The organism is Pseudomonas sp. RL_105y_Pfl2_101 (assembly GCF_963970585.1).
Lineage (GTDB): Bacteria > Pseudomonadota > Gammaproteobacteria > Pseudomonadales > Pseudomonadaceae > Aquipseudomonas.
On the sequence record NZ_CAXAPG010000029.1, the window covers coordinates 1 to 57,545 of the forward strand.

Consider the following 57,545-nt stretch of genomic DNA (forward strand, 5'->3'; position numbering starts at 1 on the left):
CGGCGACAGAGACTTCAGACTAACAATGCAAACCTGCGTCGCTGCGCTCCGACTGCCCGGCCGGATGACCGTGGAATAGGTGGCCGGATGTTGGTGGACTGAGTGGCCGGATGGCGTGGAATGCGCAGTTTAGACTGGTTGGCCTCGATCGATCTTGCTGCTGAGGATGATCGAGGTGGTGGTCTTCTCCACTCCGTCCACGCTGCCAATCTGGTCCAGCAACTGGTCCAGCTGTTCCGGCGAGTCCGTGCGCAACCAGGCGACATAATCGAACTCTCCACTGACGGCGCACAGCTGCTGCACCTGGGCCATGGCGCTCAAGCGTCGCAGCACGTCCTTGCCGGAGCGCGGTTGGACCTTGATACCGACGTAAGCCTGCAAGCCGCCGTCAATCACTCGTTGCCCCAGGCGCACGCCATATCCGGTAATCACCTTGGTCTTTTCCAGGCGCGCCAGCCGCGAGGTCACGGTCGTGCGGGCGATACCCAGCTGCCGGGCGAGCATGGCGATGCTTTCCCGGGCGTTGATTTGCAGCGCCGCGATCAGTTGACGGTCGATTTCGTCGAGGACGGGAGGGCGGGTGTCAGTCAAAGTGGGGCTCCGGCACAGGCATTCGATGGCGAGCATGTTACAGGCTCTCACGTGCGAAATAGCCAATGGCAGGTAAAGCCAGTGTGCGCCAGGCGGGGGCCAGAGACGGCACCGAGAAATCGTGCCAGGGCTTCAGTGCGCCTCCGTGAACCGCCGCCGCGTCAGGAAAAGCACCACGCCCAGCGGCACGGCCAGCAGTGCTAGCAGCTCCAGGTCAAAGCCCAGCACCTGCTGCTCACCAACCTTGAAGATGCTGACCAAGCCCGTTGCCAGCAGCGCCAAACCCAGCCACTTGCGCAGCGGGTATGGTTTCAGAAACTGAACGAGGATCGCGCCCAGCACCAGAAGGACGACAGTTTGCATGATGTAGGGCATGTGCAGTTCCTCAGACCTTGATGACCAGCGTCACGACAGAGCGCTGTGGGCCAATCCCGCCATGGACCTCTCCCTCGATGCTGGCCAGCACGTCACCTGCATGCAGGGTCGGCAGGGCCCCTTTGAGGTACCAGTTGACACCTGCCGTCACGACTGTACCTGAAGCCCAGCCAATGAGCGGCCCGCCCAACGCACCTACTTTCCCGGCAACGCCACCTGAGGCCGCAGCAATTCCCTTGGCGACGTTGCCGCGCATAGTGGTGATAGCATCGGCTTGCTGCCGGATGAGGGGATTGGAAATGCAGACTGTCAGCAGGCATGGCAGGTTTCGAGCCTGCATTCGGTCGTACATATCGACGACCATGCTGTTGACTTGGTAATGGGCGCGTTTCGCTTCGCCAAAGTGCAGCTCGCGCAGGCGACCTCGGTCGCTTTCCATGAGGGTGATTTGAGACAGATTGAAGACGATCCCTTGCTCGGACCTGTACTGCGTGGTCTTCTCGAACTTCATGCGCGTATCCATTCATGCAAAAAGCCGATGATTTTCTACAAGCGGTGACTAAGATGCAAACGGTCTTTGATGTGAGGCCCCGGGGAATTTGACGTCTGCACGGGGCTCATCGCCAGTAAGCCAACTCCCCGGTAACAACACCTCGAGCGCGTCGGTTATGGAGACGTTAGGCCGAGGCGCCTTCGCACGAGGCACTGGCCGGGGAATGCTGTGACCGTGTAAAGCTCCGTCGACAACTTCTGCATTGCGCTGAGGGTTAAGGGCGTGCAATCAAACTGCAATCGCGGAATCCCGCCGCACCTCTCTCGCGAGCCTGAAGGCGGCGGATGATAGTCGGGATGCCCCTCGGTGCGCTCACCACGTGCAGAAGCCCAGAAGTATTTCGCGTGATGCTTGTAGACGTCGGTGACTTCCGATAGGTCTAAGCGACTGTATCTGTGGTGGTCCATCCAGAAACACGAAAGCCGCGCAATGCGCGGCTTTGGAGTTGGTGGGCCCACACGGACTTGAACCGTGGACCAAAGGATTATGAGTTGCTTGGACACACTGTAAGCCTAGTGAAGTCGTGGGTAGGTTTGCGTAGGTACAGTGAGCTGAAACTAGCATGTGTATTCGTGTTTCACGTAATTTTGCGAAATGCATAGAAGCTGGAGATTGTACCGCTGGTGTACTGAGTCAGTGCTAACTAATCAGAGCCCTGTACGTCTTGACTGGGGTTGGCGGGCTCCCAAAAAAGCCCATCTTACGAAGCCTCTGAGTGCGGAGGTCATTCCTGCCTCTCACTCGCTGGTCTTGCTGCATTTGGATCTAGAATGGATTCGATAGCCGAAGAACTGAAAAGCTGCTTGGCGAGGCATTGCTCAGGGAAGATAAATTGAAGTTTCTTCCGTAGCAACTTCAGATTCTTCGCTTCACATTCCCATATGATTTCAGTGCGCCATCCCTGAGCATGCAAGGCTTTTTCCACTTCCAGGTCTCGCGCCGCATTTTTGGTGAATTTTGCTAACCAAAACTCGACACGAGTTTTGGGCGTGTATGCGTATTGGCAACCTGCATGGCGATGCCAGAAGCAACCATGTACAAAAAGGCACAGGCGAAATTTTGGGAACACCAGATCAGGCGATCCAGGCAGATCTTTGCGATGTAATCGGAAGCGCAGGCCCATCGCATGGCAGGCTGAACGCACGATCATCTCCGGCTTCGTATCTTTGCCGCGGATACGCCTCATCATTTGGGAGCGTTGTTCCGGCGAGACGATATCGGCGCACATGTTCAACCTCGCTCGATGGGAAAGCTTGCCTTGAGCCATTTGGTCAGGTCGGTGGCATTCTGCACTCCGGCCTCTTTCAGCAACTCTACAATGTCCCTCCCTGAAAGAATCATCACTGGATGCCCATCCTCCACAATCTCTTTGTAGGCTTGTGTATTCACCCAGGATGTGGTGATTAGTACCCCGAACTGACGATGCCGCAATCGTGATATCAACCGGGAAACCTTACTCACGCCTATCGAGGTTTGCGGCTCGTAGCACTTCGCTTCAATCGCATAGTCCACTAGAACCGATGATTCTGGCCGCCCTATGCGTAACTTGCCGATGCCATCGCGTCCTCCATCCCGGTAGCGTCTGGTCAGATCTAGTTCGACCGTATCCGGCAGGCACTGCCTCACCAAGTGAGCTGCACACATCTCGAAGGCATATGGGTCTTCCTGGAAGTAGCCATGGAGCGTCTGAAGCATCCGAAGTTCTGAAGCGCCGGAGGGCAGTTGCTCTGCCTTCGTCCGAACTGGCTGAGTGCGCTTACTAATCAGAGGCTTGTATCGACCACTCTGAACCCACGTCTTCCACTCCTTTGGGGCATGCTTGCTGTCGATTCCACGGACTGAATGGTTGATAATATCGCTAAGCCACTTACGCGGGATTCTGGAGATATCCAAGATAGTGAAGGTCGCCCGATAGTTTTGAAAGCGCTGCCCCTCACTGGTGTGCCAGATGCTGATCAAATCATCATTGTGGGTGCTGCCGATGGTTCCTGGAACGACCAAGCCGCGAAAGATCTTGTCCCGATAAATTCCGGCTTTGGTGAAGACCAGAATTGGAGGGATACGCTCGCGTTGGCCGGAATGCAGGTTCTCGAAGATTAGCTCAAGCAGATTATTTCCATAGCGCTTGGTCTGATCCAGTTTGCGTCCAGGCTCCTTGTTGTCACCGTAATAAGTGAAAGTGCCGGTCGACAAATCCAGCTCATCAGGCCAGTCCAGATCCTCAAGGCTAGACACCAGGGTGATCAGTAACGGATCCTCTCGCTTTCCTCTGATACGGAAACCACCCTCATTGCTGACCTTCAGTAAATGTGTCAGCGGTTCGTCGCCTGCGTTTCCCTTCCGGCTCCCGGAATAGCAGGCGTCAATTATCAGGTCTGCGGACTCGAGTTCACTGAGAGAAAAACCTTGATTGCTGCTCATTTTTCGCACTGTCCTTGTTCATAACAACTTGAATGGTGCCGTCAACCTGGTAACCTGGTTGAAACGATAAAAGGAAATGTTTTCCAATGGATCAGATACGCGCATTTGACATGTTCTGCGGTGCTGGCGGCGCCAGTCTAGGGGCTCGTGAGGGTGGAGCTACCATCGTCGGAGGGGTCGATCTCTGGGGACCAGCAGTCGAATCCTTTCGCCTCAATTTTCCAGGTGCGCATGTGTTTGAGGAGGACCTTCGCAAGCTGACACCCAAGAAGGTACTTGAGAAAACTGGCCCGATCGATTTACTGATCTCATCGCCTGAATGCACTCATCACACCTGTGCCCGCGGTAGTAAACCGCGTTCGGACGAGAGTCGTGACACCGCTTTCCAGGTTATCCGTTACGCCAAGGTAATGAAACCACGGTGGATAACCCTGGAGAACGTAGTGCATATGAAGCCATGGTCGCGCTATGGTGAACTCAAAAAAGCACTCGAAAAGCTCAAATACAAGGTGCATGAACAGATAATTGACGCCTCTCATTATGGCGTAGCTCAGCGCCGCCGACGCTTATTCATGATTGCAGAGTTACGTGGCCAGCCTCAGCCTATTCTGCCTTTAAACCACTTTTTCAGAAATGTATGGGACATTATGGCCCCCGAAGGGACATACAACATGACACCGCTGAAAAGCCCTGGGCGTGCTAAAGACACCCTGGCGCGGGCAGATAGGGCTATAGCCGAGATAGGAGAGCAACAGCCTTTCCTTATCGTTTATTACGGTTCAGACGGCGGCGGTGGATGGCAACGCATGGATGAGCCGTTACGTACGGTTACTACAATTGATCGTTTCGCATATGTAAAACCGACGCCTGAAGGTTACATGATGCGTATGCTACAGCCGGATGAGCTTCGTAAAGCTATGGGTTTCCCTGATCATTACAAGTTTCCTAACGTGACAAGACGCGAAAAAGTTAAGTTGATGGGCAATGCCGTGTGCTCGCCGGTGATGGAGGCAATAGTAAGATCTTTAATGCAACAAAAGCTGGCGCTGAAAGCCGCTTAAAAAGGGCCCCTCAGCGAGAGGGGCTTTTTTATCTAAGCTCAACTATCCCGGGGCGGGTCGTCTGGCGAATTAGCCAGCTTGTTAAATCACCGAGCATTTGTTCCCGAAGACGACCTTTATAATGATCTGCAAACGTTGAGTTTGCTTTGTCTGTGTCGATGGAAAGTGTCAGCCTTGAGTTGAATACAAGAAAGTATTTTGGGCCATCTGGATTCATCATTTCAGGAAGGCACACCAAATATTCTCCGAGCAGCTTGTCGGTTCGCTCCCCTGTTTTTTTGTCTATCATTCTACAGTAATCAATATATTGCTCGGGCACCGAGATGCCGATTATATATTTATTCCACGTAGATTTTGTCTGTGCGTGGTCACATGGAGGGGTGATATCCAACGCAATGAAGGAGCAGGCCTCGCTAACCTCATTTTTTCTTGCCTTACTACAATCGCCTGCCCCGAACTGAAAGAAGTTTTTCCTTATGAAGCTATTTAGTTCTTTAGGGGAGTCTATGGCGCCAGGTAGTAATTCAAGATTATGGGAGAAGTCCAATAGGCTGCCAGGCGGCAAGGCTGGAGGTGGTGGCGAAAGCTCCTGGTGTATAATTCTGTTGGTTTTAGCTTTCCAGTCTTCAAGTCTCAATATCTTCTGGTCGTCAATTTCCTCAAAGTTTTCGAGTCCATTTGCAGTTGATTTAATTTTATCTCTCAAAATTGATGAAAGAACCTCTTTTAGACCTTTTGAGAGACTTTGAGGATCGACGTTTTTTCCTATTTCAGCAAGAGCCATTTCGCGAAGCACACTTCCTAGGTCTGCGTCAAAGTATTCCCCAGGCTGGATGAAGCTTGTTATTTCTGATACTGTCTCAGAAATTGCTCGGAAAACTTCTGACTCCCAATCTATCAGCGCGCTTGTGGCCGGATATCTTTCCACTTTTTGGCTTATATGCTGTGAAAGTTCTTGTAGCTGTTCCGAACTAATATCAGAAATACGTTGTACGTCCCCATGCATCCCTGATCTGCTGTATCTTGGTTTTGTGTCTAACACAACAAATGCGAAGGGGCGTAAGCCTGGAGCTAGAGAATCACGTAAATGATCAAAAACCTCTTGTGCTTTTTGGGTGCCCAACTGGTTTTCAGCGCCCGCCCAAGTCGACCAAGTCACAAGAAGCCATGGGCCATTCAGCTCGGACACGATGGACTCAATAGTGAGGGCCGCAGCCTCATAGTCCGTCTTACTTGGTTCGCCCTGAGAGGTGAGTGCCAAATCTTGAAAGATCAACCGCACTCCAGTTAGCTTTGGCCTATCTTGCTGCCGACGCTCTAGGAGACGCTGTTCATCATATTGAAAAAAATAACAAGGCGTTAAGTTTTCAATTAACCTGGAACAAATAAGCATCCCATCGTCGTATTTGTCATCGATAACTAAAGAGTGACCGGAGCTGTGCATACTATCCTTCCTTGTTAAATACCAAGCCAACGCAGGCTCCGGTTATAGTTTTAGGTCTTTCAATTGCGTCCGAATCAGGGAACGAGAGCCGTCCGGCGTGGGACTTCATTACCATGTCAGCATAATAGAGTCCAATGCCCATGCCAGCAGGTTTCCTTGTGTGGAATGGCTGAATCAGCTCTATCGGCTCATCAATAAAGCCAGGCCCATTGTCGGCAATGATAATTGATGGGGACTCAAGCTCAAGAGAAGGCGAAATCCATATGTATTTATCGGTCTGCACTTCATCGAGCCAATATATAGCGTTATCTATAATGTTTACGAGTGCAGACGTTAACATCCTTCTCATGCCTTTTATTTTAAAGTCAAGATGGGGCGAATTTTTAAAACCATCCAAAAAATGTATTTTGTGCCTATTAAATCGTCGCTGCTGAGTCAGGAGAGCATACTGGACCAGAGTAGAGGCATTTATTTCCTCCATTCTCTTGTTGCTAACCATGTACATTGCACCTTGCAGAATCGAAACAAGCTCATTAGACATTTGTTTAAGCTGTTCCAGAGGGGCACCTTCAGAAATGGATGAGTTAAGTCCTTTTACGCCGCGCTCTAACTCATGGAACACAGTTACCAAACCAAGACCCGCCCCTGCGGCAGAAAGCATAATATCCCTGGTTTCTCTGTAACTTTTTCCCACACCTCTGACCAAGTGTCCTATTTGTTGATCCAGATCTTTGTTTTTAAGTACGGATTGCTCCAGTTCGTTTAGCACATCTTCTATGCTTTCTTTCTTTTTTCCGTGCGGTGTACCTGGAGAGGTGTTGAGAGCGTCCTTGAGTTTGCGTTTGTCTTTATTTCTCTCAGCTTCAAATTGAGAAATGATGCAAAGCATCGCATACACGAGTTCATTGTATGCATCATTTTCAACAAAGCCTTCTCGATTTGTCTTCTCTTGTAGGTCTGGACTGCCGTCAAGCTCCAGGTGCAGCTCTCCAATAATTTGTTTGCTACCGAACTTCTTGGTAGGGCTTTGAATTCTACGATGGTCCAGACCTAGCCAATCGTCACCTGGTTCACCATAGTTATACACGCGCAGTCCATCTCGATAAACTTTTATGCCTCCTTGCTGCTTGACATACTCCTCCAGGCCTCCCGCCTCATCTTTGATGTAGCGCAGAATTTCTTTGTCAAAATCAAAGCCTATTATCCTACCTTTTATTGTGCCGATACCCAGGCCAGGGTTTTCTGGCGGAATAGTCCTATATAAGTTCGGCTTGTGCGGCCTTTTTTTTCTTTCGCGCCAATTCTCGCCATCCTCAGGTAACCTGAATCTGAAAAACTCAAAAGACTCAAGATTTATTGGGATGGTTCTACTTTCAACTACCCCCTTGTAATCAGCTTCTATTGACGCATAAGGAGTATATTTATATGTATAGTGAAGGCCGTCGTTTGAGAGTTCGAAGTCAAAACTAAAAAGACTTTGGCTTTCAGCGAGAACAGGATCAAATAAATCGTCTAGCCAATTTTTATCAGGGGTAACTGTGAAGTTAACTTCAAAGGCGTCTTCCTTTTTACCTTTTTTAGGTTTGATTTCAAGAGGTGCTGGTGTCATAGCCTTTACCGATCTATACAACCTCCTTATATCCCCACGTTTCCAGCTTTGCTTGAGATTTGATATTTTAATATAAGTGCCGGTTTTATTGCCTAAAAAGGTTTCCGGAGATCTCTCAAAAATCGAAACCTTGGCTTGGTCAAGATATTCAGCTTTTGAGAACTTCTCCCAGTCGATGTCAACTACTACTTCGGGCTGATTTTCGGCTCTTGTTACCATGAAAATTTTAGTGCCGAGCCTGTGTACAGCAAAACGTCCTACTCCCTTCTCCCCAACTTGCAATCTTCCTTTATCTGTTCGAATACCCTTGGTTCTTTTTTCTAACTTGTGCCCGTGAGCTGGCTCCATCCAAACATCTGTTACAGTTTCAAAACTCATTCCATAGCCATCATCTTCGACTATGATCTCGCCATCTTTCTTGTCGACATTGACTAGCTTTAGATCTATTTTCGATGCGTCTGCGTCATACGAATTTTTAACAAGTTCAAAGAGCGCCAATGTATGATTTTTTATAAGCTGCTCGCCGAGCAGCTCCATTATTCTTGCCTTAGGTCGAAATGAAGCGGTCGCTTTTTTCATTTGTTCACGTGTCATCCGTTTGCTGCTTATATTAAAGTGAGTTCACTTTCAGCATCGTATGTATATTTGAGTCGCCACTCTGTACTGCCTATTTGGCCATGGCTGAAGTGTCCAGATTTTAAATTTTTAAATTCATTAATCCAGGAAACTCGGCGGCGGCCAAAAATCCAGTCGATCACGCTTCTCATTCCATATAAAGACTTCATAGGTCGAGAGCAACCGACAGGCGTATTTAGAGTGACGCCATGTAGGCGGCGGTTGATGTGTTCGTTTAGTTGCAAATGAGCGGAAAAGCAAACGATTAATTTGCCAATATGAGTCTCGACCCGCAGCGACTTGAGCAGCGCAATCAGAATTGCGGCTGGGATAAACCAGATCAGCATGCCCCAGACCAGGGCGATGATAGGGGTGAGGTCCATTTCTCAGCCTTTCGGAGAGCCTACGTTAGCCGAATGATACCGAAATTTAGCGTAATGGCACGATAGCATTGCATCGCTAGCTATCAAGGTAGGTCGTTCCAATCTGATCGTGTGTGCTACTGCGACCGCCAAGCCTGCTGACAACGGCTTATGGCTGCTAGTTTAGAGAGCCCCGAACTTAAGTCTTGGGAACGATGCTCCACCGTTCCAAGCTTGCTCGAATCGCATCACTCACGACATCCGTATGCCTTTCTATCAGACGGCTAAGCGCTTCGATCCGCTCGACGGTGATCGGTTCATACTGACCTGCATTCAAGCGCCGAGCAATCTGGTTGAGATTTCGCCCCACGGCGAGTAATTGATAATTAGATTCACCCAGGTCATCGATTTCGGACATGCTGAATTGGGGCTCATGGGTCAGCCCTGTGCGGATAGCATCTACAATCCAGCGGCGCATTGAACAACGCTCAATATTCGAGCGTTCTCGGATTGCGCGTTTCTCGGAGTCGGTCAGCAGGATTTCAAAACGCACCTTGGGCTCGGAGACGGATGCCTTCTGTGTCTGGTGATAGGTTTTCGGTGGTGGATTTACTGTGGTCTTCGCCAGCTGTTGCTCGATTGCTTCTTTGATGGCGGTTCCCGGCTTCTTCCCTAGGGCCTTGCAGTAATCGGTCCATGGCTCTTTGAGCGCACCCAAGTACACGTCCAGGTACTGAGCGGACTTCGACGTCTTCCCTTTCTCCATATCCAACTAGCCCCTTCAATCACGAAGGCCCCGGCGAGGGCAATACCAAAACTACCGGGGTAGTTTACCGGCGGGTTGCCTATCCTGCACTAGTCCTCATACCTTTGCATTTCTTCGTCATGACGAAGTTTTCGACAGAGGGAGGTGCTCAGTAAAACTGCGAGCAAATTGCTGGCTAAACGTTTTTGCGTGATCGACATCTTCTAGCCAAAATGGGAAAATGTCGCACGCCAGAATGAATAGTTTTGGTCTTCTAACGAACGTTGTTCTACCCCAAGAACGCCTCGCGCGTACCGGGTGCCGGCCTGAGAAGAAGGGCCTGACCGCCAAGAACAGAATGGCCGCCTAGTCGCCCCAAGAACGCTCAGCGTGCCGGGCGCGGTTCCTAAACAGACCGACAGATCGGAACAGTACGATCCTGCGTTCGCCCCCTACCTTTGGAGTGGCGAATATGAAAAATCCCTTACCCTCTTGGTTCTTGGCTGTAGGCATTGCAATGCCTTCAGTAGCCTTCGCGCAAATACCTGTAACAGTAACCACCCAGGCAAGTGACTCGCCGATGACCATGGCCGAGTTCTCGGCCAACACTGCGCGCTGGGCGCAGCAAGTCGAGCAGATGACGTCGCAGATTGACCAGATGAAGCAGCAGTACCAGTCGATCACCGGATCGCGTGGAATGGGCAGCATCATGGACAACCCAACTCTACGTGATTACCTGCCGCGAGACTGGCAACAGGTCTACGACTCCGTGAGGGACGGTGGTTATGCCGGTCTGACTGGTCGCGGTAAACAGGTCTATGCCGCCAACAAGACATTTGATAGCTGCAGCTTCATCAACTCCCGCGACGTGCAACGGGCGTGTGAAGCGCGGGCGGTCAAACCGTCGCAAGACAAAGCGGTTGCCCTTGATGCCTACGACGCGGCTAAAAGCCGGCTTTCGCAAATCGATGGGCTGATGTCGCGTATCAATGCGACGCAAGATCCGAAGGCCATCGCGGAGTTACAAGGCCGGATTGCGATTGAACAAGCGAAAATCCAGAACGAGCAAACCAAGCTTCAGATGTTTCAGATGGTGGCGCAGGCTGATGACCGTTTGCAGCAACAACGGCAGCGGGAGCTCAACGCCCAGGCCAATGCCCGACGTGGTTGGATACAGCCGAATGCATCGAACAACCTGAACTGAGGGGGACGCGTCATGATTTCATTCATTCAGCTTCCCATTCTGGCAGTCTGTTTTTTCCTCTTGCTAGCCATGCGCCGTTTCTGGATCTGCATCGACAAGATGGGCTTCCTTCGGGAGGTGGGCCGTCGCGCACCTGCGTTGGTTCACACTGACATCCTCGTTGCATCGCTCGCATTTTTGCCCTTCGTAATCGCAGCGGTCGATTGGTTCGGGATTCCATTGCCGTACCAGGAAGGACCGGTTTCACCGGTGCTTGCCGCCTTTCTTTCAGTTGGGTGTTTAGGTGGTGCAGCGCTGGCGTTACGCGATTCTGGAAGTCGCTTCGCTGGGCATTGGGCTGGCACTCGGGAAAGCGCCCTGCGAACTGTCGCGACGCTCCGCATCATCGATGCTGCTGAGCTTGCTTACGCTTTGAATTTCGCGCAGCAACATGAGGCTCGTCATGGGTCGAGTCGAGGTGTTGTGATCGATGTAGAAAAGCAGGAGGTGCGGAAATGAGAGGTTTTTTCCTAACTCTGCTGATCGCCCTAGGACTGGCTGGATGTGGCGAAAACACCCCCGTGCAAACTGTCGACTGGTACAAACAGCACGACTCGGAAAGAAAGGCGATGGTTGCCAAATGTAAAGCCAGTCCTGGCGAATTGGCCGCTTCGCCGAACTGCGTTAATGCGCAGCAGGCCGACAACGAAAAAGCCAATGCCCGACGCGGATGGCTCACCCCAGGTGCAGTCGATCTCGACAAGAAGGGAGAGTGAACATGGAAGGGCCAATGATTTTTCAGTTCATCGGGGCTTTTCTCGATACTGCATTGAATGCATTCGTGAGCCAAACCGCCGGCAACGTCATTACGATGTTTACGATGTTTACGCTGTTCGCGCTTGGGGGCACCACGCTTTACCTGACTGTCATGGGTTACATGATCGGCTGGGGGTATATCGAAGCGCCGATGTCCACCTTTCTGAAAACCTGCGCCAAGCTCATTTTGATCGCAGCATTTGCGCTGAATGCTGACATGTATATGGAATGGATTGTCGGGGGCATTCGGTCCTTGGAGGTGGGCTTCACTTCGGCCTTTGCCGGCACGGGTTCCTCTGGCGGGGAGGCCACATCCGTGTATCAAGTAGTAGATCACGCCTTAGGTCGAGGATGGGGAATCGCTGGTGACCTTTGGGAGCGGGCGGCCAATCGTGATTGGTCGGAAATCGGCATGGCATTTGGTGAGTATTTCAATGCCGGCATCATTGCGGTAGCAACCGGCTTGCTGGGTATTCCGGCTGGCGGAATGATCGTTGTTGCTAAGGCGGGGTTAACGATCATGCTCGGTATAGGCCCTTTCTTTCTCATCGCTTTGATGTGGCCTGCCACTGCTCGTTTCTTCGATAGCTGGTTTGGCCAGGTTATGACCTATGTATTGCGTATCGCCCTCATGGCGGCTGTTGTAGGGCTGGCATTCAAAGGGTTCGATGCGCTGATAAACAGCGTTGACCTGGATAGCGAGCAAAATCCACTGTTCACGTCTCTGGTTCTGATCACCTTCACCATTGTCATGTTCTGGCTGCTGGGTGAGGCGAACTCAGTTGCAGGGCAGCTTGCCGGTGGGATCAGTAGTGCGGCAGTCACGCTGCGCGCGATGGCTCAGGGCGCTGCCTCGCCTATTCGAACTGCTGCTCGGTTGATGAATGCTCCGAGTACGCGGCGTGATATGGAGTCCGGCATGATGGTGACAGCTGGACGTACAAATCATTTGGTGGCGGGTAATACCCTCTGGAATCCAGCTTACCGGCAACACGTAATGCAAAACTTAGGCAAGAATTGGGGACATGCGAAAGGTGGAAGGATTGGACAAGGCTAATCGTCCTCCATCGACTTCCTCTGGCTGCATGTGTGTTTGCCCTGCGCGCCCTGGCGGGCTTACCCAAAGGGGCTCTGCCCCTCTGGACTTCCTGCCCCTCGCCGGGTGGCAGGGCTGCGGGGATAACGCCTCCCGCAACCCAGCCAATAGGGTCATCGTGAAAAGCGCGTCAAGGGTTCGCTGCGCCGGCATCCTCACCCGGTCCCGCTTCGCGGGCTGCGGCTTGTGGTGCCGCCCTTGACCCACTGAGTCCGCGCTGAATTTGTCTTGTTATTAATCTGTCGGTGTTTCGGAGTGATCAAATGAAGCTACGCAATACCATTACCGACGAAGAGCGGAAGCGAAGGCAGGAAGCGGTCGATTATGCTCGAGCATCGACCGAGCTTTCGGGTTACAGCCTAAGCACCGAAGATGAAGCTCGCGCTCAGGCTTTTGTAGACGGCGATCTGGATTTGAGTGATTTTGTACGCTCTACAGCGCCGTCTGAGCTGGAAGATGTGTCAAGGGCATCACCGGAGGCCGCAGCGGAGCGGAGCCCTTCAGGGCGAGCACCGAACGGGCGAGGATGATGGGCGCAGCCTTTATCCTTGATACAGCTGCAAGCGTCCAAGCCTAGCGCCAGGGGTAGGAACCAGGCGAAGCCGCAGGACCTGCCCCTGCCGCCAGTCCGGCAAGGATAGGACGCGGGGTGCAACCGAAGGGGTTGCCCAAGCGGAGCGCGGAGAGGCCTAGAGTTCTTAAAAAACGTCATCATGGCGTTCGCTGTGGTCGTAACTGGGCGAGGAATCTGTTCCCCACTCCTCGGTCCACTTTCACGTCGCTTGCAGGCGGCTTGTTTGGTGAGGGAAGGCTCGCCTGAGGTCTTCTGTTTTTTGCTATCTCCAAACCAAGGTTCGGTTTGAATTGCCCGGCCCGATATTTCATCGCTACCCCAGAGAGCCAGTATTCAGGTCCCTTTTTGATGAAACCTGCGGCCATAGCCCCGGCCAGTTCATCCAGAAGCGTCTGGGCGGCATCGGTGGGGATTCCTTGCAGGATCCTGCCAACTGAATCCTTGGAGTGCTTCGTCAACCCTTGTGGATAAACCAGATGCCTGGGTGACGTGTCCGAAGGTAGTAGTGGCTTTGATTTGGTTTTATTTGGTAGTTCAAGGCGTGACATCTGCGTGGCGTCGGGCGGTGACACCCGGCTGACATCCCCCCCTGTCAGTTGAATGTCATGGGGGGGTGACATAGCTGTGACATCCTGCTCAACGTTAATAGTGTAGAAGTTACTGGTTTGTGAGCCGTCAGTTCTAAACCGTGGAGTAGAGGAGACAAGTCCGGCTTCACAGAGCTTCTTCAAGATCCTTTGTACTGTTCGGGCCGAAACGCCGCATTTAGCAGCTAACAGTTTTACGCTGGCAAAACAGGGCTCCTGTTCGTTTTCGCACTTAGCGATATAAACGAGAATGAGCTTGTCTTGCGCAGGTAGCTGCTGGTTATAAACCCAGTCTATAGTCCTGTAGCTCATGTTCAGGCCTGAAGAGCTGGGGTATCAAGAGACAGTGCCTGGTTGACTTGCAGAGTGCGGAAGTAGACTCGACGCCCAACGCGAACAACCGCAGGCTTCAGCTTTCTGGAGAGTTCTGAGTCGCTGTACATCGCTACTCTGAATCCGTCTGCAGAACGGTCCAACAAGTTTGCGACTTGAGCCATGCTCATCAACGGACCAAACCGGTCCAAAAGGTATTGTTCGGAAGTCATATATTTCTCCGTAGTTACGTTGGCTTACGTATCATTTGTAATGTTCGGAGAAAGCTATCAATTAAGTTTGGTGACAGTAAATATAGGGGTTTGCTGGGAAGTTGTCGCCAACGGGAGTGTGGCTGTGTTGAAAAACAAATTGGTAACAACTAAAAAACACAGGAAAACTAAAGAAAACACAATATAACAGAAGGAAAACAATAGAAGGCAGCAGCCGGATAGCTGCTACATTCTCTTTTAAGGTCGGGAACTCAGCCAAACTGATCGAGCTTACGCACCAGATCCTCGGCACGTAAATGCGTATAGCGCTTGAGCATCTGCATCGATTTATGACCGCTGATCGCGGAAACCTCCTGATCAGAAAGTCCTCCCTCGACAAGCCTGCTGACAGCCTCGTGTCGAAGATCATGGAAGCGGAAATCGGGTACGTTAGCCTTTTTCTTGATCGTGCCCCAGATTTTCGTGAACGCATAAGGGCGACGCTTTTGGTCCTTTCCTGGTTCGCCGAAGAAGACCAAATCACAATCGATAGGACGTACCGGATTCGCCAGGGCGGTACGAAATACTTCGGTAGCTAATTTGCTCAGAGGGACGGTACGAGCGCTATCGTTTTTCGTGTCTGAGAGCCGCACTATCCGTTTTTGGATATCAATCTGTGAGCGACGTAGGCTCGCGATCTCAGAAGCGCGCATGCCCGTTGCCAAGGCAATCTGGACAATCCACCCCAGCATGGGGTTGCTGTGCTTGTTCACTGCTGCCAATAGGCGTTTTTCCTCATCAGCCATGAGGCGTCTATTTCGACCTTCGCCTGGGCTCGGCTTACGAATATTGAGCACTGGGTTAAAGGTTAATCCGAGCCCCCACTCTTGAATCGCAACCGTGAACAGATGGCTAAGCAAAGCCAGCTCCAGCCGCACCGTATTGTTACTCGTGGGATTGCCGCGGTTGGTGAGTGAGCCCAGTCGGGTGTCGCGATAATTGGCGATCACTTCGGACGATAACGCTGCGAGGGAATACTTGCCCAGATGCTGTATCAACTGCTGCGCCTTGGTGGCCTCTGCTCGCTGTGTAGTCGGCTTCTTGGTAGGGCTCACTTCACGGAGATAGCGCTGGAGCGCCTTTTCGAGCGTAAGTCGCTCGGATCCGCTGCGCTGGATGTACACGCCGCGCACCATTTCGTCTTCGGTGCGTCGTGACCAGTCCTCGGCGTCGCGCTTAGTGCGGAAGGTTTTGGCGTTGGTCGGCCATCCGGTTTTGCGGATGACGGCCTTCCAGGTGCCGGCAGGGGTTTTGACGATTGTGGCCATCTGAAGGACTCCAAAGGCGTGCAAGCGAAGCCGCACTGTACCTAATTTGTACCTTTAGACCATAGGACTGTATCCGCGATGGTTCCGCCAGAAACGCGAAAGCCGCGCAATGCGCGGCTTTGGAGTTGGTGGGCCCACACGGACTCGAACCGTGGACCAAAGGATTATGAGTCCTCTGCTCTAACCAACTGAGCTATAGGCCCTCAGTAGGTCGCGGATTATAACGGCGGTTTCTCGGCTGTGCTATCCGAAAAATCCGAAACGGTCATGCGAAGAAACGTTGCGGCAAACTCATCGGCGCACAGGGGCAGGCTGACGATGTAACCCTGGATCTGTTCGCAACCTTCTTCGGTCAGGAATTGCTGCTGGGCCAGGGTTTCGACGCCCTCGGCGATGACGGTGAATTGCATGCTGCGGCCCAGGGCGATGATTGCCCGCACGATGGCCGCGTCGTGGGGGTCGTCGGGCAGGCCGCGGACGAAGGATTGGTCGATCTTGAGGATGTCCAGTGGCAGGCGCTTGAGGTAACTCAGGGAGGAATAGCCCGTGCCGAAATCGTCGATGGCCAATTGCACACCGAGTTCTTTCAGCTGGTGCAGCACCGTCAAGGCCTCTTCGGCCTGGCTCATGATGAAGTTTTCGGTAATTTCCAGTTGCAATAAGCCGGGTTCGAGCTGGTGCTCGCGCAGCAGTTGTTCGATACGTCCCAGTAGATTGGGTTGGCGCAGCTGGGCCCCGGCCAGATTGACCGAAAGGGAGCCGAGGCTGTCGTAGGCGTCATTCCATTCGCATAACTGCCGGCAGGCGCGCTCCAGCACCCAATCGCCGATTTGCAGGATCATGCCGTTTTCTTCCGCCAGGGGGATGAAGTGTTCCGGCGGGACGTCGCCAAACGTGGGGTGAGTCCAGCGGATTAATGCTTCGGCCCCCACCAGTTGGTTGTCGACGAGGCTGATTTTGGGTTGGAAGGACAATGATAACTCGTTGCGTTCAATCGCCCGCCGTAGCTCATGCTCCAGGGCCACTCGCTCGCTGGCCTGGGCGGTGAGGTCGCGGGTGTAGCTTTCCACCCGGTTGCGTCCCTTGGCCTTGGAACGGTACATCGCCGCGTCGGCATTCTTCACCAGCGTGGCGACGTCGCAGCCGTCCTGCGGGTAGAGGCTGGTGCCGATGCTGGCACTGATGAAGAACTCGTGCTCGCCGGCCTGGAACGGCGCGCCAAAGCAGTTCAACAGCTTTTGGGCGATGTGCTCGGCATCGCTGGGCTGTTGCAGGCCCGGCAGCAGGATGATGAACTCGTCGCCGCCCAGGCGCGCCACGGTGTCGATGTCGCGCAACTGCTCGCGCAAGCGTACGGCAATACCCTTGAGCAACAGGTCGCCGACCGGGTGCCCGAGGCTGTCATTGATGTGCTTGAAACGGTCCAGGTCCAGGAACAGCACGGCACCCTGGCTACCGTTTTCCTGCTGGCCATTGAGAGCCGCCAGCAAACGGCTTTCGAACAGCGTGCGATTCGGCAGGCCCGTCAACGGGTCGTGGTGGGCCTGGTAATCGAGCCGGGCCTGGGCGTGTTTGAGGCTGGAAATATCGGCGAAGACTGCGACGAAATGGGTGATCTGTCGGTCCCGATTGCGCACCGCGCTGATGGTCAGCCAACTGGGGTACAGCTCGCCGTTCTTGCGTCGGTTGGAGATCTCTCCTTGCCAGTGCCCTTCGGCCGTCAGCTGGTGCCACATCGCGGCGTAAAACGCGCTGTCGTGCAGGCCGGAAGCCAATAAGCGAGGTGTATGGCCCAAGGCTTCGGTTTCGCTGTAGCCAGTGATTTCGGTGAAGGCTCGGTTCACTGCGCTGATGTGCTGTTGCGTATCGGTGATCAGCACGCCTTCGGCAGTGCTTTCGAACACGGTGGCGGCTTGTTGCAGTTTCTCCTGCATCAGATGGCGTTCGGTGATGTCCCGGGCGATGGTCAGCATGCAGTCATCGTTGCCGATGGGCAGCGGGCGACTGGAGACTTCACAGAGTCGGATCTGCCCGTCGTTGCGCCGGATATGGCAGCTGAAGTCCTTCACGAAGCCGTCTCGCTTCAGCAGGTCGAGCATCTGCGTTCGCTCATTGAGGTTGACCCAGATGCCCAGGTCCAGGGTTGAGCGGTCCACCGACAGGGCACTGTTGAAACCGGTAATGCGACTGAAGCCTTCATTGACTTCGATCAGCAGGCCGTCGCTTTGCCGGGACAACAGCAGGCCATCGGGCGAGGCGTGGAACGCCTTGGCAAACTTCTCTTCGGATGTCTGCAATTGCTGCTGGGTTTCTTTGAGCTGGCTGATGTCCCGCACCACCACGACCAGGGCTGGCGTCGTGTCGAGATCGAAGGGCTCGGCGGAGATCAGCCCGGTGAACATCTGGCCATTGCTACGACGGAAGGGCATTTCCAGGTTGCGAATGCTGCCGGCCTGCAAGCGCTGCAACAGGCCCGGACCCACGCCCGGGATGCCCCATATATTCAGTTCGGTTGCGCTGCGCCCCACCACCTCGGCGGCACTCAGGCCGATCTGCTCTTCGAAGGCCTTGTTGACCTCCAGCAGGCAACCGTCAAATAACCGTGCCATCACCAGGATGTCCGGGCACTGGCGGAATACTGAGGCGAATTTCTGCTCCGAAAGGCGCAGTGCTTCCTCGGTGCGCTTGGCTTCGCTGATGTCGATCATCAGCCCACGCATCAGCGGTTCGTGCCCGTGTTCGATCAGGCTGACAATGTCGCGCACCCACAGGCAGCGGCCATCGGCGGTGATCACGCGATAATCGACGCAGTGGTCGCGACCCGCCAGCACTTCTTGATCGCAGTAGTTCTGGGCACGGATCAGGTCGGCCGGATGAATGATGTTGCGCCAGAAGCCCGGTATCAGCCAATGGGAAAGGGGATAACCCAGCAAGTCTTCGGCGTGGGGTGACACGTAGCTGTAAGTGAAGTCGCTGACCCTTGCCTCCCAGGCAATGGCTGACAGGCTCTCCACCAGCCCACGGTAATGGTATTCGCTGCTTCGCAGCTCCTGTTCCAGCTCGACCCGCCGGGCGATTTCCGAGCTCAATCGGCGGTTGATGCGAATCACCACCGCCAGTATGCCGACCAGGAGCAGCAACGCAGGCAGGCCGTAAAGCAGCAAATCTGACCAGAGCTGGCGGTAGTCATGCACATTGCCGACCCACTTCTGCTGGATCTCGGCAACTTCGGCCGGGCTCATGTCCGCCATGACCTTGTCCAGGATGCCGACCAATATTTTATTGTTTCGAGGGACGGCCATTGCCAACTGATAGCGGTACGGCGTTTCCCCGCTGACATAAAGGCCTTCGAGCTTGAGTTGGCGCAGGCTCCAGACACTGGAAGCCAGATCGCCGACTACCGCGTCTACTTCGTCGGTGGCCAGGGCTTGCAGGGCTGAACTGACGTTGGGCAGCGCCACCAGGTTCAGGTCGGGGTGGTGGTTGCGCAGTAATTCATGGGGGGCATAGTTCTTCACCACGGCGATTTTCAGCCCATACAGTTCCTTGAGGTTGTGCGGCTGGGCGCCACCGCGGTGGGCCAGGATGACAATGGGGAAGTCCAGGTAAGGCCGGCTAAACGCCAGGTAATTCTGGCGCTCCGGCGTGGACATGATGCCCGGCAAAATATCGATTTTTCCCTGAGCGACCTGCTCCAGCACGGCGGTCCAGCTGGCTGGCTCGATGGGGGTGAGCTTGATGGCCAGCCGTTCACGAATGATGTCGACGTAGTCGGCAGCCAGGCCCTGATAGCGGCCCTGGTCGTCACGAAACTCAAACGGCGGCCATGAGGCATCGACACCCAGGTGCAGGTCGGGGTGGTCCTTGAGCCAGCGGCGCTCCTCGTCGGTGAGCGTCAACGCGCCAGCTGTTGCGGTCCAGGTTATTAATGACAGCAAAAGCGCGGCCGTCAGTCTGGGCATCACTGTCTCGTCATGGCTTGGTGAGGATGATTCGAGTGTAGACGGGCAACAGGGTGCAGGGGAGCGTAACGAAAGGGATTTTATCTGGGCATAGCAAAACCCCCGGCAGGGCCGGGGGTTTTGAAGGTCACTCGTCGAGGAAGGAGCGCAGATGCTCGCTTCGCGTCGGGTGGCGCAGTTTGCGCAACGCCTTGGCTTCGATCTGACGAATCCGCTCACGGGTTACATCGAACTGCTTACCGACTTCCTCAAGGGTGTGGTCGGTATTCATGTCGATGCCGAAGCGCATGCGCAGTACCTTGGCTTCACGAGCAGTGAGGCCGGAGAGTACTTCGCGAGTTGCTTCCTTGAGACTCTCGACAGTGGCGACATCGATCGGAGACTGCATGGTGGAGTCTTCGATGAAGTCACCCAGGTGGGAGTCTTCGTCATCACCGATCGGGGTTTCCATGGAGATCGGCTCTTTGGCGATCTTCAATACCTTGCGGATCTTGTCCTCAGGCATCTCCATGCGTTCGCCCAGCTCTTCCGGCGTCGGTTCGCGACCCATTTCCTGCAACATCTGCCGGGAAATACGGTTGAGCTTGTTGATCGTCTCTATCATGTGCACCGGGATACGGATGGTGCGGGCCTGGTCGGCGATCGAGCGAGTGATCGCCTGACGGATCCACCAGGTGGCATAAGTCGAGAACTTGTAGCCGCGACGATATTCGAACTTGTCCACCGCCTTCATCAGGCCGATGTTGCCTTCCTGGATCAGGTCGAGGAATTGCAGACCGCGGTTGGTGTACTTCTTGGCGATGGAGATCACCAGACGCAAGTTCGCTTCGACCATCTCTTTCTTCGCGCGACGGGCCTTGGCCTCGCCGATCGACATGCGACGGTTGATGTCCTTGATCTCTGCGATGCTCAGGCCAGTCTCGGCCTCCAGCGCACTGAGCTTCTGCTGGCAACGAATGATGTCCGGTTGCAGGCGGGCAATGGCTTCAGCGTATTTGCTCTTGCCCTTGGCCAGTGCATCGCTCCAGCTTTCGTCGACTTCGTTGCTAGGGAACTGGCGCAGGAAATCGGTGCGCGGCATGCGGGCGTCACGCACGCAAAGCTGCATGATCGCGCGCTCTTGCTGGCGCAAGCGATCCAGGGCACTGCGAACACGCTCGACCAGGCCTTCGAATTGCTTCGGTACCAGCTTGATCGGCATGAACAGCTCGGCCAGTGCCAACAGCTCGGCAATCGCCTGCTTGTTGTTGCGGCCGTGCTTTTTCAGCGCCTTGCGGGTGATTTCCATCTGGTCGGCCACAGCGCCGAAACGCTGTGCTGCGATGACTGGATCGGGACCGCTTTCGGCTTCTTCCTCGTCGTCGCTCGCTTCTGCGTCGTCGTCATCGGTCTCGTCGTCGGCCTTGACGGCTTTCGCGTCGACCGGCGGCGGCACTTCGGCGGCAGGCGGCGCAATGCCGTCGTCCGGATCGATGTAGCCGCTCAAGACGTCGGACAGGCGACCACCTTCGGTGGTGACGCGGGTGTACTCGGAGAGAATATGGTCAACCGTGCCAGGGAAGTGCGCGATTGCGCCCATCACTTCACGGATGCCTTCTTCAATACGCTTGGCGATTTCGATTTCGCCTTCACGCGTGAGGAGCTCTACCGTACCCATTTCACGCATGTACATGCGCACGGGGTCGGTGGTGCGACCAATGTCGGTCTCGACCGCTGCCAACGCTGCGGCCGCTTCTTCAGCGGCCGCCTCGTCGGTATCGGCGTCGGCCAGCATAAGGGCATCCTTATCTGGAGCAACCTCGAATACGTTGATCCCCATGTCGTTGATCATGCGGATGATGTCTTCCACCTGTTCCGGATCTGAAATATCCTCCGGCAGGTGGTCGTTGACCTCCGCGTAAGTCAGGTAGCCCTGCTCACGACCCAATAGGATCAACTCTTTGATACGAGACTGCTGTTGCGCTTTTCCGGACATAACACCCTATCCACTGAAGGTCTTGGCGGGCAAAAAAACAAGCCGAGGATTATACCTGAGCTGTGACCTCACGCGCCAGTTGAGGTCGGGTTTGATGCGCAAACATTGCGGCTGAGTAAGTCGCGCAATTGGTTTTTCTCTTCGCTGGTTAGCTCGCTCTGGCGAGCTTTTCGCAGAAGTTGTTCCAGGTTTCGCTCGCGTTGGCGGGCGGACAAGCTAGTAATGGTGTCGAAAAACTGTTGTTCAAGGTTGTCTCCCTCAATCAGCCATTCTTTCTCGGCCAGGGCCTTCAACAGGCGCCCCTGTTCGGTACCGTGCCACCGTGCAATCAACTGGAAAGAGTTTAGCTTGGGGTTCTTCTGCACGGCTTCAAGGAGTGCAACCAGCAATTGCGTATTGCTGTGGTCCTCGGCGGCGAAGTGCCCGGCGTCCTCTACTTTTTCCGCCAGTTGTGGGTGATGCAGCAAGGTGCGCAAGGCGGCTAGTGTTGGTGGTTCGACGGCGGCCGGGACGCGCGGGGCACGTGGTTGGTCGCGATCACCGCGCTTGCCGTTCTTGTCCCAGGGTTTCTTGTCCCATTTCTTGCCGCCGCTGCCGGGTTTTTTCGGTGTCCATTCCTGCTGGGGGGCGTAATCCTGCTGGGGTTGATGATAGTCGGCGAAATCCGGCATCGCGTCGTAATCGATGCCCGGGTCATAAGCGGGTGGCGCCTCCTGGGGGGCGCTGTGCACCAGTTGATTGACCGCTTCGCTGTTCAGGCCGGTGATCTCGGTCAGGCGCTGGCGCATGAGTGTGCGCAGGTTGGCGCCGGGCACCTTGTCGATCAGCGGTGCCGCGAGGGTGGCCATGTGGGCCTTGCCTTCGAGGGAGCGTGGATCGGCTTCTTCGGTCAACTGCTGGAAAAAATAGTCGGCCAGCGGTTGTGCGTGCTGATTGATCCGCGCACGGAATGCGTCGGTACCTTCGGAGCGCACCAGGGTATCCGGGTCCTCGCCCTCGGGCAGAAACAGAAAGCGTGCCCGGCGTCCGTCCTGCAGGCATGGCAAGGTGGCCTCCAGTGCCCGCCAGGCGGCGTTGCGGCCGGCCTGGTCGCCGTCGAAGCAGAACAGCACGTTGGGCACCACGCGAAACAGGCGCTTCATGTGCTCTTCGCTGGTGGCCGTGCCCAGGGTCGCCACGGCGTTGCGCAGGCCTTGCTGGGCCAGGGCAATAACGTCCATGTAACCTTCGACGACGATGATTTCGTCGAGGTTGCGGTTGTTCTTGCGTGCTTCGTACAGACCGTAGAGTTCCTGGCCCTTATGGAACACCGGGGTTTCCGGGGAGTTCAGGTATTTCGGCTTGTCGTCGCCCAGCACCCGGCCACCAAAGGCGATGATCCGCCCGCGTGTGTCGCGGATCGGAAACATGACTCTGTCACGGAAGCGGTCGTAGCGCTTGCCGGTTTCGGCATTTTCAATCAGCAGGCCGGCGTCGATCATGGCGCGCTGTTGCAGCGTATCGCTGCTTAGGTGCTTGTACAGGTTATCCCAGCCGGGCGGGGCAAAGCCGAGGCCGAAGTCTCGGGCGATTTCGCCGGTCAGGCCGCGGCCCTTGAGATAATCCACCGCAGCCTTGCGTGCCGGATGGCTTTTGAGGGCCTGGCGATAGAAATCCGCTGCCGCCGTCAACAGTGGGTAGAGCGGAGAATCGGTCGGTTGGCGTGGCTTGTGCTGCCGACCGCTTTCCTCGCGGGGTATTTCCATGCCGGCGGCTTTGGCCAATTCTTCGACGGCCTGGGGGAAGTCCAGGTTGTCGTGGTCCATGATGAAGCCGAGAGCATTGCCGCCAGCGCCGCAGCCGAAGCAATAGTAGAACTGCTTGTCGGGGCTGACGCTGAAAGAAGGCGTTTTCTCTTTATGGAACGGGCAGCAGGCCGTGTAGTTCTTGCCCGCTTTCTTCATTTGCAGGCGAGAGCTGACCACGTCGACGATGTCGGTGCGGTTCAGGAGGTCGTCAATAAAGCTCTGGGGAATCAGCCCGGCCATGGCGTTCTCATCATCACTGCGCGAAATATGGACCCGAAATCGGCAGGCGTAACCGGGTCTGGGTTTGAGGCACGCTAAATCGGTGGCTCGACCGGGTCGTCTGCATTATCGCTGTCGGGAAGTGTATCTGCCGAAAATCCACTGACGTTAATAACTATCAGTATTCGACTGTTTGAATGTGTTGTGCGGGCTCCGGTAACGGCCGTTCAGGCCTCGGATAGCTCATGAAGCGGACACGCAGGCAGGTGCCTTGGGCTGATCGTCGTTAGAGGAATCAGGGTGTGCTCGTCGGTAGCCTTGGAAGGCTCGTCAGGAAAGACGTGCACCGCTGGCAAAAGAGCCAGGTCTGACGCGGTGAAGCGGGTTGTCTTGGTCGCGTCTGCGGCTTTGACAGTGAAGCATCAAGCGTTATTCCGCAAATGCCATTAGCCCGGCTTGAAGGCCGGGCTTGGCAGAAGCTTGCTACGGACGTCTGTGTATTAGTACAGGCGTACGGCGCGGCGCTGTTCGCGCTGAACTTTCTTGGCGTGACGCTTAACAGCGGCTGCTGCCTTGCGTTTACGCTCAGAAGTCGGCTTCTCGTAGAATTCGCGGCTACGAACTTCAGCCAGAACACCGGCTTTTTCGCAGGAGCGCTTGAAACGACGCAGAGCTACGTCGAAGGGTTCGTTCTCTTTTACTTTGACGGCTGGCATCCAGAGCTACCTTCATTCATTACCGGGGTCAACATCCTCGCGGCAAAAGAGCACTTGAAGACGTCGGTTTTTAAGGGTTGCGGATGTTAACCCCTCAACGCTCGGAATGCAAAGCCTCTGATCGAAAACCGCTGGTCGGGGCACAACGCGGCGACTATTATGCGCGCCTTCGAATTCAGCCTCTACAAGGCGCAAACCCATGCTAGTACTGGGATTAGAAACTTCCTGCGATGAAACTGGTGTCGCACTTTACGACAGTGAACGCGGCTTGCTGGCCGATGCGCTGTTCAGCCAGATCGACCTGCACCGCGCCTATGGCGGGGTGGTGCCCGAGCTTGCCTCCCGCGATCACGTCAAGCGCATGCTGCCCTTGATCCGCCAGGTTCTGGCCGAAGCTGGCTGCGTGCCGACCGAGATCGACGGCATCGCCTATACCGCCGGCCCGGGCCTGGTGGGCGCGTTGCTGGTGGGCGCCTCTTGTGCCCAGGCGCTGGCCTTTGCCTGGGGGATTCCAGCCCTGGGCGTGCATCACATGGAAGGCCACCTGCTGGCGCCGATGCTGGAGTCGCAACCGCCGCAGTTTCCGTTCGTCGCTTTGTTGGTCTCGGGCGGCCATACGCAGCTCATTCGGGTCGATGGCATCGGCCAATACGCGTTGCTCGGCGAGACGCTCGACGATGCTGCCGGCGAAGCGTTCGACAAAACTGCAAAAATGATGGGCCTCAATTATCCCGGTGGGCCGGAAATCTCCCGACTTGCGATGCAAGGGGTCGATGGGCGTTTCGTGTTCCCGCGGCCGATGTGCGACCGTCCCGGCCTGGATTTCAGTTTCAGCGGGTTGAAGACCTTCGCCCTGAACACCTGGCAGCAGTGCGTCAGCGCCGGGGACGACAGTGAGCAAACCCGTTGCGACATCTCGCTGGCGTTCCAGCAGGCTGTGGTGGAGACTTTGACCATCAAGTGCAAGCGTGCCCTCAAACAGGCCGGGCTTAAGCGTCTGGTGATCGCTGGCGGCGTGAGCGCGAACAAGGCCTTGCGGACATCGCTGGAGAAGATGCTCGGCGACATGAAGGGCGACGTTTACTACGCACGGCCGGAGTTCTGTACAGATAACGGCGCGATGATTGCCTTTGCCGGTTGCCAGCGTTTGCAGGCCGGCCAGCACGAAAGCCTGGCGATCAGCGTCCAGGCGCGCTGGCCGATGGAGCAGTTGGCGCCCCTGTGAGGCGTCATTTAAAAATGCCGTTCGCGCCCGGCGAACAGGTCGCGTAGATTGCCTCGGTGACGCCAGACGATCAGCGCAACCAGTGCGGTCATTGGCAGCAAGGCCGCAGGTTCCTGCCAGGCCAGCAGCGGCAGGGTCAGCGGTGTGGCGATCAGCGCGGCCAGGGAGCTTGTGCGGGTCAGGTAGAACGTCAGCAGCCAGGCACAGACAGCCAGCAGGGCGGCGGGCGGGTAGAGGCCCAGCAGCATGCCGGCGGCGGTGGCGACACCTTTGCCGCCACGAAAGCGAAAGTACAGCGGGAATAGATGGCCGATGACGGCGCAGACGCCGATCCAGGCCTGTTGCTGCAACGAGAGCCCTGCGAGGCTGGCGATCAATACCGGGACAAGGCCTTTGCAGAGGTCGCCCAGCAGGGTCAGGATGGCGAGTTTGCGTCCGGCCAGGCGCAGCATGTTGGTGGCGCCGGCATTGCCTGAACCACTCATTCGCGGATCCGGGCGACCGGTCAGGCGGCTGAGCAAAATGGCGAAGGACAGCGAGCCGAGCAGGTAGGCGAGAATCGCCAGTAACCAAAACATGCTAACTATTCCGGGCGAGGACGCCCTGATTCTAACGGCGCATTGCGCCCTTGTCGTGCTGCGGAGAAGAGTGCTTGGACAGAGTGTTTATCGAGGGCCTGGAAGTCGATACGGTAATCGGGGCCTACGACTGGGAGCGAGGCATCCGACAGTGCCTGCGGCTCGACCTGAGCTTCGCCTGGGACAACCGCCCAGCCGCGGCGGGTGACGACCTGACGCTGGCGCTCGACTACGCCAGCGTATCGTCGCGTATCCAGGCATTTGCCGAACAGGCGCAGTTCCAATTGGTGGAGACCTTTGCCGAGCGACTGGCCCAGGCGCTCATGGACGAGTTCAAGATCACCTGGCTGCGTCTGAAATTAACCAAGCCTGGCGCCGTACCGGCGGCCAGCGGCGTTGGTGTGGAGATCGAGCGCGGATGTCGCTGACTCAGGTTTTTCTCGGGCTCGGCAGCAATATCGAGCGCGAAACCCATCTGTGCGCTGGTCTTGAAGCCTTGGCCGGTTTCCTGGTGGACATGCGCTGTTCGGCCGTGTTCGAGAGCCAGCCGGTGGGTATCAAGAGTGGGCCATTCTTCAATTTTGTCGTCTCGGCCTTCACGGATCTGCCGCTGATGGAGCTGGATCGTCGGCTCAAGTTCATCGAGGCGGACAACGGTCGCTATGCGCCGGACCGTAAGGGACTGCCGCTGGATATCGACGTGTTGTTGTACGGCGAACTGGTCGGCAACTTCGATGGGTTGATCCTACCGCGCGCGGAAATCCTCAAGAACGCCTTCGTCCTGTGGCCTTTGTCGCTGATCGCACCGGATCGAATTCATCCGGGGGTGGGCAAAAGTTTTGCCACGTTGTGGAAAGAATCGCAGATTGACCAGGTGCTGGCGCCGGTGGCTTTCGAATGGCGCGGCCAGCCGCTTACGCCGTCGAATCTGTTGTGAGGCGGCTGCCGCGATCGTGAGCCAGCTCGCTCTCACAGTGGATCTCGGTTGAACACCAGATATGTGTTCGCTGAAATTCTGATGTGGGAGCGAGCTGGCTCGCGATAGCGGCGTTACATCCAGCTGAAATGCTGAGCCAAAACGCCCGTCAGCTCGCCGCTTCCTTGTAGGCCTTCAACGCCCTGAGACGCTCACGCTTGATCGCCTCACCCAGTTCCGGTCCCTTGAAGCCCTTCTCCAGCAAAGGCTGCACCGCCACCGTGCGGGCTGCTGCCGCTGCGCCTCGCAGATAATCAGCCTGTGGATAACTCCGTTCTTCAAGCCCTTTGCGCCCTCGCGCATCCATCTCACAGGCTGCGATGAACTCCTCGAAGCGCTGAGGTCGACGGTACACATCGAAACTCTGCAGCAGCTCAAGCAAAGTAGACGCCTTCAGTTCAAGCGCGCGATGGCCATGGGTGTGGTACTGGCCAACCAATAGCGCCAGTTCCTGACAGTCGCGTGGCGCCTTGAAGCGCTCGTTGACCGCTTTGATCAGCTTCAGTCCCGTGTGCTCATGGGCGATGTGTCGCGGCCATTCGTGCTGGGGGGTCAGGCCTTTGCCCAGATCGTGGAGCAGGCAGGCCCAGCGGACCGTCAGCGGTTGCTCATGCAGGGCGGCCTGCTCCAGCACGCTCAGGGTATGGACGCCGGTATCGATTTCCGGGTGATGGGCTTGAGGTTGAGGCACGCCAAACAGCGCATCGACCTCGGGCATCAGGACTTTCAGGGCCGTGCAGTCGCGCAAGACTTGGACAAATACCTGTGGCTGCTTCTCCATGAGGGCGCGAGAAATTTCTTTCCAGCTGCGCTCGGCCGTCAGCGCTTCCAGTTCGCCGGAGTCGCTGAGTTGGCGCATCAGGTCAAGGGTTTCGTCCGCCACCTTGAAACCCAGCGGCGCATAACGCGCGGCGAAGCGGGCAACCCGCAGGACTCGAAGGGGATCTTCGGCGAAAGCGGGGGAAACGTGGCGTAACACGCGGGCTTCCAGATCACGCTGGCCATGGTACGGATCGGTCAGGTTGCCATGGTCGTCTTCGGCCATGGCGTTGATCGTCAAGTCCCGACGAACCAGGTCTTCTTCAAGGGTCACTTCAGGGCTGGCATGGAACACGAAGCCGCCATAGCCGCGGCCGCTTTTGCGCTCAGTGCGGGCGAGGGCGTATTCTTCGCCAGTCTTCGGCTCGAGGAATACCGGAAAGTCGGCCCCCACGGGGCGAAAGCCCTTGGCGAGCATTTCCTCGGTGGTGGCCCCCACCACAACCCGATCAATGTCGGTGACGGGAATGCCGAGCAGGCGATCGCGAACGGCACCGCCAACTTTATAGATCTGCATAAAAAACCTCCATTGGTCCGACAGGATAACCTTTGCGTCGGACGTCCGGAGGCGAAAACGGGATCAGAGATGAATGACGGCCAGATCCAGGCGACCGTAGTCGCCTTCCGCTTGTTCGCTCCTGGGGGGCACATGATGGGTTTTCATCACTTGGTCGCCCTGCAGGGTTTCCAGGTGGATGTCGAAACCCCAGAGGCGATGCAGGTGTTTGAGTACCTCATCTGTGGAGTCACCGAGTGGTTTGCGGTTGTGCGCCTGGTGACGCAGGGTCAGAGAGCGATCCCCGCGGCGGTCGATGCTGTAGATCTGCACATTGGGTTCGCGATTGCCCAGGTTGTACTGCGCCGCCAGGGTTTCGCGAATGATGCGGTAACCGCCCTCATCGTGAATGGCCGGTACCAGCAGGTCATCTTTCTGATCATCATCGAGGATGCTGAACAGTTTCAGGTCGCGGATCACCTTGGGGGAGAGGTACTGCAAGATGAAGCTTTCGTCCTTGAAGCTGCTCATGGCGAATTTAATGGTGGATAGCCAGTCCGAGCCGGCAATTTCCGGGAACCAGCGACGATCTTCCTCGGTGGGATTTTCACACATGCGTCGGATGTCGCGGTACATGGCGAAACCCAGTGCGTAAGGGTTGATGCCGCTGTAGTACGGGCTGTCGAAGCCGGGCTGGAATACCACGCTGGTGTGGGACGTCAGGAACTCCATCATGAAGCCATCGGTGACCAGGCCTTCGTCGTACAGGTCGTTCATCAGCGTGTAGTGCCAGAACGTGGCCCAGCCCTCGTTCATGACCTGGGTTTGGCGTTGTGGATAGAAATACTGGGCGATCTTGCGCACGATGCGCACGATTTCCCGCTGCCACGGCTCCAGTAACGGCGCATGTTTTTCAATGAAATAGAGAATGTTCTCCTGGGGTTCGGCAGGGAAGCGGGCATTGTCTTTTTCGTTGTACTTGTCTGCACCCTTGGGAATGGTGCGCCACAGATCGTTGATCTGTTTTTGCAGGTGCTCTTCACGGTCCTTTTGGCGCCGGCGTTCTTCTTCGGCGGAAATCGGATACGGCCGTTTGTAGCGGTCCACGCCGTAGTTCATCAGGGCGTGGCAGGAGTCCAGCAGGTCCTCTACCGCGTCGATGCCATGGCGTTCCTCGCATTGCATGATGTACTGCTTGGCGAACACCAGATAATCGATGATTGAGCTGGCATCGGTCCAGGTGCGGAACAGGTAGTTGCCCTTGAAGAAACTGTTGTGTCCGTAGCAGGCATGCGCCACCACCAGGGCCTGCATGCAGATGGTGTTTTCTTCCATCAGGTAGGCGATGCACGGATCGGAGTTGATCACGATCTCATAGGCCAGCCCCATCTGGCCGCGACTGTAGGATTTCTCGGTGCTGAGGAAGTGCTTGCCGTAGGACCAGTGGTGATAGCCCAGCGGCATGCCGACGGACGCGTAGGCGTCCATCATCTGCTCGGCGGTGATCACCTCGATTTGGTTCGGGTAGGTGTCGAGGGCATACCGGTCCGCGATACGGCTGATTTCGCGGTCGTAGGCCTTGATCAGCTCGAACGTCCATTCGGAGCCGGTGGAAATGGGCTGGCGTTTCTGCTCTTTTTTGGCGGTCATGTCACTAACCTGCGCTGGAAGAGTTCACGGAAGACCGGGTAGATATCCCCGGCCGAGACCAATTGCTGTTGGGCAAATGTGTCGGAAAAAGCTTCGGCAATCCGTTCGTATTCGTACCATAAGGCCTGATGTTCGCGTGGAGTAATTTCCACGTAGGTGTAGTACTGGACGAACGGCATGATCTGGTTGATCAGGATGTCACGGCAGATCGGTGAATCGTCGTTCCAGTTGTCACCGTCCGACGCCTGGGCCGCATAGATGTTCCATTCGTTGGCGGGGTAACGTTCGGCCATGATCTCCTGCATCAGCTTCAGGGCGCTGGAGACGATGGTGCCGCCGGTTTCCCTGGAGTAGAAAAATTCCTCTTCGTCCACTTCCTTGGCGCTGGTGTGATGGCGGATGAATACTACATCGATCTTGTCGTAGTTCCGTTTCAGGAACAGGTACAACAGGATGAAGAAGCGCTTGGCGATATCCTTGGTGGCCTGGGTCATGGAGCCGGACACGTCCATCAGGCAGAACATCACCGCCTTGGAGCTAGGGTTTGGCTGTTTCACCAGCAGGTTGTACTTGAGGTCGAACGTGTCGAGGAACGGTACGCGGTGGATGCGGGCGCTGAGTTTCTCGATTTCCGCTTCAAGGTCCTGAATGTCGCCGAAGTTGTCGGGTTCTTCGCGTTTTAGGCGGGCCAGCTCTTCCTTGGCTTCACGCAGTTTTGCCCGACTGCTGCCCGACAGCGCGATGCGCCGGGCATGGGCTGAGCGAAGGGTACGGATGATGTTGATGCGTGACGGATTGCCTTCGTTGCTGATGCCGGCACGCACGGTCTTGAAGGTGTCGGTACCGGTCAGGTTGCGCTTGACCAGGTTCGGCAGCTCCAGGTCCTCGAACATGAACTCCAGGAATTCTTCCTGGGTGATCTGGAACACGAACTCATCCATGCCCTCACCGGAGTTGCTGGCTTTGCCGGGCCCCTTGCCCGCGCCTCCACCCTGAGGGCGGGGGATGTGCTCGCCGCTGGTGAATTCCTTGTTGCCGGGGTGTACGACGGTCTGTTTGCCGCCGCGACCATGGTGAAGCACCGGCTCGTCGATGTCGCGGCCGGGGATACTGATCTGTTCGCCGTGTTCCATGTCGGTAATGGAGCGCCGGCTGACCGCCTCTTCGACGGCCTTCTTGATGTGGTCACGGTAACGCCGCAGAAACCGCTGACGGTTCACCGTGCTCTTGTTCTTGCCATTAAGGCGTCGGTCGATCACATAGCTCATAGGCCCCTCCGGGGGAGCTTCAAGTCGTAAGCCTCAAGCTGCAAGGGGCGTGGCGTCGAGCCATGGGCTCAACGCCGTTCCCTTACAGGCTGTAGCTAGAAGCTTGCCGCTGCTTACTGCGATTTCCGGACCCGCAGATACCACTCGGAGAGCAGTCGTACCTGTTTGTCGGTGTAGCCACGTTCGACCATGCGTGTGACGAAATCGTTGTGTTTTTGCTGGTCCTCCTTGCTGGCCTTGGCGTTGAAACTGATGACTGGCAGCAGGTCTTCGGTGTTGGAGAACATTTTCTTCTCGATGACCACCCGCAGCTTTTCATAGCTGAGCCAGGTTGGGTTCTTGCCATTGTTGTTGGCCCGGGCGCGCAGTACGAAGTTGACGATCTCGTTGCGGAAGTCCTTCGGATTGCTGATGCCCGCCGGTTTCTCGATTTTTTCCAGTTCCTCGTTGAGGGCCACGCGATTGAGTATTTCGCCGGTTTCCGGGTCGCGGTACTCCTGGTCCTGGATCCAGAAGTCTGCGTACAGCACGTAGCGGTCGAAGATGTTCTGGCCGTACTCGCTGTAGGACTCCAGGTACGCCGTCTGGATTTCCTTGCCGATGAACTCGATGTAGCGCGGGGCCAGGTATTCCTTGAGGAAGCGCAGGTAGCGCTCGCGGGTCTCGGCCTGGAATTGCTCCTGCTCGATCTGCTGTTCCAGCACGTACAACAGGTGAACCGGGTTGGCCGCGATCTCGTGAGGGTCGAAGTTGAAGACCTTGGACAGGATCTTGAACGCGAAACGTGTGGACAGCCCATTCATCCCTTCATCGACCCCCGCGTTGTCGCGGTATTCCTGGATCGACTTGGCCTTCGGATCGGTGTCCTTGAGGTTTTCACCGTCGTACACGCGCATCTTCGAATAGATGTTGGAGTTTTCCGGCTCCTTGAGGCGCGACAGCACTGTGAACTGGGCAAGCATCTTCAGGGTGTCGGGCGCGCAATGAGCCTTGGAAAGCGAACTGTTGAACAACAGTTTGTCGTAGATCTTCACCTCATCGCTCACTCGCAGGCAGTACGGCACCTTGACGATGTAGATCCGGTCGATGAAGGCCTCGTTGTTCTTGTTGTTGCGGAAGGTATGCCATTCCGACTCGTTGGAGTGGGCCAGCAGGATACCGGTGAATGGAATGGCCCCCAGGCCCTCGGTGCTGTTGTAGTTGCCTTCCTGGGTGGCGGTCAGCAGCGGGTGGAGCACCTTGATAGGCGCCTTGAACATTTCGACGAATTCCATCAGCCCCTGGTTGGCCCGGCACAGCGCACCCGAATAGCTGTAGGCGTCGGCGTCGTTCTGTGGGAATTCTTCCAGTTTGCGGATATCGACCTTACCCACCAGGGCGGAAATATCCTGGTTGTTTTCGTCACCGGGTTCGGTCTTGGCCACCGCGATCTGGTTGAGGATCGATGGGTAGAGCTTGACCACTTTGAACTGGCTGATGTCACCGCCAAACTCGGCCAGGCGCTTGGTCGCCCATGGCGACATGATGGTACTGAGGTAGCGGCGCGGAATGCCGAAGTCTTCCTCGAGGATCGCGCCGTCTTCGGTGGCGTTGAACAGCCCCAGGGGCGATTCGAACACTGGCGAGCCCTTGATGGCGTAGAAGGGCACTTTTTCGATCAGTTGCTTGAGCTTCTCGGCCAGGGACGATTTACCACCACCCACGGGGCCGAGTAGATAAAGGATTTGTTTCTTCTCTTCCAAGCCTTGGGCGGCATGGCGGAAATAGGACACGATCTGTTCGATGCATTCCTCCATCCCGTGGAAGTCTGCAAAGGCCGGATAGCGGCGAATCACCTTGTTGGAGAAGATTCGCGAGAGCCTCGAGTTGGCCGAGGTATCCAGCAGCTCCGGTTCTCCGATTGCCAGCAACAGACGCTCCGCAGCCGATGCATAGGCACTGCGGTCCTGCTTGCAGAGTTCGAGGTACTCCTGCAGCGTGTATTCCTCCTGCCGCGTTGACTCGAAACGTTGCTGGAAGTGGCTAAAAATGCTCATGACGTCACCTCGCTCGATACGTGGAGCCGGTGTCGGATCAATCAGTCGATGCTGGACAGCCGCTGGGAACCCAGTTGCCGTTTACCCCCCAGAATGCTTCCAAGAATGCAGGCTCTTGAAAGCTGACTCCCGATGACCCGCGCGCCGGTGTACCGGCTCTCCCCTGTTTTGGATGGCCTGAGGCTAAGGATAGTTCGGAATCGGGGAGGTAAAGGTGGAATACGTAATTAGTTATGGCTGACCGTTCGTCTGCCATCATCAAGCCCGCGGTTCACGCGGGCTTGGCCGGCATAAAAAATTATTCGTGATGATCTTGCGCTGTTTCTAAAGGATAAGTCGCACGCCACAACTCAAAACCACCGTCCATGCTGTAGACATCGCTGAAGCCTTGGCTGACCAGATAAGCGGCTGCGCTCTGGCTGGAGTTGCCGTGATAGCAGACCACGACCGTAGGCGCATCGAGGTCGGCGGCACGGATGAAGTCGGCGATGGAATGGTTATCCAGGTGCCTGGAACCACGGATATGCAAAGCCGCAAAAGTGGCAGGGTCGCGGACGTCGACGATGACCGCGCCTTGGTCGCGCAGGGCCTGGGCCTGTTCCGGGGGGATGCGTTTGAATTCGGTCATGAGGGGCTCCTGTAGCGCTGAAGCGCAACGCCGGTCAGGCCGGCAATGGTGCAATGGTCGGGTGATGGATTTTAGCGTGGCCCTGTTCGTCGCAATCGCAACGCAGTTGCTCGTCAGTGTCGACGTTCATCAGCGTCATGGCGCTGCCCCACACGCAGCCGGTATCGAGGGCGAAGACGCCGGGCTCGTCGGATTGGCCGCCCAGTGCCGCCCAGTGCCCGAAAATGATCTTCAAGTTACGGGTCTTGCGCTCGCTGTGCTTGAACCAGGGGGCGTAGCCGGGCGGCGCCGTCTCGATGCCTTCCTTGCCCTTGAGGTCGAGCTTGCCGTCGCGGGTGCAGAAGCGCATGCGCGTGAAATAATTGGTAATGACGCGAAGACGGGCGCTGCCGGTAAGGTCGTTGTCCCATTTGACCGGCTCGTTGCCGTACATGCCGTCCAGGTAAGGGGCGAATAGATTGTCGTCGCGCAATGCCTGTTCGACTTCTCCAGCGCACTTGAGCGCCTTGCGCAAGGACCACTGGGGCGGGAGGCCAGCATGGACCAGCGCAAGGTTGCGCTGTTCGTCGTAGTGCATGAGCTTCTGCTGGCGCAACCACTCGAGCAATTCAACGCAATCGGGGGCGTCGAGGATTTCGCTCAACGTGTCGGATTTTTTCAGGCGCTCGATGTTCTGCCAGGCGGCCAAAAGGTGTAGGTCGTGGTTGCCGAGCACGCACACCAGCGACTGACGAATACTGTAGAGAAAGCGCAACGTCTCGAGGGACTGCGGGCCACGGTTGACCAGGTCGCCCACCAGCCACAGCGTGTCTTTTTGAGGATCGAAGGCGACGCGCTCCAGCAGGCACTTGAGCGGGTCGAGGCAGCCTTGCAGGTCGCCGACCGCATACGTGGCCATTAGTGCAGGGCTCCGGGCACGGCCAGGCGGAAGGGCTTGATGACGGCGTCGAAGCGTTTGCCGTCCTCGGCCAGCATCTGGTAGGTGCCCTGCATGGTGCCGACCTTGGTCGTCATTACTGTTCCGCTGCTGTAGCTGTGGCTTTTGCCAGCGTCGATCAACGGCTGCTGGCCGACGACACCTTCGCCACGCACTTCTTCGACATGGCCATCGCCGTCGGTGATGATCCAGTGCCGCGACAGGAGCCTGGCCGGCAGGGAGCCGCTATTGCGTACAGTAATGCTGTAGGCGAAGGCGAAGCGGTCATGCTCGGGTTGCGATTGTTCTGCCAGAAAACGGGTGGTGACGCTGACGTCGACCTGGTAACGAGGATCGGACATGCAAAAAGGCCTTAAAAGCGAAGCGGGACGCGGGCGCGACTCAGGAGATCAGTCTAGGCCAAGTATCGGGTAGTAGGCCAGACTGGCTTACTGCCCGATAGCGGTCATCGTCCGTTCAGTCGGCGTCGACGTGTGCAGCGGCCTGTTCACTGAGCTTGTCGGCCAGGCGCACGAAAGCGGCCAGGTCCAACTGCTCGGGGCGCAGGCTGCCATCGACGCCAGCGGCTTCGATTTCGGCGCTACTGAGCAGCAGTTTCAAGGTGTTGCGCAAGGTCTTGCGGCGCTGGTTGAACGCTTCGCGTACCACCCGCTCCAGCAGGCGATGATCCTTGGCTGGGTGCGGCAGGACGGCATGGGGCACCAGGCGGACGATGGCCGAGTCGACTTTCGGCGGCGGGTTGAACGCGCCCGGGCCTACGTTGAACAGGTGTTCGACGCGGCAATGGTACTGGACCATGATCGACAGGCGACCCCAGTCACCACCGCCAGGGCCGGCGGCGAGGCGTTCGACCACTTCTTTTTGCAACATGAAGTGCATGTCGCGAATCAGGCCGGCGTTGCTCAGCAGGTGGAAGATCAGCGGCGTGGAGATGTTGTACGGCAGGTTACCCACCACCCGCAGGCTGTTCGGCGCGGCGTTCAGGCTTTTGAAGTCGAACTTCAGCGCATCGCCCTGGTGCAGGCTGAAATTGCTCCTGCCGGCGAACTGCTGGTTGAGGATCGGAACCAGGTCCTTGTCCAGTTCCACCACGTCCAGTTGCGCGCCGCTGTCGAGCAGCCCCTCGGTGAGGGCACCCTGGCCCGGGCCGATTTCCAGCAGGCGGTCGTCGGGCTTGGCCCGGATGGAGCGCAGGATGCGATCAATCACGCCGGCGTCATGCAGGAAGTTCTGGCCGAAACGCTTGCGCGCGCGGTGTTGGTATTGCTCGGTCATAAATGGGTCTCGGCCATCTGGTAGGCGGTTTCCAGCGCGACTTGCAGGCTGCCGGTATCGATTTTGCCGCTGCCGGCCAGGTCCAGGGCGGTGCCATGGTCCACGGAGGTGCGGATGATCGGCAGGCCCAATGTCACGTTGACCGCCGCGCCAAAGCCTTTGTACTTCAGCACGGGAAGGCCTTGGTCGTGGTACATCGCCAGCACCGCGTCGCAGTGCTCCAGATATTTTGGGGTGAACAGAGTGTCGGCAGGCAGCGGGCCACGCAGGTCCATGCCCTCGCTGCGCAAGCGCTCCAAGGTGGGTTCGATGATGTCGATTTCTTCACGGCCCAGATGTCCGCCTTCGCCTGCATGGGGATTGAGCCCGCAGACAAGGATGCGTGGCCGGGCGATGCCGAACTTTTCCTGCAGGTCGGCGTGCAGGATGCGGGTGACCCGCTCCAGGCGTTGCGCGGTGATGGCGTCGGCGATGTCCCGCAAGGGCAGGTGAGTGGTCACCAGGGCCACGCGTAGGCCACGGGTGGCGAGCATCATGACCACTTGCGCGGTGTGGGTCAGCTCAGCCAGGAATTCGGTATGCCCGGAAAAGGCAATCCCGGATTCGTTGATTACGCCTTTGTGCACCGGAGCGGTGATCATGCCGGCGAACGCTCCGTCCAGGCAGCCTTCACCTGCGCGGGTCAGGGTCTGCAGGACGAACGCGGCGTTGGCCTTGTCCAACTGCCCGGTGACGACCGGAGCGCCCAGGGGCGTGTCCCAGACATACAGGCTGTTGGCGGGCGCCGGGACGTCCGGCCAGGCTTGCGGTGTCACCGGCAACAGGTTGACGACCACCCCCAGTTGCGCGGCCCGCTCAAGGAGCAGGTCGCGACTGGTGATGGCAATCAGGGGGTGTGGCTGGGCTTGCGAGGCGAGCAGCAGGCACAGGTCGGGACCGATGCCGGCTGGTTCGCCGGGGGTTAGCGCGAAACGCTTGGGTTTCACTGCGCTGCCTGGTCTGCACCAGGAAGTTTGATTTCAACGTAGGCTTCGTCGCGAATCTGACGCAGCCAGGTTTGCAGCTCTTCGTCGTATTTGCGGTTGCGCAAGACAGTCATTGCCTGCTGTTCGCGAGCCTGGGTGGTGCTGTCAGTGGCGCGACGGCCAAGGACTTCCAGCACGTGCCAGCCATAAGGGCTCTTGAACGGTTTGGACAGTTGGCCTTGCGGTGTTTCAGCCATGACCTGGCGGAACTCCGGAACCAGTGCATTAGGGTCAACCCAGTTCAGGTCGCCGCCGTTGAGGGCCGAGCCTGGGTCTTCCGAAAAACTCTTCGCCAGTTCAGCGAAGTCTTCGCCCGCTTCGATGCGGTCGTAGAGTTTCTCGGCCAGGCGCTTGGTTTCGGCTTCGCTGCGAATCTCGCTTGGCTTGATCAGGATGTGGCGAACATGCACTTCGTCACGGACCTGGGTTCCACCACCGCGCTTTTCCAGCACTTTCAGGATGATAAAGCCCCCGGGTGTACGCGCTGGCTGGGTGATATCGCCCACGGCCATGGCGCTCAGCTCGCGGTCGAACGGAGGCGGCAGTTGAGCGGGCTTGCGCCAGCCCATGTCGCCGCCTTCCAGGGCGTTGTCGCTGCCCGACTTGGCAATGGCCATCTGGCCGAAATCAGCACCTTGCTTGAGCTGCTGGTAGACATCCATCGCCTGGCGGTAAGCGCTCTGGATCGCTTCGGAGTTGGCGCTCTCCGGGGTAGGAATCAGGATGTTCGCCAGGTGCAGTTCTTCGGAAAGCTGCATCTTGCCCAGGTCGGAAGCGAGGAAGTTCTTCACTTCCTGCTCGGACACTTGAATGCGTTCGGCTACGCGGCGCTGGCGCACACGGCTGATAACCATCTCGCGGCGAATCTGATCGCGAGCGTCCTCGTAAGAGAGGCCGTCGCGAGCCAGGGCGGCGCGGAACTGGTCGATGGTCATGTTATTGCGCTGGGCAATGGTGCCGACGGCCTGGTTCAGCTCTTCATCGGTGATGCGAATGCCGGAGCGTTCGCCGATCTGCAGTTGCAGGTTTTCGACGATCAGGCGTTCGAGCACTTGCTGGTCCAGTACGCCTGGCGGCGGCAGGCCACCGCCGCGCTTGGCGATGGTTTGCTGCACTTCATGGACGCGTTGATCCAGCTGGCTCTGCATGACCACGTCGTTATCGACGATGGCCACCACTTTATCGATGGACTGCACCGCGGCATTGGCCGCGGTACCCAGGAACAGCGCGCCCAGCATCAGCGGGCGCAGACAATCAGAAAGCTTGGTCTTCACGTTCACGATAACCTTGGATGCCTTTGTCGAGGAAGCTCTCTACCTTGGCGCCAGTCAGGCCGCCGAGTCCCTTCAGAACAATTTGGAGGAAGATGCCGTGGTCGCCTTTTTCGTTTTCCGGGGCGGCTTGACTGAATTCTTCATAGTCGACCCAGTAACGGTTGATCAGGCGCAGTTTCCAGCAGCAGTTGTCGTATTCGAAACCACCGAAGGCTTCCAGGGTACGGTTGCGGTTGTAGTCATACTGCCAGCGGCTGATCGCGTTCCACTGCGGCACGATCGGCCAGATGACCGAGAAGTCGTGCTGCTTGATCTTGTAGTAGTCCTTCACGTAGTTCGGATCACCCGGCCTGCCGTAGTCGCCACCCCCCACTTGCCATTGACCAGTGGTCTCGTCGTAACGGACCTGATCGTTGCGATAGCGATAACCGGCGTTGATGACCTTGTTCGGGTTGTCTTCCGGCTGGTAGTGGAACATCGCGCTGCCCGAACGAGGGCTGCGGGTGTCCGGATCCCAGTTGTAGGTGGCGGTGGTGCGCCAGTCGCGGTTCCAGCGGTATTCGTATTCCAGGGCGTACGGGGAGACATCCGACTTGGCGTCTTCACGTGTCTTGAAGTCGATACCTGGCAACTGGACTTCGCGATCCTTGAAATAAAATGCCTGGCCGACAGCGACACGTTGGCGTTCGAAGCCGTTTTCTTCGATCCAGCGGCTGGTTACGCCCAGGGACAGCTTGTTTTCGTCGCCGACACGGTCGGAGCCGGTGAAGCGGTTGTCGCGGAACAGCGAGGAGTAGCTGAAGGTCGACTCGCTGGTATCGAAGACCGGAATATCGCTCTGATCCTTCTCCGGTACATAGAGGTAGAACAGGCGTGGCTCCAGGGTCTGGCGATAGTTGGTGCCGAACCACTGGGTGTCACGGTCAAAATACAAGCCGCTGTCGATGCTGGCGATTGGAACGCCGCGGCTCTGACTGCTGCTGTAGGTGCCACGCAGGCGATCAGTTTCGGCGCTCTGCGAAGCAACCTGCGATTTGCCTCTGCTATCCAGGTCCAGGTCATATTGGGTGTACTGGTATTTCAGAGATGGCTTGATATAGCCGTAGCTCGCTTCCATCGGCAGGCTCATGACCGGCGCCAAATTCAAGCGATTGCCGTTCGCTCGAGCAAGCCCGCGGATGTTGTTATCCAGCCACGGTGATGTATCGCCCTCTTCGTTGCTGTACAGGCCCTTGCGCAAATCCCGATCAAACCGCACCAACTCCGTCTTGTAAGCGAAGTCCAGGCCGTACGGATGCTGAGGCAGCTCACCGTCGAAGGTGATCTGCGGCAAACGGTTATAAGGCGTGATTTTCGAGATCGTCGCCATCTGGTAAGCCTGGGCATTCAAGCGGGCAACGTAGTTGTCCCCCCGATAGCTGACGGCTCCTTGCTGGTTCACATAGTCTTTGGACTCGACACCGATCTGGTCGGTCTGCAAATCCTGGAAGTAGTACGGGTCGCTGATCTTTGTGTAGTCGACTTCCGTCAGCACGCGCGAGTCGAGGCCGCCCTTGTGCTGCCAGTTATACATGTAGCGGGTCTTGCTGTAATCGGACTGCTTGGCGCGTTCGTCTTCGTCGTCGTTGAGGTACGCCGCGCCGAACTGCCCTTCGCTGGACTTGGTCAGGTAGCGGAACTCGCCTTCCATCAGCATGCCGCGCTTGCTCATGTAGCGCGGGTACAACGTGGCATCGTAGTTCGGCGCCAGGTTGAAGTAGTACGGGGTGACCAGCAGGAAACCGGTGTCGGTGCCGCTGCCGATGGTCGGCGGCAGGAAGCCGGACTGGCGACGGTCGTCGATCGGGAAATAGATGTACGGTGTGTACAGGACTGGAATGTCCTTGACCCGCAGCGTCACGTTGGTCGCGGTACCGAAGCCGGTGGCCGGGTTCAGGGTGATGTTGTTGCCCTTGAGCGTCCAGGCGTTGCTGTTCGGTTCGCACGTGGTGTACGTACCGTCCTTGAGACGGATGATCGCGTTCTCGGCGCGCTTGGCGTACAGCGCGTTACCACGGATGCGCGACTTGTGCATGACGTATTCGGCGTTGTCGACCTTGGCTTCGCCGGTGTCCAGCTGTACATCGGCATGATCGCCAACGATCAGTGCGCCGTTGTCGCGAACCCGCACGTTGCCGCTCAGCTCGCCACGGTTCTCGGCCTGGTACAGGCTGGCCTCGTCGGCCTCGACCTGCATGCTGCCCTGGCGCATGACCACGTCGCCGGCCAGGGTCGCCACCTGTTCTTCCTGCTGATAGCGCGAAGCCTTGGCGCCGAGGAAGGTGGGGGCGTCGCTCTTGGCGGTCTTGTCATTCATGCCAGGACGCGTCGGCTCGATATAGGCACCGGCGCAGTAAGGGCCGGTTTCAGCCAATTGCGCCGGGGTGAGGTTCTCTCGTGGAACCCAATCCAGGTGACTGTAGTCTGCACTGCGCGACTTCAGGCCACGGCCCTTGGCTTCGGTAACGAGCATCGGCTTTTCGCCGGCTTCCTCGCCCGAGCTGCTGTCGGCTGGCGCCGCGCCGCTGTCGGAAACCGCACTGCCGTCATGCACGGGGCGCGGCGGCAACGCGGCGGCCGGTGTCTTGGGTGCACAGTCCCAGGCACCCGAAGCGGAGACGGAGCAGTCATACTGCTGCGCCGCGACGACGAATGAAGAGGCCAGGGGTTGCAGGGCCAGCAGACTGCCGGTGACCAGCAACGGAAATTTTTTACGAAACGCGGGGGATTTCAATGCCATCTTATTAGTCCGGGCTTCCTGCGTGCCATCTGCCCGCGGTGTGGGCCGCACGCCTCTCGATGGTCTGAAAAAGATGCTGGATAATAAAGCATGACCCGCTTGACGGCTAGCGCCGTCGGAGACCCTTGCAATGCCCGACCAAGATGTACGCTTGCAACACCTGAAAGTTTGGCTCGATGAACAACTGCCGATCCTTTTCACTCAACAGGGTTGGGGCACCGTACCCCCGGCCACGTTGACCGCCGCCAGCAGTGACGCGAGTTTCCGGCGTTACTTCCGCTGGGAAGGCGAGGGCCGCAGTTTGATCGTAATGGATGCGCCACCGCCCCAGGAAAACTGCAAACCCTTCGTGGATATTGCTTTTTTGCTGGCGAAATCCGGTATCAACGTGCCAAAAATTTATGCCGAAGACCTCGATCGCGGCTTTCTTTTGCTCAATGACTTGGGCAACCAGACCTATTTGGACGTGATCAACGGCGAAAATGCCGACGATTTATTCCTCGATGCCCTGCACGCCTTGCTGGCTTTCCAGCAATTGCCAATGGTTGCGCCGCTGCCGAGCTACGATGTCGCGTTGCTGCGTCGGGAGTTGGAATTGTTCCCCGAGTGGTACGTCAAGCGCGAGCTGGGTATCGAATTGGATTCGGCCCAGCAACAACTCTGGCAGCAGGCCAGCGAGCGGCTGATCGACAGCGCCCTGGCCCAGCCCAAAGTGCTGGTGCACCGCGACTACATGCCGCGCAACCTGATGCTGAGCGTGCCGAACCCCGGCGTGCTGGATTTTCAGGATGCGGTCTATGGCCCCGTTACCTACGACGTGACCTGCCTGTTCAAGGACGCCTTCCTCAGTTGGCCCGAGGCGCGTGTGCGTGGCTGGCTGGAGAGTTACTGGCAGCAGGCCAGCGCCCTCGGCATTGCCGTCCAGCCGGATCTCGAGGACTTCTTGCGAGCCAGCGACTTGATGGGTGTGCAGCGCCATCTCAAGGTCATCGGGATTTTCGCGCGCATTTGTCATCGTGATGGCAAGCCGCGCTACCTCGGCGATGTACCGCGATTCTTTGCTTATATAGAAGCGGTCATTGCCCGTCGTCCGGAACTGGCACCGCTCGATGAGTTGCTTGGCAGCCTGCGGCAGTCGTCTGGAGCAACGGTATGAAGGCGATGATTCTGGCGGCGGGCAAGGGCGAGCGCATGCGGCCCTTGACCCTTACCACGCCAAAGCCGTTGATTCGCGTCGGTGGTGTTCCCTTGATCGAATACCACTTGCGGGCGCTGGCCAGGGCCGGGTTCACCCAGATCGTGATCAATCACGCCTGGCTCGGTCAGCAGATCGAGGATCACCTGGGGGATGGTTCACGGTTTGGTGTGAGCATTCGGTTTTCGCCCGAAGGCGAGCCGCTGGAAACCGGCGGTGGAATCTTCCGGGCCTTACCGCTGCTGGGCGATGATGCGTTTGTGGTGGTGAACGGCGATGTCTGGACCGACTACGATTTCAGCGCTTTGCGCCGGCCCCTCGAAGGGTTGGCGCACCTGGTGCTCGTCGATAATCCCGAGCATCACCCAGACGGCGATTTCGTCCTCGCCGACGGAAAGGTTCACGATAGGCACGCGCCTGCCGACAACCTGACCTATAGCGGCATCGCCGTCCTGCACCCGCGGTTGTTCGACGGTTGCTCGGAGGGTGCGTTCAAGCTCGCACCGCTGTTGCGCGCGGCCATGGCCGAGGGGCGCGTCAGTGGCGAGCACCTCAAAGGGCATTGGGTCGATGTCGGCACCCATGAACGTTTGGCGCAGGTCGAAACCTTGATAGAAGCGAGCGGTTGATATGTGGTGGCCAGGGACTCTGATTGGAGCCGGGGCGGGCTTTGCCATCGCCAGCATCCCGGGGGCCATGCTTGGGGCGTTGTTGGGACAGGCGCTGGATCGGCGCCTGAACCTGCAGGGCTGGGCGCAGGTACGTGAGCGTCTGGGTGGACGCCCGGCGTTACGCAACGATGAACTGTTGTTTGTATTGCTCGGGCGGCTGGCCAAATGCGATGGCCGTGTGGTCGATGGCCACATCCAGCAGGCTCGCCAGGAAATGCGGGCGCTGGACTTGAGCGAGTCGGCGCAACGCCGGGCGATCGCGGCATTCAACCGGGGTAAGTCCGGAAACGATCGTTTGCGCGGCTACATGCGTCGCCTGGCCGTCCAGCCTCATGCGGCTGAAGGGGTCTTGCGCGCGTGTTGGCGGATGGTCTGGGCCGATGGGCGTGCCGGTGTCAGCGAGCGGGAACTGTTGGCCCAATGGGGGCGCTGGTTGGGCTGGACACCGCAACAGGTCCAGGCGCTGGCGGCTGATTACGAGCCGCAGAAACTGTCGCGGCCCAACAGCGGGGTGACTTATCAGGAAGCCTTGCGCTTGCTGGGGGTTTCGGCCACCAGTGAACCGTCACAGATCAAGCGCGCTTACCGACGCCTGCTCAGTCGTCATCATCCGGACAAGATTGCCGGCAGTGGGGCAACGCCCTTGCAGGTGCGTGAGGCCACCGACAAAACCCGGGAGCTGCATAACGCCTATCGACTGATTCGCGAGCGGCGGGATTTTCGGTAGCCCGCTGGCCTGCGGTCGGAGCTGCCGAAGGCTGCGATCTTTTGATCTTGATCTTGATCTTTCGCTTGAGACTCAACGGGTCTTGGAAAGATCGCAGCCTCGCTCCGCTCGGCAGTTCCTACCGCGCGGTCCGGCGGGAGCAAGCGCTCTCGCCACGGTGAAGGGTGGCGAAGTCAGCCTTATTCCCCCGCCTTCTGCGGATTCAACCAGCCCCGAACCCGACGAAACAGCTGCTCCTGCGCTGCCGCCGGGTTCGGCAGGGCCTTGAGGGACACCTGGCTGAAGGTCGAGCCTTTCAAGCGTTTGCTAGCTTGCAAGCGCTCCAGCGCCGCGTTGCGATCCAGCGGCTTGTCCATGTAGAAAATGTCGGCGGTCGCCAGTTTCAAGGTCGAGGTCAGTTCGGCCAGGACCGGCTTGGCGGTGACCGGGGTCTGGGCGTCCACCATCACGAAGCGTTCGATTTGCGAGGGCTGCTTTTCACTCAGGTAACGTGCGGCCCAATAGGCGCCGGTGCCATGGCCCAGCAGCACGATGCGGCGTGCGCTTTGCTGCTCGGCGTAGGCTAGCGCGGCATCGATACGGGCGAAGATGCGCTCGGCGTCGGCGTCGGCGTGTTCTTCATCGGTTTGGGCAATGACTGGGTCTGCCGCATCGACTTCGCCACCTGCGACCTGTTCGATCGGCGCCGAGGTGGTGGCGTCCGGTGCTGCCGCAGCGGTGTCGGCTGGTTTGGTTTCGGGCGGTGCTTGCACCTCGCGCGGTGCAATGACGTCGCTTTGCAGGTCCGGCAGGGTGATACTCAGGCTGCTCCACTCAACATCGGGCAATTTTTTCCGCAAGGGGCCGATAGCTTGAGGCCAGTCAGCTGTTTCGCCGGCGCCGGGGACTATGATGACTGCGCCTTTGGGATCGCTGGTGTTGGCCGGTTTCCACAGCGCCAGGAAGGCATCGCTGCCGGTCTGCAACTGTTGTTGTTCTTGAGGCGGGACTGTTCGCTCAAGTGCGATGGCTTCTTCCTCGCTACGCTCGAGCAAGGGTTGGCGCTCGACGGTTTTTTCCTCGACAGGTTGCTGTGCGGCGGGCGCCGTTTCGCTGGCCTGTACGGAAAAGACACTTGGCAGGATCAGCGACAGGCACAATGCTGGCAACGCCAGGCGATAAACAGAGGGCATCGGATATTCCATGACCAGAAGTATTTCCGGCAGCCTAATGGGTTGGTCAGTATTTGTCAGTGCATGAGACTTCGATGATGCGTTTTTGCTGCCTGTGGGTTATCGGCTGTTTATGGCTTCCCTTGATGGCGTGGGCCGCCCCCGCGCCCTCGGCGCAGGGGGTGCAATTGAATGCAGGGCAGCGCCAATGGCTGGTGCAACATCCGCAATGGCGGGTCGGCTTGGTATTGCAGGCACCCTATGCGCAATACGACCGACGCTTGCAGCGTTTGTCCGGCACCAACGTCGAGTTGATGCAATGGCTGGCCAAGGCGTTGAACGTCGAGCTGACCTGGCGCAATTTTCCAGACCTGGCGCAACTGGAAGCAGCGGTGCGCGCCGGCGAGGTGGACGTTGCTCCGGGCCTGACCCAGTCTCCGAGTGGGCTCAAGCTCTGGCGCTTTTCCGATCCCTACATGCGCGTACCGCAATTGATCGTCGGCGGGCAGAAAGGGGCCGAGGGGGTGGAGTTGGAAAAAGTCGACGCCCAGGCCCGGGTCGCGGTGCGTATGCCCAGCGCCACGGCCGATTACTTGCGCAGCAACTACTCGACGCTGAATCTGCAAGGTGTGCCGATGGAGCGCGAGGCCCTGCAATTATTGCTGACCCAGCAAGCCCGATACGCGGTGGTCGATGAGGCGCAACTCGGGCGGCTGATGGTCGAGCCCGAATTCGCCGAGCTGGTGGTGGTGGGTGACATCGGCCTGCCGCAGTTGCTGCGAGTTGCCACGCGCCGGGACTGGCCAGAGCTGGCCGCGATCATCAACAACGGTTTGCAGGCGATCCCGGCCAAGGAACTGGAGCAGCTGCACAGCCGTTGGCTCAAACCAAAATATCCACGCCTGACCGAGACCCCGGGCTTCTGGCAAAACTTGACTCTATTGATTCTGGCCCTGCTGCTCAGCAGCGTCGCCATCGTGTTCTGGCAGCGCCGCCAGCAACGCGCACTGGAGCGCCGTCTGCGGGCCGCGAGGGAGGACATCGCCCAGCGTACTGCCAGCGAGGAAGCCTTGCGCCTGACGCAGTTTTCCATCGATCAAAGTACGGTCGGCATCCTCTGGGTCCATTGGGACAGCCACGTGCGTTATGCCAACCGAGCGGCTGAAACCATGCTCGGCTATGCCTCGGGCGCCATCATCGACCGTCCCTTGATCGACTTCGAGCCGGGCTTGCACATGGATCGCTGGCTGAACCTGTGGAAGCGCGCCCGGGCCAGTGAAGATGGGCCGCAGAGTTTCGAAACCGAATGCGTGCGAGCCGATGGCAGCATCCTGCCGACCGATGTTTCCCTGAGCTTTCTACGGTTTCGCGACGCCGAATACCTGGTGGTCTATCTCAACGACGTGACCGAACGCCGACGTGCGCTGGCGGCGCTACGCGAAAGCGAAGCGCGCTTGCAAGGCATCGCCGCTAATGTGCCAGGTCTGGTCTTTCGCCTGGAGCGGGCGCCGGTAACCGGCCAGATCGACTTTGCCTACATCAGCGAAGGCAGCGAAAGCCTGGTGGGTTATTCCCCTGCAACCCTGGCCCGCAGCGACACCGGGCTGCGCAGCCTGGTGCACCCGCAGGACAAGGCCAATTACCACCGTACTCAGGACCAGGCATTGGACACCGACAGTGACTGGTCATGGCAGGGCCGCATCCTGACCCGCGAAGGCCAGGAGCGCTGGGCCGAGATCAAGGCGATTACCCGTCGTCTCGAAGATGGCGCCTATGTCTGGGACGGAATCGTCTGGGACATCACCGAAAGCAAGCGCATCGAACTGGAGCTGGCCAGTTCTCGGGAACAGTTGCGCGAGTTGTCGGCGCACTTGGAAAGCGTGCGGGAAGAGGAAAAGGCGCGCATTGCCCGGGAAGTTCACGACGAGCTGGGCCAGATGCTGACGGTGTTGAAGCTAGAAACATCCATGTGTGAATTGGCCTATGCCCAACTCGACCCGGGCCTGCATGAGCGGCTTAACAGCATGAAGCGCCTGATTGCCCAGTTGTTCCAGTTGGTGCGGGATGTGGCGACGGCGCTGCGCCCGCCGATTCTGGATGCGGGCATTGCCTCGGCCATCGAATGGCAGGCTCGGCGTTTCGAGGCGCGTACGCAGATCCCATGCCTGGTGCAGGTGCCGGATAACCTGCCGCCCCTGAGCGACGCCAAGGCCACTGGCCTGTTCCGGATTCTCCAGGAAGCGCTGACCAATGTGATGCGCCATGCCCAAGCGCATACTGTAGAGCTGACGCTGATTCAGGACGGCGACGAATTGTGTCTGACGGTCAGCGACGACGGTGTAGGATTTATTGCCAATGCGGGCCGGCCGATGTCGTTTGGCCTGGTCGGCATGCGTGAGCGGGTGCTGATCATGGGCGGGCAGTTGACCCTGGAGAGCGAGCCGGGGGAGGGGACGACCCTGTCGGTGCGGGTGCCGTTGCATGAGGCCTGATGGGGTGGGCTGCCTGGGCTGGCCCTATCGCGAGCAGGCTCGCTCCCACAAAGTTATGTGCACATATCAATCAATGTGGGAGCGAGCCTGCTCGCGATGAGCCCCTGAATCTGGAGAGCAACGTGATCCGTGTACTGGTAGCCGAAGACCACACCATCGTCCGTGAAGGCATCAAGCAATTGATCGGCCTGGCCAAGGATCTGCTGGTGGTGGGGGAGGCGAGCAATGGCGAACAGTTGCTCGAGACCTTGCGCCACGTGCCCTGCGAAGTGGTGTTGCTGGACATTTCCATGCCCGGCGTCAATGGCCTGGAGGCGATCCCACGGATCAGGGCGCTGAGCAATCCGCCGGCCATCCTGGTGCTGTCGATGCATGACGAAGCGCAAATGGCCGCCCGTGCCCTGAAGGTCGGCGCCGCCGGCTACGCGACCAAGGACAGCGACCCGGCCCTGCTGCTCATGGCGATTCGCAAGGTCGCGGCCGGCGGACGCTACATCGACCCGGACCTGGCCGATCGCATGGTCTTTGAAGTCGGCCTGACCGACACGCGACCGCTGCACTCGCTGCTGTCGGAGCGTGAGTTCTCAGTCTTCGAACGCCTGGCCCAAGGCGCCAACGTCAACGATATTGCCCAGCAACTGGCCTTGAGCAGCAAAACCATCAGCACCCACAAGGCGCGTCTGATGCAGAAGCTCAACATCACCTCCCTGGCGGAGCTGGTGAAGTACGCGATGGAGCACAAGTTGCTCTAATCCTCACCACAATTTCCCCCTGTGGGAGCGGACTTGCTCGCGAAGACGGACTGACATTCAGCGATTTGTCGGCTGACACTGCGCCTTCGCGCGCACGCCCGCCCCCACAAGGAAGATGGGGGGCATATCCATTTGCGACACGCCCCAACAGCGCTTTTGCCCCTACTTGCGGTGTGCCGCTGCTAACCTCCCGCCGCCCGTATCCAATCCCGCCATCCCTGTAGGGCAATCCCTACCCCGGATCTTCCATCGCGCTGAGGTGATTCTCTCCTGCGTCCCGATTTGCGCGGGTCCCAGGCTCCACTAGGCTTGATTCACAAGCAGTCATCAATACAAAAGGTGCGGGTATGAGCCAGGTCGATTCAAGCGCGGGGGCCAGTGATGTGCTGGTCAGCTTTCGTGGTGTGCAAAAGAGCTACGACGGCGAGAACCTGATCGTCAAAGACCTCAACCTGGATATCCGCAAAGGCGAATTCCTGACCCTGCTCGGGCCTTCCGGCTCCGGCAAGACCACCAGCCTGATGATGCTCGCCGGGTTTGAGACCCCAACCGCCGGTGAGATCCTGCTGGCCGGGCGCTCGATCAACAATGTGCCACCGCACAAGCGCGACATCGGCATGGTGTTCCAGAACTATGCCTTGTTCCCCCACATGACTGTCGCCGAGAACCTGGCGTTCCCGCTGACCGTGCGTGGCCTGAACAAGAGCGACGTGAGTGATCGGGTCAAGCGCGTCCTGAGCATGGTCCAGCTGGACAGCTTCGCTCAACGCTACCCGGCGCAATTGTCCGGTGGCCAGCAACAACGGGTAGCGTTGGCCCGGGCGTTGGTGTTCGAGCCACAGTTGGTGTTGATGGACGAACCCCTGGGGGCGCTGGATAAGCAATTGCGCGAACACATGCAGATGGAAATCAAACACCTGCACCAGCGCCTTGGTGTGACCGTGGTCTACGTGACCCATGACCAGGGCGAAGCCCTGACCATGTCCGACCGCGTGGCGGTGTTCCACCAGGGCCAGATCCAGCAGATCGCCCCACCACGCACCCTGTATGAAGAGCCGAAAAACACCTTCGTCGCCAACTTCATCGGCGAGAACAACCGTATGAACGGTCGCCTGCACAGTCAAACCGGCGAGCGCTGCCTGGTGGAGCTGGCGCGCGGTGAGAAGGTCGAGGCACTGGCGGTGAATGTCGGCAAGCCAGGCGAGCCGGTGACCCTGTCGATCCGCCCTGAGCGGGTGAGCCTCAACGGCGCCAGCGAACAATGTGTCAACCGCTTCTCAGGGAGGGTGGCGGAATTCATCTATCTGGGCGACCACGTCCGGGTTCGCCTGGAAGTCTGCGGCAAGGCCGACTTCTTCGTGAAACAACCGATTGCCGAACTCGATCCCGGGCTCACCGTCGGGGACGTGGTTCCGCTTGGCTGGCAAGTCGAGCATGTGCGTGCGCTCGATCCCCTTCTAGAGGCGAATTGATCGCCCCCTGCTGTACCAACACCAACCCTGCACGTGGAGAGAACAATAAATGTTGAGATCCCTGAAGTTCACAGCCCTGACCCTGGGCATGATGGGTACGGCAAGCGCGATGGCGGCAGGCCCGGACCTGACCGTGGTGTCTTTTGGCGGGGCGAACAAGGCGGCTCAGGTCAAAGCCTTCTACGCGCCGTGGGAAGCGGCCGGTAACGGCAAGATCGTAGCTGGTGAGTACAACGGCGAAATGGCCAAGGTCAAGGCCATGGTCGACACCAAGAGTGTTTCCTGGGACCTGGTAGAAGTCGAGTCCCCGGAATTGTCCCGTGGCTGTGACGAAGACATGTTCGAACAACTCGATCCGGCCCTGTTCGGCAAGGCCGAAGACTACGTCAAGGGTGCCATCCAGCCTTGCGGCGTGGGCTTCTTCGTGTGGTCGACTGTGCTGGCCTACAACGCCGACAAACTGAAGACCGCGCCGACCAGTTGGGCAGACTTCTGGGATACCAAGCAATTTCCAGGCAAGCGCGGTCTGCGCAAAGGCGCCAAGTACACCCTGGAATTCGCCCTGATGGCCGATGGCGTAGCGCCAAAAGACGTCTACAAAGTGCTGGCTGGTAAAGACGGCCAGGACCGTGCGTTCAAAAAGCTCGATGAACTCAAGCCGAACATCCAGTGGTGGGAAGCTGGCGCCCAGCCGCCGCAGTACCTGGCGTCCGGTGACGTGGTCATGAGCTCTGCCTACAACGGCCGGATCGCCGCAGTACAGAAAGAAAGCAACCTGAAAGTGGTGTGGAACGGCGGCATCTACGACTTCGACGCTTGGGCCATCCCACGTGGCCTGGACAAGACTCGCGCTGAAGCGGCGAAGAAGTTCATCGCTTTCTCGGTGGCGCCGCAGCAGCAGAAGACCTATTCGGAAAACATCGCCTACGGTCCGGCCAATACCCAGGCTGTGCCGTTGCTGGCCAAAGATGTCCTGAAAGACATGCCGACCACCCCGGAAAACATCGCCAACCAGGTGCAGATCGACGTCAGCTTCTGGGCTGACAACGGTGAACAACTGGAACAGCGCTTCAACTCCTGGGCGGCCAAGTAGGCGCTGCCGAAGGCTGCGATCTTTTGATCTTCAGTGTCCATGAGGGCCTCGAAAGATCGCAGGCTGCGCCAGCTCCTACAGGATTTGCGTTTCACCATAAACAGAGGCGGCTCGCCGCCCCTGTAACGATCAAAGAGATTTGCGGAGTTCGCCATGGCCATCGCCGTTCCACTGAACGCAGGCACCAGCCCCACCCTCAAGCAGCGGCTCAAGCACGCCGAGCGGATCAACCGCTGGAAGGCCCAGGCTTTGATCGCGCCGCTGGTGCTGTTTCTGTTGCTGGTGTTCCTGGTGCCGATCGTGGCGCTGCTGTTCAAAAGCGTCAGTAACCCGGAAGTGGTGGGTGCCATGCCGCGCACTGTCGCCGCCGTCGCTGCCTGGGACGGACGCGGTTTGCCGGGCGAGCCGGTGTACAAGGCTGCCAGCGAAGACCTGGCCGAAGCCCGCAAGAATCAGACCCTGGGCGACTTGTCCAAGCGCCTGAACATGGAACTGGCCGGCTATCGCAGCCTGATGACCAAGACCGCTCGGGCGTTACCGTTTGCCACCGAGCCGGCTTCCTATAAAGAAGCCTTGGAAAACCTCGATGAGCGTTGGGGCGACCCGGCGTACTGGCAGGTGATCCGCCGCAACACCAGCGACATTACCCCGTATTACCTGCTGGCGGCCGTCGATCACCGCATCGATGACCTCGGCGAACTGGCCCCGGCCACCCCTGACCAGTCGATCTACCTGGATATCTTCGCCCGCACGTTCTGGATGGGCTTGGTGATCACCACGATCTGCCTGGTGCTGGCCTATCCGCTGGCCTATCTGCTGGCGAATCTGCCATCGCGTCAAAGCAACCTGTTGATGATCCTGGTCTTGCTGCCGTTCTGGACCTCGATCCTGGTACGCGTCGCCGCATGGATCGTGCTGCTGCAGTCGGGCGGCTTGATCAACAGCGCCCTCATAGCCATGGGCATCATCGATAAACCTCTGGAGTTGGTGTTCAACCGTACCGGTGTGTACATCTCCATGGTCCACATCCTGCTGCCGTTCATGATCCTGCCGATCTACAGCGTGATGAAGGGCATCTCGCCAACCTATATGCGTGCGGCGATTTCTCTGGGTTGCCACCCGTTCGCCAGTTTCTGGCGGGTGTACTTCCCGCAGACCTATGCCGGTGTCGGCGCCGGTTGCCTGTTGGTGTTCATTCTTGCCATCGGTTACTACATCACGCCGGCGCTGCTGGGCAGTCCGAACGATCAGATGGTCAGCTACTTCGTCGCGTTCTACACCAACACCAGCATCAACTGGGGCATGGCCACGGCGCTCGGCGGGCTGCTGTTGCTGGCGACCGTCGTGCTTTACCTGATTTACAACTGGCTGGTGGGCGCCAGTCGCCTGCGCCTGAGCTAAGGGGAGATCGAAATGCTGAGTCCTTACATGTCTCCCGTCGAACGGGTGTGGTTCTACAGCTTGCGCATACTCAGCGGGCTGATCCTGCTGTTCCTGATCCTGCCAGTGCTGGTGATCATCCCACTGTCGTTTAACTCCGGCAGTTTCCTGGTGTACCCGCTGCAAGGTTTTTCGATGCAGTGGTACCACGATTTCTTCGCCTCGGCCGAATGGATGCGGGCGCTGAGAAACAGCATTATCGTGGCCCCGGCGGCGACGGTGCTGGCGATGATCTTCGGCACACTGGCGGCCATCGGCCTGACCCGGGGCGACTTCCCAGGCAAGGCGCTGGTAATGGCCCTGGTGATCTCGCCGATGGTGGTACCGGTGGTGATCATCGGCGTGGCCAGCTATCTGTTTTTCGCGCCGCTGGGGATGGGCAACAGTTTCGTCTCGCTGATCGTGGTCCACGCGGTGCTGGGCGTGCCGTTCGTGATCATCACGGTGTCGGCGACCCTGCAGGGGTTCAACCACAACCTGGTTCGGGCCGCCGCCAGCCTTGGGGCTTCGCCACTGACGGCGTTTCGTCGGGTGACCCTGCCGTTGATCGCCCCTGGCGTGATCTCCGGCGCACTGTTCGCCTTCGCGACGTCGTTCGATGAAGTGGTGGTGACCCTGTTCCTGGCTGGCCCTGAGCAGGTCACCCTGCCACGGCAGATGTTCAGCGGCATCCGCGAAAACCTCAGCCCCACCATCGCGGCGGCGGCGACGCTGCTGATTGTCTTCTCGGTGATCCTGTTGCTGACTCTGGAGTGGTTGCGTGGGCGTAGCGAGAAACTGCGGACTGCCCAAGTCTGAGGCCTGCGTTGGTCCCTGCGGGAACGGGCTTGCTCGCCGAAGCGGTGTAACAGTCGACATAGATGTTGGATGTTCCACCGTATTCGCGAGCAAGCCCCACACAATGGGTTTGCGGTGTATTCATGCGCTGAATGGCAGACAACCCTCAATACCGAGCTATCCTTGTGCCAGCCCATACTCGAATAAGAGGCCGCGCACATGAGTCTTTCCTCATTCAAGATCGCCCATAAACTGATCACCGGTGCCGCTGCCATCGAGCAATTGGCCGCGGAATTGACGCGTCTGGACGTCGACAACCCGCTGATCGTGACCGATGCGGCGCTGGTCAAGTCCGGCACCGTGGAACTGGCCCTGCAACATCTGGGCGGACGGGACTACGAGATTTTCGACCGAGTCATGCCGGACCCGGAAATCGCCATTGTCGAAGACTGCATGCAAGCCTATCGCGACGGTGGCCATGATGGCCTGATCGGGCTCGGCGGCGGCAGTGCGATCGACATCGCCAAGTGCGTGGGGGTCTATGCCGGTTACCACGGCGAGCTGCAAGATATGTTCGGTGTCGATCAGGTGCCGCGCAAAGGCCCGCCCATGATTGCCATCCCCACCACGGCCGGTACCGGTTCGGAAGTCACCAACGTGGCGATCCTCTCCGACAAGGCCGCGCAGCTGAAAAAAGGCATCGTCAGCGATTATCTGTTGCCGGACGTGGCGTTGGTCAGTCCGCAGATGACCCTCACATGCCCGCGCAGCGTCACGGCTGCCAGTGGTGTTGATGCGCTGGTACACGCCATCGAGGCCTACCTGTCACTCAATGCTTCGCCAATCACCGATGCCCTGGCCATCGGCGCAATCAAGCTGATCACCCGCGCGCTGCCCAAGGCCTATGCCAACCCGGCTCACCTGCAAGCCCGTGAAGACATGGCCACGGCCAGCCTGATGGCCGGCATGGCATTCGGCAATGCCGGGGTCGGGGCGGTGCATGCGCTGGCCTATCCGTTGGGCGGGCGCTTCCACGTGTCCCATGGCGTCGCCAACGCTTTGTTGCTGCCGTACGTCATGGCCTGGAACAAGATGGCGTGTGTCGAGCGCATGCGTGACATCGCCGAGGCCATGGGCATCAAGACCGCTCACTTGAGCGATCTCGAAGCTGCCGACGAGGCTGTGGAAGCCATGGTTGCGCTGTGTGCCGCCGTGGAAATTCCCCAAGGCCTCAGTAGCCTTGGCGTGACCGAGGATGTGATTCCATCCATGGCGGTGGAGGCTGCGGGAATAGAACGGCTAATGCGCAACAATCCGCGCAAACTGAGCGCCGCCGATATCGAGAAGATCTACCGCGCGGCGTATTGATCGATTACCACGGTGGGCGCGCCAAATCTTGAGGTATACAATGCGCGCCATCGTGATTTCGCTCAAAACAGGTGCGTCATGCAGCCCTTCGCTATTGCTCCGTCGATTCTCTCTGCCGACTTCGCCCGCCTGGGTGAGGAAGTGGACAACGTTCTGGCCGCCGGGGCCGACATCGTGCACTTCGATGTCATGGACAACCACTACGTGCCCAACCTGACCATCGGCCCGATGGTCTGCGCGGCGCTGCGCAAATACGGCGTCACCGCGCCGATTGACGCGCACCTGATGGTCAGCCCGGTGGACCGCATCGTCGGTGACTTCATCGAGGCCGGCGCGACATACATCACTTTCCACCCGGAAGCCACGCTGCATGTCGACCGTTCCCTGCAGTTGATTCGCGAAGGCGGTTGCAAGGCCGGCCTGGTGTTCAACCCAGCCACGCCCCTGGACGTGCTCAAGTACGTGATGGACAAGGTCGACATGATCCTGCTGATGAGCGTCAACCCAGGCTTCGGCGGGCAGAAGTTCATCCCGGGCACCCTCGACAAGTTGCGCGAAGCCCGTGCGCTGATCGATGCCTCGGGCCGTGATATCCGCCTGGAAATCGACGGTGGCGTGAACGTGAAGAATATCCGTGAAATCGCCGCGGCTGGCGCCGACACGTTTGTTGCGGGCTCGGCGATCTTCAATGCACCCGACTACAAAGAGGTGATTGCACAAATGCGCGCCGAACTGGCCCTGGCGCGCCCATGAGCGGCTTCGAGCAGCTGTTCCCCGGCAGCTTGCCGCGTCTGGTGATGTTTGACCTCGATGGCACATTGGTCGATTCGGTCCCGGACCTTGCGGCGGCGGTGGACACGATGCTGCTCAAACTTGGACGTCCGCCTGCCGGCCTCGACTCCGTGCGTCACTGGGTCGGCAACGGCGCGCCGATGCTGGTGCGTCGGGCCCTGGCCAATGACATCGACGCCCAAGGTGTCGATGATGCCGAGGCCGAGCGGGCGCTGGCGTTGTTCAATGACGCCTACGAAGACAATCACCAACTGACGGTGGTCTATCCCGGCGTGCGCTCCACCCTCAAGTGGCTGCAAAAGCAGGGTGTGGAAATGGCGCTGATTACCAACAAGCCGGAGCGCTTCGTTGCGCCGTTGCTGGACCAGATGAAAATCGGCCGCTACTTCCGCTGGATCATCGGCGGCGATACCTTGCCGCAGAAAAAACCGGATCCGGCCGCGCTGTTCTTCGTGATGAAAATGGCCAACATCCCGGCCTCCCAATCCTTGTTCGTCGGCGACTCGCGCAGTGATGTGCTGGCGGCCAAGGCGGCAGGGGTCAAATGCGTGGCGCTGAGTTACGGCTACAACCACGGCCGGCCAATCGCTGAAGAGTTTCCGACGCTGGTGATCGACGATTTGCGCCTGTTAATTCCCGGTTGCCTGGACCCGGTTGCTGAGATAACGTTGCCCGACGCTGTTCAATCCTCTTCTGGAAACGCCATCGTGGTGGTCACTCGCAAGCTCTGGATGAAAGTCATGAAAGCCCTGGCCCGCTGGCGTTGGCGCACCTGACGTGATCCTGGCCGGTTATCCGGCGTGTTTGCTTACCTGACTGTCAGCTCCTCTTGCCACGAGGCACCCCATGATCCGCGAAGAATTCCTGCGTCTAGCCGCTGCCGGCTACAACCGCATCCCCCTTGCTTGTGAAACCCTGGCCGATTTCGACACGCCGCTGTCGATCTATCTCAAGCTGGCCGACCAGCCCAACTCCTACTTGCTCGAATCGGTGCAGGGCGGCGAGAAATGGGGCCGTTATTCCATCATTGGCCTGCCGTGCCGTACGGTGCTGCGGGTCCATGACCATCGCATCAGCGTGACCCACGACGGTGTCGAAATCGAAAGCCTCGAAGTTGAAGACCCGTTGGCCTTCGTTGAAACCTTCAAGGCTCGTTACAACGTGCCAACCATCCCTGGCCTGCCGCGCTTCAACGGTGGCCTGGTGGGGTATTTCGGCTACGACTGCGTGCGCTACGTGGAAAAACGCCTGGGCACCTGCCCGAACCCCGATCCGCTAGGCGTGCCGGACATTTTGCTGATGGTGTCTGACGCGGTTGTCGTTTTCGACAACCTCGCCGGCAAGATGCACGCCATCGTCCTGGCCGATCCGTCCCAGGAAGATGCCTACGAGCAAGGTCAACAAAGCCTGCAAGCACTGTTGGAAAAGTTACGTCAGCCGATCGCTCCGCGTCCCGGTCTGGACTTCAGCAAGCAGTCGGCAGCCGACCCGGTGTTCCGTTCCAGCTTCACCCAGAACGATTACGAGCGGGCCGTCGATACCATCAAGGAGTACATCCTCGCCGGTGACTGCATGCAGGTCGTGCCGTCGCAACGGATGTCCATCGACTTCAAGGCCGCCCCCATCGATCTTTATCGGGCGCTGCGCTGTTTCAACCCGACGCCCTACATGTACTTCTTCAACTTCGGCGACTTCCATGTCGTGGGCAGTTCGCCGGAAGTGCTGGTGCGGGTCGAAGACAACCTGATCACCGTGCGGCCGATCGCCGGCACTCGTCCCCGTGGCGCCACGGAGGAGGCTGATCGGGCACTGGAAGAGGACCTGCTGTCGGACGACAAGGAAATCGCCGAGCACCTGATGCTGATCGACCTGGGGCGCAACGACACCGGGCGGGTCTCGGAAATCGGGTCGGTGAAGCTCACCGAGAAGATGGTCATCGAGCGCTACTCCAACGTGATGCACATCGTCTCCAACGTCACCGGCCAGTTGAAGGCCGGGTTGACGGCGATGGACGCCTTGCGGGCGATCCTGCCGGCGGGCACCTTGTCCGGTGCGCCGAAAATCCGTGCGATGGAAATCATCGACGAACTGGAGCCGGTCAAGCGG

Annotated in this window: 50 protein-coding genes and 1 tRNA gene (1 of these 51 running past the window's edge); 22 read left to right on the forward strand and 29 right to left on the reverse strand. The window is 58.2% G+C overall.

Annotated elements, in window-relative coordinates; translation table 11 throughout:
* Positions 1–129: 129 nt before the first annotated feature.
* The 5 genes from AACY31_RS22855 to AACY31_RS22875 all read right to left on the reverse strand — a co-directional run bounded on the left by AACY31_RS22855 (position 130) and on the right by AACY31_RS22875 (position 3,940).
* On the reverse strand, positions 130–591 hold the full coding sequence (locus AACY31_RS22855) for an Lrp/AsnC family transcriptional regulator (RefSeq protein ID WP_339477202.1): 462 nt from the start codon (positions 589–591) through the stop codon (positions 130–132).
* 132 nt (positions 592–723) lie between these two features.
* On the reverse strand, positions 724–966 hold the full coding sequence (locus AACY31_RS22860) for a hypothetical protein (protein ID WP_339477200.1): 243 nt from the start codon (positions 964–966) through the stop codon (positions 724–726).
* Between the two features lie 10 nt (positions 967–976).
* On the reverse strand, positions 977–1,477 hold the full coding sequence (locus tag AACY31_RS22865; protein WP_339477199.1) for a hypothetical protein: 501 nt from the start codon (positions 1,475–1,477) through the stop codon (positions 977–979).
* A 766-nt stretch (positions 1,478–2,243) separates the two neighbouring features.
* Positions 2,244–2,747 (reverse strand): very short patch repair endonuclease, encoded by a 504-nt coding sequence (locus AACY31_RS22870; protein WP_280944498.1) that lies wholly within the window; start codon positions 2,745–2,747, stop codon positions 2,244–2,246.
* Positions 2,748–2,749: 2 nt separating this feature from the next.
* The gene (locus AACY31_RS22875; RefSeq protein ID WP_280944497.1) at positions 2,750–3,940 is read right to left on the reverse strand and encodes a restriction endonuclease; all 1,191 of its coding nucleotides are present in this window, start codon (positions 3,938–3,940) and stop codon (positions 2,750–2,752) included.
* Between the two features lie 86 nt (positions 3,941–4,026).
* Here AACY31_RS22875 and AACY31_RS22880 point away from each other — a divergent pair, with 86 nt between their 5' ends.
* Positions 4,027–5,001, forward strand: a complete 975-nt coding sequence (locus AACY31_RS22880) for a DNA cytosine methyltransferase (RefSeq protein ID WP_280944496.1) — start codon at positions 4,027–4,029, stop codon at positions 4,999–5,001.
* 28 nt (positions 5,002–5,029) lie between these two features.
* Here AACY31_RS22880 and AACY31_RS22885 read toward each other — a convergent pair whose 3' ends face one another.
* The 4 genes from AACY31_RS22885 to mobC all read right to left on the reverse strand — a co-directional run bounded on the left by AACY31_RS22885 (position 5,030) and on the right by mobC (position 9,755).
* Positions 5,030–6,445, reverse strand: coding sequence for a hypothetical protein (locus tag AACY31_RS22885; RefSeq protein WP_339505115.1), 1,416 nt, complete (start codon positions 6,443–6,445; stop codon positions 5,030–5,032).
* 1 nt (position 6,446) lies between these two features.
* The gene (locus tag AACY31_RS22890) at positions 6,447–8,648 is read right to left on the reverse strand and encodes a sensor histidine kinase (RefSeq protein ID WP_280944494.1); all 2,202 of its coding nucleotides are present in this window, start codon (positions 8,646–8,648) and stop codon (positions 6,447–6,449) included.
* Between the two features lie 11 nt (positions 8,649–8,659).
* The gene (locus tag AACY31_RS22895) at positions 8,660–9,052 is read right to left on the reverse strand and encodes a hypothetical protein (protein ID WP_280944493.1); all 393 of its coding nucleotides are present in this window, start codon (positions 9,050–9,052) and stop codon (positions 8,660–8,662) included.
* A gap of 178 nt (positions 9,053–9,230) precedes the next feature.
* A complete protein-coding gene (gene mobC / locus AACY31_RS22900; RefSeq protein WP_280944975.1) occupies positions 9,231–9,755 on the reverse strand; it encodes a plasmid mobilization relaxosome protein MobC in 525 nt (174 codons plus the stop codon).
* 493 nt (positions 9,756–10,248) lie between these two features.
* Here mobC and virB5 point away from each other — a divergent pair, with 493 nt between their 5' ends.
* From virB5 to AACY31_RS22925, 5 genes are all read left to right on the forward strand, one after another.
* The gene (gene virB5 / locus AACY31_RS22905) at positions 10,249–10,980 is read left to right on the forward strand and encodes a P-type DNA transfer protein VirB5 (protein ID WP_339505116.1); all 732 of its coding nucleotides are present in this window, start codon (positions 10,249–10,251) and stop codon (positions 10,978–10,980) included.
* 12 nt (positions 10,981–10,992) lie between these two features.
* Positions 10,993–11,478 (forward strand): hypothetical protein, encoded by a 486-nt coding sequence (locus AACY31_RS22910; protein ID WP_263218004.1) that lies wholly within the window; start codon positions 10,993–10,995, stop codon positions 11,476–11,478.
* Positions 11,475–11,735 carry an EexN family lipoprotein gene (locus AACY31_RS22915; RefSeq protein ID WP_339505120.1) on the forward strand — a complete coding sequence of 87 codons (261 nt, stop codon included), beginning with the start codon at positions 11,475–11,477 and terminating at the stop codon, positions 11,733–11,735. The genes AACY31_RS22910 and AACY31_RS22915 overlap by 4 nt, the downstream gene beginning before the upstream one ends.
* A 2-nt stretch (positions 11,736–11,737) precedes the next feature.
* Entirely contained in the window at positions 11,738–12,832 is a 1,095-nt protein-coding gene (locus tag AACY31_RS22920) for a type IV secretion system protein (protein ID WP_339505122.1), read from the forward strand.
* A gap of 302 nt (positions 12,833–13,134) precedes the next feature.
* Positions 13,135–13,401, forward strand: a complete 267-nt coding sequence (locus AACY31_RS22925) for an antitoxin VbhA family protein (RefSeq protein ID WP_152632659.1) — start codon at positions 13,135–13,137, stop codon at positions 13,399–13,401.
* Between the two features lie 181 nt (positions 13,402–13,582).
* Here the strand turns inward: AACY31_RS22925 and AACY31_RS22930 are convergent, their stop codons facing one another.
* From AACY31_RS22930 to rpsU, 7 genes are all read right to left on the reverse strand, one after another.
* Entirely contained in the window at positions 13,583–14,344 is a 762-nt protein-coding gene (locus AACY31_RS22930; protein WP_339505124.1) for a helix-turn-helix domain-containing protein, read from the reverse strand.
* A 484-nt stretch (positions 14,345–14,828) separates the two neighbouring features.
* Positions 14,829–15,884 carry a tyrosine-type recombinase/integrase gene (locus tag AACY31_RS22940; RefSeq protein ID WP_003177678.1) on the reverse strand — a complete coding sequence of 352 codons (1,056 nt, stop codon included), beginning with the start codon at positions 15,882–15,884 and terminating at the stop codon, positions 14,829–14,831.
* 126 nt (positions 15,885–16,010) lie between these two features.
* Positions 16,011–16,087: transfer RNA gene (locus tag AACY31_RS22945), tRNA-Ile, on the reverse strand.
* Positions 16,088–16,102: 15 nt separating this feature from the next.
* A complete protein-coding gene (locus tag AACY31_RS22950) occupies positions 16,103–19,846 on the reverse strand; it encodes a bifunctional diguanylate cyclase/phosphodiesterase (RefSeq protein WP_339491539.1) in 3,744 nt (1,247 codons plus the stop codon).
* A 127-nt stretch (positions 19,847–19,973) separates the two neighbouring features.
* Positions 19,974–21,821, reverse strand: a complete 1,848-nt coding sequence (rpoD, locus tag AACY31_RS22955) for an RNA polymerase sigma factor RpoD (RefSeq protein ID WP_339477195.1) — start codon at positions 21,819–21,821, stop codon at positions 19,974–19,976.
* A gap of 68 nt (positions 21,822–21,889) precedes the next feature.
* Positions 21,890–23,848 carry a DNA primase gene (gene dnaG, locus AACY31_RS22960; RefSeq protein WP_024616738.1) on the reverse strand — a complete coding sequence of 653 codons (1,959 nt, stop codon included), beginning with the start codon at positions 23,846–23,848 and terminating at the stop codon, positions 21,890–21,892.
* A 479-nt stretch (positions 23,849–24,327) separates the two neighbouring features.
* Positions 24,328–24,543 carry a 30S ribosomal protein S21 gene (gene rpsU, locus AACY31_RS22965; protein ID WP_002551877.1) on the reverse strand — a complete coding sequence of 72 codons (216 nt, stop codon included), beginning with the start codon at positions 24,541–24,543 and terminating at the stop codon, positions 24,328–24,330.
* Positions 24,544–24,742: 199 nt separating this feature from the next.
* On the opposite strand from rpsU, the gene tsaD reads away from it, so the two are divergent.
* Positions 24,743–25,768 carry a tRNA (adenosine(37)-N6)-threonylcarbamoyltransferase complex transferase subunit TsaD gene (gene tsaD / locus AACY31_RS22970; protein WP_339477186.1) on the forward strand — a complete coding sequence of 342 codons (1,026 nt, stop codon included), beginning with the start codon at positions 24,743–24,745 and terminating at the stop codon, positions 25,766–25,768.
* 8 nt (positions 25,769–25,776) lie between these two features.
* On the opposite strand, the gene plsY is transcribed toward tsaD, so the two are convergent.
* Positions 25,777–26,346, reverse strand: a complete 570-nt coding sequence (gene plsY, locus AACY31_RS22975; protein WP_003206189.1) for a glycerol-3-phosphate 1-O-acyltransferase PlsY — start codon at positions 26,344–26,346, stop codon at positions 25,777–25,779.
* A gap of 74 nt (positions 26,347–26,420) precedes the next feature.
* On the opposite strand from plsY, the gene folB reads away from it, so the two are divergent.
* Positions 26,421–26,774 (forward strand): dihydroneopterin aldolase, encoded by a 354-nt coding sequence (gene folB, locus AACY31_RS22980; protein WP_058542852.1) that lies wholly within the window; start codon positions 26,421–26,423, stop codon positions 26,772–26,774.
* Entirely contained in the window at positions 26,765–27,283 is a 519-nt protein-coding gene (folK, locus tag AACY31_RS22985) for a 2-amino-4-hydroxy-6-hydroxymethyldihydropteridine diphosphokinase (protein WP_339477183.1), read from the forward strand. The genes folB and folK overlap by 10 nt, the downstream gene beginning before the upstream one ends.
* 148 nt (positions 27,284–27,431) lie before the next feature.
* Here folK and AACY31_RS22990 read toward each other — a convergent pair whose 3' ends face one another.
* The 11 genes from AACY31_RS22990 to AACY31_RS23040 form a co-directional block, all read right to left on the reverse strand.
* Positions 27,432–28,658, reverse strand: coding sequence for a multifunctional CCA addition/repair protein (locus AACY31_RS22990; RefSeq protein ID WP_339477180.1), 1,227 nt, complete (start codon positions 28,656–28,658; stop codon positions 27,432–27,434).
* A 63-nt stretch (positions 28,659–28,721) separates the two neighbouring features.
* Complete coding sequence (locus AACY31_RS22995; protein WP_339477177.1) at positions 28,722–30,287, reverse strand: SpoVR family protein; 1,566 nt, start codon at positions 30,285–30,287, stop codon at positions 28,722–28,724.
* Complete coding sequence (locus AACY31_RS23000) at positions 30,284–31,555, reverse strand: YeaH/YhbH family protein (protein ID WP_339477175.1); 1,272 nt, start codon at positions 31,553–31,555, stop codon at positions 30,284–30,286. Before AACY31_RS23000 ends, AACY31_RS22995 begins: the two co-directional genes overlap by 4 nt.
* 113 nt (positions 31,556–31,668) lie before the next feature.
* Positions 31,669–33,591: a PrkA family serine protein kinase gene (locus AACY31_RS23005; RefSeq protein ID WP_339477173.1), complete on the reverse strand. Its 1,923-nt coding sequence runs from the start codon at positions 33,589–33,591 to the stop codon at positions 31,669–31,671.
* Between the two features lie 298 nt (positions 33,592–33,889).
* Positions 33,890–34,219 (reverse strand): thiosulfate sulfurtransferase GlpE, encoded by a 330-nt coding sequence (gene glpE / locus AACY31_RS23010; protein WP_339477170.1) that lies wholly within the window; start codon positions 34,217–34,219, stop codon positions 33,890–33,892.
* A gap of 34 nt (positions 34,220–34,253) precedes the next feature.
* Complete coding sequence (locus tag AACY31_RS23015) at positions 34,254–35,117, reverse strand: symmetrical bis(5'-nucleosyl)-tetraphosphatase (RefSeq protein ID WP_339477168.1); 864 nt, start codon at positions 35,115–35,117, stop codon at positions 34,254–34,256.
* Positions 35,117–35,497 carry a Co2+/Mg2+ efflux protein ApaG gene (gene apaG, locus AACY31_RS23020; RefSeq protein ID WP_339477165.1) on the reverse strand — a complete coding sequence of 127 codons (381 nt, stop codon included), beginning with the start codon at positions 35,495–35,497 and terminating at the stop codon, positions 35,117–35,119. The genes AACY31_RS23015 and apaG overlap by 1 nt, the downstream gene beginning before the upstream one ends.
* Positions 35,498–35,612: 115 nt before the next feature.
* Positions 35,613–36,431 (reverse strand): 16S rRNA (adenine(1518)-N(6)/adenine(1519)-N(6))-dimethyltransferase RsmA, encoded by an 819-nt coding sequence (rsmA, locus tag AACY31_RS23025; RefSeq protein WP_339477164.1) that lies wholly within the window; start codon positions 36,429–36,431, stop codon positions 35,613–35,615.
* Positions 36,428–37,417: a 4-hydroxythreonine-4-phosphate dehydrogenase PdxA gene (gene pdxA / locus AACY31_RS23030; RefSeq protein ID WP_339477162.1), complete on the reverse strand. Its 990-nt coding sequence runs from the start codon at positions 37,415–37,417 to the stop codon at positions 36,428–36,430. The genes rsmA and pdxA overlap by 4 nt, the downstream gene beginning before the upstream one ends.
* Entirely contained in the window at positions 37,414–38,730 is a 1,317-nt protein-coding gene (gene surA / locus AACY31_RS23035) for a peptidylprolyl isomerase SurA (RefSeq protein WP_339491538.1), read from the reverse strand. Before surA ends, pdxA begins: the two co-directional genes overlap by 4 nt.
* Complete coding sequence (locus AACY31_RS23040) at positions 38,711–41,509, reverse strand: LPS-assembly protein LptD (protein ID WP_339491537.1); 2,799 nt, start codon at positions 41,507–41,509, stop codon at positions 38,711–38,713. The genes surA and AACY31_RS23040 overlap by 20 nt, the downstream gene beginning before the upstream one ends.
* A 130-nt stretch (positions 41,510–41,639) precedes the next feature.
* On the opposite strand from AACY31_RS23040, the gene AACY31_RS23045 reads away from it, so the two are divergent.
* From AACY31_RS23045 to AACY31_RS23055, 3 genes are read left to right on the forward strand one after another with little or no spacing between them, the layout of a single operon-like run.
* Positions 41,640–42,665, forward strand: coding sequence for an aminoglycoside phosphotransferase family protein (locus AACY31_RS23045; protein ID WP_339477152.1), 1,026 nt, complete (start codon positions 41,640–41,642; stop codon positions 42,663–42,665).
* Entirely contained in the window at positions 42,662–43,333 is a 672-nt protein-coding gene (gene murU, locus AACY31_RS23050; protein WP_339477150.1) for an N-acetylmuramate alpha-1-phosphate uridylyltransferase MurU, read from the forward strand. Before AACY31_RS23045 ends, murU begins: the two co-directional genes overlap by 4 nt.
* A gap of 1 nt (position 43,334) precedes the next feature.
* Positions 43,335–44,102, forward strand: coding sequence for a TerB family tellurite resistance protein (locus AACY31_RS23055; RefSeq protein WP_339477148.1), 768 nt, complete (start codon positions 43,335–43,337; stop codon positions 44,100–44,102).
* A gap of 179 nt (positions 44,103–44,281) precedes the next feature.
* Here the strand turns inward: AACY31_RS23055 and AACY31_RS23060 are convergent, their stop codons facing one another.
* Positions 44,282–45,274: an alpha/beta hydrolase family protein gene (locus AACY31_RS23060; protein WP_339477145.1), complete on the reverse strand. Its 993-nt coding sequence runs from the start codon at positions 45,272–45,274 to the stop codon at positions 44,282–44,284.
* 74 nt (positions 45,275–45,348) lie between these two features.
* On the opposite strand from AACY31_RS23060, the gene AACY31_RS23065 reads away from it, so the two are divergent.
* The 10 genes from AACY31_RS23065 to trpE all read left to right on the forward strand — a co-directional run.
* Positions 45,349–47,745 carry a PAS domain-containing sensor histidine kinase gene (locus AACY31_RS23065; RefSeq protein ID WP_339491536.1) on the forward strand — a complete coding sequence of 799 codons (2,397 nt, stop codon included), beginning with the start codon at positions 45,349–45,351 and terminating at the stop codon, positions 47,743–47,745.
* 122 nt (positions 47,746–47,867) lie between these two features.
* Positions 47,868–48,497 (forward strand): response regulator transcription factor, encoded by a 630-nt coding sequence (locus AACY31_RS23070; RefSeq protein WP_339491535.1) that lies wholly within the window; start codon positions 47,868–47,870, stop codon positions 48,495–48,497.
* A 347-nt stretch (positions 48,498–48,844) separates the two neighbouring features.
* Complete coding sequence (locus tag AACY31_RS23075; protein WP_339477138.1) at positions 48,845–49,969, forward strand: ABC transporter ATP-binding protein; 1,125 nt, start codon at positions 48,845–48,847, stop codon at positions 49,967–49,969.
* Between the two features lie 49 nt (positions 49,970–50,018).
* On the forward strand, positions 50,019–51,062 hold the full coding sequence (locus tag AACY31_RS23080; protein ID WP_122566694.1) for an ABC transporter substrate-binding protein: 1,044 nt from the start codon (positions 50,019–50,021) through the stop codon (positions 51,060–51,062).
* A gap of 153 nt (positions 51,063–51,215) precedes the next feature.
* Complete coding sequence (locus AACY31_RS23085; RefSeq protein ID WP_339477135.1) at positions 51,216–52,463, forward strand: ABC transporter permease; 1,248 nt, start codon at positions 51,216–51,218, stop codon at positions 52,461–52,463.
* A gap of 12 nt (positions 52,464–52,475) precedes the next feature.
* Positions 52,476–53,300: an ABC transporter permease gene (locus tag AACY31_RS23090; protein ID WP_339477134.1), complete on the forward strand. Its 825-nt coding sequence runs from the start codon at positions 52,476–52,478 to the stop codon at positions 53,298–53,300.
* A 198-nt stretch (positions 53,301–53,498) separates the two neighbouring features.
* Positions 53,499–54,647: an iron-containing alcohol dehydrogenase gene (locus tag AACY31_RS23095; RefSeq protein ID WP_339477132.1), complete on the forward strand. Its 1,149-nt coding sequence runs from the start codon at positions 53,499–53,501 to the stop codon at positions 54,645–54,647.
* Between the two features lie 78 nt (positions 54,648–54,725).
* Positions 54,726–55,400: a ribulose-phosphate 3-epimerase gene (gene rpe, locus AACY31_RS23100; protein ID WP_339477130.1), complete on the forward strand. Its 675-nt coding sequence runs from the start codon at positions 54,726–54,728 to the stop codon at positions 55,398–55,400.
* The gene (locus AACY31_RS23105; RefSeq protein ID WP_339477127.1) at positions 55,397–56,215 is read left to right on the forward strand and encodes a phosphoglycolate phosphatase; all 819 of its coding nucleotides are present in this window, start codon (positions 55,397–55,399) and stop codon (positions 56,213–56,215) included. The genes rpe and AACY31_RS23105 overlap by 4 nt, the downstream gene beginning before the upstream one ends.
* A gap of 70 nt (positions 56,216–56,285) precedes the next feature.
* Positions 56,286–57,545 carry the 5' portion of an anthranilate synthase component I gene (trpE, locus tag AACY31_RS23110; protein ID WP_339477124.1) on the forward strand. 222 nt of this gene lie beyond the right edge of the window, so only the first 1,260 of its 1,482 coding nucleotides appear in the window; its start codon is at positions 56,286–56,288; its stop codon lies beyond the right edge, outside the window.

Excerpts from the sequence above, each read along its gene's own strand:
- AACY31_RS22870 (WP_280944498.1), bottom strand. The coding sequence starts at position 2,747 with ATGTGCGCCGATATCGTCTCGCCGGAACAACGCTCCCAAATGATGAGG.
- AACY31_RS23040 (WP_339491537.1), bottom strand. The coding sequence starts at position 41,509 with ATGGCATTGAAATCCCCCGCGTTTCGTAAAAAATTTCCGTTGCTGGTC.
- dnaG (WP_024616738.1), bottom strand. The coding sequence starts at position 23,848 with ATGGCCGGGCTGATTCCCCAGAGCTTTATTGACGACCTCCTGAACCGC.
- AACY31_RS23085 (WP_339477135.1), top strand. The coding sequence starts at position 51,216 with ATGGCCATCGCCGTTCCACTGAACGCAGGCACCAGCCCCACCCTCAAG.
- AACY31_RS22930 (WP_339505124.1), bottom strand. The coding sequence starts at position 14,344 with ATGAGCTACAGGACTATAGACTGGGTTTATAACCAGCAGCTACCTGCG.
- AACY31_RS23080 (WP_122566694.1), top strand. The coding sequence starts at position 50,019 with ATGTTGAGATCCCTGAAGTTCACAGCCCTGACCCTGGGCATGATGGGT.
- tsaD (WP_339477186.1), top strand. The coding sequence starts at position 24,743 with ATGCTAGTACTGGGATTAGAAACTTCCTGCGATGAAACTGGTGTCGCA.
- AACY31_RS22940 (WP_003177678.1), bottom strand. The coding sequence starts at position 15,884 with ATGGCCACAATCGTCAAAACCCCTGCCGGCACCTGGAAGGCCGTCATC.
- AACY31_RS23065 (WP_339491536.1), top strand. The coding sequence starts at position 45,349 with ATGATGCGTTTTTGCTGCCTGTGGGTTATCGGCTGTTTATGGCTTCCC.
- AACY31_RS22990 (WP_339477180.1), bottom strand. The coding sequence starts at position 28,658 with ATGCAGATCTATAAAGTTGGCGGTGCCGTTCGCGATCGCCTGCTCGGC.
- AACY31_RS23000 (WP_339477175.1), bottom strand. The coding sequence starts at position 31,555 with ATGAGCTATGTGATCGACCGACGCCTTAATGGCAAGAACAAGAGCACG.
- rpsU (WP_002551877.1), bottom strand. The coding sequence starts at position 24,543 with ATGCCAGCCGTCAAAGTAAAAGAGAACGAACCCTTCGACGTAGCTCTG.
- glpE (WP_339477170.1), bottom strand. The coding sequence starts at position 34,219 with ATGACCGAATTCAAACGCATCCCCCCGGAACAGGCCCAGGCCCTGCGC.
- apaG (WP_339477165.1), bottom strand. The coding sequence starts at position 35,497 with ATGTCCGATCCTCGTTACCAGGTCGACGTCAGCGTCACCACCCGTTTT.
- AACY31_RS23105 (WP_339477127.1), top strand. The coding sequence starts at position 55,397 with ATGAGCGGCTTCGAGCAGCTGTTCCCCGGCAGCTTGCCGCGTCTGGTG.
- AACY31_RS23045 (WP_339477152.1), top strand. The coding sequence starts at position 41,640 with ATGCCCGACCAAGATGTACGCTTGCAACACCTGAAAGTTTGGCTCGAT.
- AACY31_RS22860 (WP_339477200.1), bottom strand. The coding sequence starts at position 966 with ATGCCCTACATCATGCAAACTGTCGTCCTTCTGGTGCTGGGCGCGATC.
- rpe (WP_339477130.1), top strand. The coding sequence starts at position 54,726 with ATGCAGCCCTTCGCTATTGCTCCGTCGATTCTCTCTGCCGACTTCGCC.
- folK (WP_339477183.1), top strand. The coding sequence starts at position 26,765 with ATGTCGCTGACTCAGGTTTTTCTCGGGCTCGGCAGCAATATCGAGCGC.
- AACY31_RS22915 (WP_339505120.1), top strand. The coding sequence starts at position 11,475 with ATGAGAGGTTTTTTCCTAACTCTGCTGATCGCCCTAGGACTGGCTGGA.
- rsmA (WP_339477164.1), bottom strand. The coding sequence starts at position 36,431 with ATGACCGAGCAATACCAACACCGCGCGCGCAAGCGTTTCGGCCAGAAC.
- AACY31_RS23060 (WP_339477145.1), bottom strand. The coding sequence starts at position 45,274 with ATGCCCTCTGTTTATCGCCTGGCGTTGCCAGCATTGTGCCTGTCGCTG.
- AACY31_RS22895 (WP_280944493.1), bottom strand. The coding sequence starts at position 9,052 with ATGGACCTCACCCCTATCATCGCCCTGGTCTGGGGCATGCTGATCTGG.
- AACY31_RS22910 (WP_263218004.1), top strand. The coding sequence starts at position 10,993 with ATGATTTCATTCATTCAGCTTCCCATTCTGGCAGTCTGTTTTTTCCTC.
- virB5 (WP_339505116.1), top strand. The coding sequence starts at position 10,249 with ATGAAAAATCCCTTACCCTCTTGGTTCTTGGCTGTAGGCATTGCAATG.
- rpoD (WP_339477195.1), bottom strand. The coding sequence starts at position 21,821 with ATGTCCGGAAAAGCGCAACAGCAGTCTCGTATCAAAGAGTTGATCCTA.
- AACY31_RS22925 (WP_152632659.1), top strand. The coding sequence starts at position 13,135 with ATGAAGCTACGCAATACCATTACCGACGAAGAGCGGAAGCGAAGGCAG.
- AACY31_RS23055 (WP_339477148.1), top strand. The coding sequence starts at position 43,335 with ATGTGGTGGCCAGGGACTCTGATTGGAGCCGGGGCGGGCTTTGCCATC.
- AACY31_RS23005 (WP_339477173.1), bottom strand. The coding sequence starts at position 33,591 with ATGAGCATTTTTAGCCACTTCCAGCAACGTTTCGAGTCAACGCGGCAG.
- AACY31_RS22885 (WP_339505115.1), bottom strand. The coding sequence starts at position 6,445 with ATGCACAGCTCCGGTCACTCTTTAGTTATCGATGACAAATACGACGAT.
- AACY31_RS22865 (WP_339477199.1), bottom strand. The coding sequence starts at position 1,477 with ATGAAGTTCGAGAAGACCACGCAGTACAGGTCCGAGCAAGGGATCGTC.
- murU (WP_339477150.1), top strand. The coding sequence starts at position 42,662 with ATGAAGGCGATGATTCTGGCGGCGGGCAAGGGCGAGCGCATGCGGCCC.
- AACY31_RS23075 (WP_339477138.1), top strand. The coding sequence starts at position 48,845 with ATGAGCCAGGTCGATTCAAGCGCGGGGGCCAGTGATGTGCTGGTCAGC.
- plsY (WP_003206189.1), bottom strand. The coding sequence starts at position 26,346 with ATGTTTTGGTTACTGGCGATTCTCGCCTACCTGCTCGGCTCGCTGTCC.
- AACY31_RS23015 (WP_339477168.1), bottom strand. The coding sequence starts at position 35,117 with ATGGCCACGTATGCGGTCGGCGACCTGCAAGGCTGCCTCGACCCGCTC.
- AACY31_RS22890 (WP_280944494.1), bottom strand. The coding sequence starts at position 8,648 with ATGACACGTGAACAAATGAAAAAAGCGACCGCTTCATTTCGACCTAAG.
- AACY31_RS22950 (WP_339491539.1), bottom strand. The coding sequence starts at position 19,846 with ATGCCCAGACTGACGGCCGCGCTTTTGCTGTCATTAATAACCTGGACC.
- AACY31_RS22880 (WP_280944496.1), top strand. The coding sequence starts at position 4,027 with ATGGATCAGATACGCGCATTTGACATGTTCTGCGGTGCTGGCGGCGCC.
- AACY31_RS23095 (WP_339477132.1), top strand. The coding sequence starts at position 53,499 with ATGAGTCTTTCCTCATTCAAGATCGCCCATAAACTGATCACCGGTGCC.
- AACY31_RS23090 (WP_339477134.1), top strand. The coding sequence starts at position 52,476 with ATGCTGAGTCCTTACATGTCTCCCGTCGAACGGGTGTGGTTCTACAGC.
- AACY31_RS22995 (WP_339477177.1), bottom strand. The coding sequence starts at position 30,287 with ATGACCGCCAAAAAAGAGCAGAAACGCCAGCCCATTTCCACCGGCTCC.
- AACY31_RS22875 (WP_280944497.1), bottom strand. The coding sequence starts at position 3,940 with ATGAGCAGCAATCAAGGTTTTTCTCTCAGTGAACTCGAGTCCGCAGAC.
- AACY31_RS22920 (WP_339505122.1), top strand. The coding sequence starts at position 11,738 with ATGGAAGGGCCAATGATTTTTCAGTTCATCGGGGCTTTTCTCGATACT.